Raw genomic sequence first — 55,911 nt, 5'->3', positions numbered from 1 at the left:
CGCCGAGCGCTCGGGGTTTGTGCAGTACCGCAAGCTATTCTAAGCACTGACCTCGTGGTCAGAAATTCTGCCATGCGCTCTTGCCGCAGGCAGATTACGGCGCTATCTTTTGCGCCACGCCCGGCCACCTGCGCCGGCCGCGCACCTGGATCAGCAGACAGGGTAAACACTGAGCTGGCTAACCTGAACCCCACTTCAGAGGAGCCAACTCAATGGCTGCTACACGTATCTGGATCAAAAACCCCCTCGCCATCTTCACTGCCAACAACCTCGACGCTGCCGGCGGCTTGGTGATTGAAGACGGTGTGATCAGCGAACTGCTCAACGTCGGCCAGCAGCCGAGCCAACCCTGCACTCGCACCTTCGATGCCCGCGAGCATGTGGTGCTGCCGGGCCTGATCAACACCCACCACCACTTCTATCAAACCCTCACCCGCGCCTGGGGTCCGGTGGTCAACCAGCCATTGTTTCCCTGGCTGAAAACCCTGTACCCGGTATGGGCCCGCCTGACGCCCGAGAAGCTCGCCCTGGCCAGTAAAGTAGCCCTGGCCGAACTGCTGCTGTCCGGTTGCAGCACCGCGGCGGATCACCATTACCTGTTCCCCGGCGGCCTGGAAAACGCCATCGATGTACAGGTCGAAGCCGTGCGCGAACTGGGCATGCGCGCCATGCTCACCCGTGGTTCGATGAGCCTGGGCGAGGCCGATGGCGGCCTGCCGCCGCAGCAGACCGTGCAACAGGGCGAAGTGATCCTGGCCGACAGCCAGCGCTTGATCCAGGACTACCACCAGCGCGGCGACGGCGCGCAGATCCAGATCGCCCTGGCACCCTGCTCACCGTTCTCGGTAACCCAGGAAATCATGCGCCAGAGCGCCGAACTGGCCGAGGAGCTGGACGTACGCCTGCACACCCACCTGGCGGAAACCCTCGATGAAGAGGACTTCTGCCTGCAGCGCTTCGGCTTGCGCACCGTGGACTATCTGGACAGCGTCGGCTGGCTCAGCTCACGCACCTGGCTGGCGCATGGCATCCACTTCAACCCGGACGAAATTGCGCGCCTGGGCCAGGCCGGCACCGGTATCTGCCACTGCCCAAGCTCGAACATGCGCCTGGCCTCGGGCATCTGCCCGACCCTTGAACTGGAAGCGGCCGGCGCACCGATCGGCCTCGGCGTGGATGGTTCGGCGTCCAACGATGCCTCGAACATGATCCTCGAAGCGCGTCAGGCTTTGTATATCCAGCGCCTGCGCTACGGCGCCGAAAAAATCACCCCGGAATTGGTACTGGGCTGGGCCAGCAAGGGTTCGGCCAAGCTGCTGGGTCGCAGCGATATTGGCGAGCTGGCCGTGGGCAAGCAGGCCGACCTGGCCTTCTTCAAACTGGATGAGCTGCGCTTCTCCGGCAGCCACGACCCGATTTCCGCGCTGCTGCTGTGCGGCGCCGACAAGGCCGACCGGATGATGATCGGCGGCCAGTGGCGGGTGATTGACGGCCAGATCGAAGGCCTGGATGTGGCCAAGCTGATCGCCGATCACCGCCAGGCGGCGAAGGAGCTGATTGCCGGGTAAAACGCGTAGTCGGCTAATCCACGACACCCAGGGCGGGTTTACGATCTCGCGAGCTAGAGTGAGACAAGGCGCTACGTAGTAACAGCCTCCGGCTGGTCAAAGCAGCCGAGGAAGCGGACTGGGCTCGCACGCGAGTTTACGACTGTAAATGAGCATGACTCGCTTCACTCGCCCTTCGGGTCGTGCTGAAGCGCGTTAGCCGCAAGCGGCTTCCGAGGCTGTTTTTAACGCAGTATCACCGACGCGCAACAGATCGTGACGCGCTAGAACACCGACCAGCCGATCCGCTCACTCAGCAGCTCCAGGGCCTTGATCCCGGCCAGGGAGTTGCCGGCGGCGTTCAGCTCCGGTGACCACACGCACACGCTGAAACGCCCCGGCACCACGGCGACAATACCGCCGCCAACACCACTCTTGCCCGGCAGGCCGACGCGGTAGGCGAAGTTGCCTGCCTCGTCATACAGGCCGCTGGTGGCCATGATTGCGTTGACCTGCTTGCTCTGCCGCGCACTGAGGATCTGTTGACCGCTGTGCTTGCAGAAGCCATCGTTGGCCAGAAAACAGAAGGCCCGCGCCAGGTCGACGCAGCTCATGCGCAGCGCGCAGTAGCTGAAATAGCTGCGCAGCACCGCTTCCACATCATTGTGAAAATTGCCGAAGGACTGCATCAGGTAGGCGGCCGCCGCGTTGCGCGCACGGTACTGGTATTCCGACTCAGCCACGTGCCGGTCCACCACCACCTCGGGATTGCCGGCCAAACGGCGCACGAAGTCGCGCATCGACAGCACCGGCGCGGCAAAGCGCGACTGATTGATGTCGCAGATCACCAGGGCGCCGGCATTGATAAATGGATTGCGCGGCTTGCCACGCTCGAACTCCAGCTGCACCAGCGAGTTGAAGGGTTGGCCGGACGGCTCATGGCCCAGACGCTGCCAGATGGACTCGCCGGAATGCTGAATCGCCTGCACCAGGCTGAACACCTTGGAAATGCTCTGCACCGAGAACGGCGTATGCGCATCACCGGCGCAGTAAAGCTCGCCGTCGTTGCTGTACACCGCGATGCCCAGCTGGTTGGCCGGCACATCGGCCAGCGCCGGGATGTAATCGGCCACTTTCCCTTGCCCGATCAGCGGGCGGACTTGATCAATAATTTCATTCAACAGCGCTTGCATGCTCAGGCCCTTAGCGGCGCCCAGACGCCCGGGCTCTGTGGCTAGACGCTGGCGGCAAGACGCTGATCACAGCCGGGGCCGGAATACTTTTCAGGAACACCCCCGGCACAGGCAAACCCGATCAAAACTGGGTATATTGCGCGCCCGCGCAGCTGGCCAATGGCCAGATTGACGCCTGCTCGTGAATGTTCACGGATGACCATAAGGATCGACACGCATGTCCGCACTCCGCTTCAGCACCCTGTTACTTATCGCCCTAGCCTGTGCAGGCTGCTCCACCGGCGCCTGGTTCAAACTGCCGGAAAACAGCACCCTGGTGATCAACGAACGACCGGCGAAGAACAACCAGGGGCTTGTCCGCAGCCGTCCCTTCTCCTGGGGCGCTAGCGCAGGTATTCCCTACCGTATCGAAGACAATCAGGCCAATACCATTCGCTCTGGCAAATTGAAGAGCCGTTTCCGAGTGGCCTCGATCTTTTGGCCACCAGTCGGCATCGCTTACTGGCCAATGGGTTTCGGCCAACGCTGCTTTGATCTGACCGGCGAAGCACCGCAGACCTGCACCTATCAAGACCTGCTGGAACTGCGCACCGCCCATCGCCTGCGCCGCTAAAACTTTTCCGGGCGCAGCACTTCCACTTGGGCCAGGTAGCAGACCATGGCGTAGTTGGCGTAGTAGCGCGCCTGCAGATGGCCGGCGATACGCCCGGCGACATCGCGGGTGCAGATGATTTCCACGCGGATATTGCCTTCGGTGTCCCAGCCGGCGCTGCGCACGCCTCGGCCACCCCGGCCACGGGCATCGGAGATGGTCCAACCCGGCGCGCCGAGCTGTTCCAGGTCAGCCACCAGCTTTTTCTCCAGCGCGGCTTCGCAGATCACGGTAAGCAGGGTGCGGATATGCGCGTCCATTTCAGAGCCCCCAGGCCATCAGCTGTTCGGCCAGCATCAGGTACAACGGGATGCCGACGATGATATTGAAGGGAAAGGTGATGCCCAGCGACGCCGTCAGCGACAGCGACGGGTTGGCTTCGGGCAAGGCCAGACGCAAGGCCGCCGGTACGGCGATATAAGACGCCGACGCCGCCAGCGTAGCCAGCACCGCCGTACCGCCGAGGCTGAGGCCCATAAAGCGGCCGAGCAATGCGCCGATCAGCGCCCCCAGCAGTGGCATCAGCAGGGCAAAGCCAAGCAGGCGCAGGCCAAACTGCCTGAGCGAGCCGAGTTGACCGGAGGCAATCAGCCCCATCTCCAGCAGAAACAGCGCCAGCACCGGCTTGAACATGCTGGTGTAGAACGGCTCCAGCGGCTTGATCGCCTCCTTGCCGGCAATCGCACCGATGATCAGGCCACCGAGCAGCAGCATGATGCTTTTGCCGAGAAAGATCTCCCGACCCAACTCGCCCCAGTCGGTGTCACGGGCAATGCCCTTGGCCAGCAGGATGCCGACCAGAATCGCCGGGATTTCCAGAATGGCGACAAACAGTGGCATGTAGCTTTCGAATTCGATGCCCTTGGCCAGCATATACGCCACTACCACGGCGAACGTACCGGCGCTGACCGAACCATAGTGCGCCGCCACTGCCGCGGCGTTGACCCGGTCGAAGCCCAGGCCACGCAGCACAGCAAAGGCCAGCAGCGGCAGCGCCACACCCAGGCCTAGCACCCAGGCCGCCTGCCCGAGCAACTGCCAACTGGCCTGCTCGGCCAACTCCACACCACCGTGCAGACCAATGGCCAGCAGCAGAATGATCGAGAGGGTTTCATACAACGCTGGCGGCAGTTTCAACTCACTTCTCAGCAGACCCGCCAACAGGCCGAAAACAAAGAACAGCACCACCGGATCCAGACTCACCGCGCATTGCTCCTGTATTGAACTGCCATTAAGACGCTTGCCGCGTCACATCTGCTCGAATAAAAGGTCATGCCCCCACCACGCGTTGTGCTGATACCCGCAGTTTTGCACAGTTTCCTGCCGAGAACAGCAGAACCCTGCACAGCGGGGCATAACCGAAAAAAGGAGCCGTACGGCTCTTAGGGGACTCAGGCACTAAGCACCCAGGCAACGTCTGCTGCGCGTCGGCCCTGCTGCGTTGAAAGCAGGCTCGGATGCTCATGTACAACTCGTACACGCCGCGTCCTCGCCTGCTTTCGCCTTGCATGACTCTAGCTCGCGAGACTTGCCCATGCACTTGGCCTAAAAACCCATGCCGGCGCCGCTAAACGCAGCGTCGGTGGTGTAAAAAGAAGCCCCAAAAAAACCATTCAAATGCCTGTTCAAACAGCCGGGGCTTCCGAGGTTAACCTTCGATCTCCACCAGTACGTCTCCCGGGTTGACCCGGTCGCCCTTGGTCACATGTACCGCCGTCACGGTGCCGGCAATTGGCGCCTGCACTTCGGTTTCCATCTTCATGGCTTCGCTGATCAGCACCGCCTGACCTGCCTTGACCGTGTCACCGACCTTGACCAGCACATCGACGATATTACCCGGCATGCTGGTGCTGACATCGCCCGGCGCACTGGCCTGTTTGCGTTTGCCACCGCTGCCCGCAACGAAGTCATTGAGCGGCTCGAACACCACTTCTTCCGGCATGCCGTCAATCGACAGGTAGAAGTGGCGCTTGCCGTCACTCTTCACGCCGACACCGGTGATGTCGACGCGGTAGCTTTCGCCGTGTACATCCACCACGAATTCGGTCGGTACACCTTCACCACCGGCTGGGGCCACACCGCCGGCTTCCGGAATCGGCAGCAGCACTTCCGGCGTCAGGGTGCCGGCAGCGCGTTCCTCGAGGAACTTGCGCCCGATATCCGGGAACATGGCGTAGGTCAGCACATCTTCTTCGGACTTGGCCAGGCTGCCGATTTCCTCGCGCAGTTTGGCCATCTCCGGCTTGATCAGGTCGGCCGGGCGTACTTCGATGACTTCTTCGCTGCCAATCGCCTGCTTGCGCAGTTGCTCATTGACCTTGCCCGGCGCCAGGCCGTAGCGGCCCTGCAGGTAGAGTTTCACCTCGTTGGTGATGGTCTTGTAACGCTCGCCGGCGAGGACGTTGAACACCGCCTGGGTGCCGACAATCTGCGAAGTCGGCGTGACCAGCGGCGGGAAGCCGAGGTCTTCACGCACCCGCGGAATCTCCGCAAACACTTCGTTGATGCGATTCAGCGCGCCCTGCTCTTTGAGCTGGTTGGCCAGGTTGGACATCATCCCGCCCGGCACCTGGTTGACCTGCACGCGGGTGTCCACGGCGGTGAACTCGCTTTCGAACTGGTGGTACTTCTTGCGCACCGCATGGAAGTACAGGCCGATCTCCTGAATCAACGCCAGATCCAGCCCGGTGTCGTAGGGGCTGCCCTTGAGTGCGGCGACCATCGACTCGGTGCCCGGATGGCTGGTGCCCCAGGCAAAGCTGGAGATGGCGGTGTCGATATGGTCAGCACCGGCTTCAATCGCCTTGAGCTGGCACATCGAGCCCATGCCGGCGGTGTCATGGCTGTGGATAAACACCGGCAGGTCGACTTCCGCTTTCAATGCCCGCACTAAATCAGCGGTGGCATATGGCGTCAGCAGGCCAGCCATGTCCTTGATCGCGATGGAGTCGATGCCCATGGCCTGCATGGCCTTGGCCTGCTTCACGAACGCCTCGACGGTGTGCACCGGGCTGGTGGTGTAGGCAATGGTGCCCTGGGCATGTTTGCCGGCAGCCTTCACCGCTTCGATGGACACACGCAGGTTACGCACGTCGTTCATCGCATCAAAGATGCGGAACACGTCGATGCCATTGACGGCGGCTTTGGCCACAAAGGCGCGCACCACGTCATCGCTGTAATGGCGATAACCAAGCAGGTTCTGCCCGCGCAACAGCATCTGCAGGCGGGTGTTGGGCAGGCCGGCTTTGAGCTTGCGCAGACGCTCCCAGGGGTCTTCCTTGAGGAAGCGCACACAGGCATCGAAGGTCGCGCCGCCCCAGACTTCCAGCGACCAGTAACCAACCTGGTCAAGCTTGGCGCAGATCGGCAGCATGTCATCCAGGCGCATGCGCGTGGCGATGATCGACTGGTGGGCATCGCGCAGGATGGTATCGGTGATGGTGATCTTCTTGTTCATGGTCTGATTCCTTCCCCTACAGGCCGGCGTGGGCAGCAATGGCGGTGGCGATGGCGATGGCCAGGTGCGACGGGTTGCGCTTGATCGAGTATTCGGTCAACTCCGGGTGAGACTCGACGAAACTGGTGTTGAACTGGCCGCTGCGAAATTCCGGGTTACGCAGGATTTCCTGGTAATAGGCGGCGGTGGTTTTCACCCCCTGCACACGCATGTCATCCAGGGCGCGCAGGCCGCGCGCCAGCGCCTCTTCCCAGGTCAGCGCCCAGACCACCAGCTTCAGGCACATGGAGTCGTAGTAAGGCGGAATGGTGTAGCCGGTGTAGATCGCCGTGTCGGTGCGCACGCCGGGGCCACCGGGGGCGTAGTAGCGGGTGATCTTGCCGAACGAGGGCAGGAAGTTGTTCTTCGGGTCCTCGGCATTGATGCGGAACTGCAGGGCATAACCACGGTGGATGATGTCTTCCTGCTTGACCGACAGCTCCAGGCCGGCGGCGATGCGAATCTGCTCGCGGACGATATCGATGCCGGTGATTTCCTCGGTGATGGTGTGTTCCACCTGCACCCGGGTGTTCATCTCCATAAAGTACAGCTCGCCATCCTCGGCCAGCAGAAACTCCACGGTACCGGCGTTCTCATAACCGACGGCCTTGGCCGCGCGCACCGACAGGTCGCCGATGTAGGCACGCTGCTCAGGCGTCAGCTGCGGGCTGGGGGCGATTTCGATCAGTTTCTGGTTACGCCGCTGGATCGAGCAGTCGCGCTCGAACAGGTGCACGGTGTTGCCGAAGCTGTCGGCGAGAACCTGCGCCTCAATGTGCTTGGGATTGACGATGCATTTTTCCAGAAACACTTCGGCGCGACCGAAGGCCTTGGTCGCCTCGGAGATCACCCGGGGGTAGGCCTGCTCCAGTTCATCGCGGCTGTTGCAGCGGCGGATACCGCGACCGCCACCGCCGTTGGTGGCCTTGAGCATCACCGGGTAGCCGATGCGGTCACCTTCGCGCAGTGCCTCGGCGATATCCGCCACGTTGCCTTCGGTGCCGGGAGTGCAGGGCACACCGGCGGCGATCATGCTGCGCCGCGCTTCGGTCTTATCGCCCATGCGCCGGATCACTTCCGCCGAAGGGCCGATGAACTTGATCCCGCGCTCGGCGCAGATTTCCGCCAGTTCGGCGTTCTCGGAGAGGAAGCCATAACCGGGGTGCAACGCATCACAACCGGTTTCCACCGCCAGATTGACCAGCTTGCGCGGGTTCAGATAACCGGCCAACGGCTCTTCACCGATGCTGTGGGCTTCGTCAGCGCGTTTGACGTGCAACGCATGGCGATCGGCATCGGAATATACCGCCACCGAGCGAATGCCCATTTCGGCACAGGCCCGCACGATGCGCACGGCAATCTCACCGCGGTTGGCTATCAGGATTTTCTTGATCACGAGCCAGCATCCTCGATCACGTGAGCAGGCAACCGACAAAACCGGTCGACGTGTGACCACAGCTGTAGAAGCGGTCAGGCGCTCACGCTACGCCGGCTTGGTGATTAACCAAAATCAATAATTATTGGGCTAGGCATTAGCTAAAGCTTATAGTTGGAACTGCCCGACTCCGAAAAACAGGTAATAAGCGTGCGTAAGTCTCTGTTGCGTATGACATTTCGTCAGATTCAGGTATTCCGCTCGGTGTGCAGCCACCTCTCCTACAGCCGCGCGGCAGAGGAAATGGCCCTGACCCAGCCGGCGGTCAGCCTGCAGATTCGCCAGCTGGAGGAGCTGATCGGCCAGCCGCTGTTCGACTATGTCGGTAAAAAGCTCTACCTGACCGAAGCGGCCGAAGCCCTGCTGCGCGCCAGTGCGGATATATTCGGCCGCTTGGAAAGCCTTGATATGCAGCTCGCTGACCTGCAAGGCTCGCTGCAGGGGCAACTGAGCCTGGCCATCGAATCCAGCGCCAAGTACTTCGCTCCCCACCTGTTCGCCGCTTTTCGTCAGCAATACCCAGAAGTCAACTTACAGCTGGTGGTCACCAATCACAGCCAGGCGCTCAAGCGTCTGAACGCCAACCGCGATGACCTGCTGATCATGTCACGCGTGCCGACGGACATGAATCTGGAGTTTCTGCCCTTCCTGAATAACCCGATCATCGCCGTGGCACCGCCCGATCACCCGCTGTGCACGCAGGGTCCGCTGAGCCTGCAGGACCTCACCGCATTTCCGCTGCTGATCCGCGAAGCCGGCTCTGGCACACGCCAGGCCTGTGAGGAGTATTGCCACCAGAAGCGCGCGCACTTTGCGCAAACCCTGGAAGTCGGCTCCATGGAAAGCCAGTGCGAAGGTGTCATCGCCGGCCTCGGCCTGGCTTTGCTGCCACGCCACGCCGTGCGCCGCGAGCTGGAATGCGGCGCCTTGCGCGAACTGCCGGTGGCCGAGCTGCCGCTGCTGCGCAGCTGGTGCCTGGTACACCCGCGCAGCAAATACCTGTCACCGGTGGCCCAGGCGTTTTTCGCCTTTGTGCGCGATCAACGCAGCCTGATCAACGCCCTGGCTGAACGCTTTGCCGCGCCAATGCCTGCTTGCCCGCCAGGTAGTTGACCGCAATCAGCTCCGGATAATCCGCCAGCTGCTGTTGCAACTGGCGCTGCTCGGCATAGCTCTCAATGGCGCGGCGGTACTCCATACGGCGCTGATCCAACAGCTTGCGCCGGGCTTTGGCGTCGCTGCTTTCACGAGATTGCGGTTGATCCAGATAGCCAGACATAGGGGCAACTCCCAAGCTGAATAAGGGAGTACCAGCATCGGCTGCCTAGATGACGCTTTGATGGCCAAGCGATAACGCGATGATGAAATCAGTCGTCGCTGTTCTTGTGCGCCTTGGGCGACAAGCGCAGGCTGCGCAAACTGCGCTTGACGCTCTTCAGGTGGTTGACCAGGCCTGGCCCGCGGGCCATGGCCACGCCCATGGCCAGCACGTCGATCACCACCAGATGCGCAATGCGCGAAGTCAACGGGGTGTAGATTTCGGTGTCTTCCTGCACATCGATGGCCAGGTTGACGGTGGCCAGGTCGGCCAGCGGGGTCTGGCTCGGACACAGGGTGATCAGCGTCGCGCCCGCCTCGCGGACCAGATTGGCAGTGATCAGCAGGTCCTTGGAGCGTCCGGACTGGGAAATGCAGATGGCCACGTCAGTGGGCTTCAAGGTCACTGCACTCATCGCCTGCATGTGCGGGTCGGAATAGGCCGCTGCAGTCAGCAGCAGGCGGAAAAACTTGTGCTGAGCATCAGCTGCCACCGCGCCGGACGCACCGAAGCCATAGAATTCCACCCGTTGCGCATTGGCGATCGCCGCAATGGCCTGCTGCAGGGCCTGGGTGTCGAGCTTCTCGCGCACCTCGATCAGGGTGTGCAGGGTGGTGTCGAAGATCTTCAGGCTGAAGTCCGCCACCGAATCGTCTTCATGAATCGCGAACTGGCCAAAACTGGCGCCGGCAGCCAGGCTCTGTGCCAGTTTGAGCTTAAGGTCCTGAAAGCCGGTGCAGCCAATCGCCCGGCAGAAGCGCACGATGGTCGGCTCACTGATGCCGACACTGTGGGCCAGCTCGGCCATGGAACTGTGCATGACCGAGGCCGGGTCGAGCAGAACATGATCCGCCACCTTCAGCTCGGACTTGCGTAACAGGGGGCGCGACTGGGCAATGTGCTGCAACAGGTTCACAGGTTTAGGCTCGACATTTGGCTAACGAATCCATCAAGCACGCCGCATTCACTGGCATGACTCGGTTATGATCGGCGCACGATGGGTTGTAGTGACCTTGTAGTTATACTACATGGCCGCCGCCCCCGCACGGCTAAACCGAGTCGGAGTTCCCACCTTGAGCATTCCCTGCGACATGCTGGTGTTTGGCGGCACCGGCGACCTGGCCCTGCATAAACTGCTGCCAGCGCTCTACCACCTGCATCGCGCCGGTCGTCTGCATGACGATACGCGCATCCTCGGCCTGGCCCGCAGCAGCCTGGCGCGTAGCGCCTTCCAAGCCCTGGCCGAACGCCATTGCCGCGCTCAAGTAGCGCGCAACGACTTCGACAACGACACCTGGGCCCGCTTTGCCGCACGCCTTGACTACTTCGCCATGGATGCCAGCCAAAGCGCTGACTTTGGCCGCCTGAGCAAGCGCCTGGGCGAAGACCACGAGCGCGTGCGCATCTATTACCTGGCCACCGCGCCGGATCTGTTCGAAGACATCGCCTCGCACCTGAAGATCGCCCGTCTGGCCGGGCCCAAAACGCGCATCGTGCTGGAAAAACCCATCGGCCACTCGCTAGAGTCAGCGCAAGCGATCAACGCCGCCATCGGCGCGGTGTTCGACGAGTCGCGGGTGTTTCGCATCGACCATTACCTGGGCAAAGAGACGGTGCAGAACCTCATGGCGCTGCGCTTTGCCAACGCCCTGTTCGAGCCCGTATGGCGTGCCGGACACATCGACCACGTGCAAATCAGCGTGTGCGAAACCCTCGGTGTGGAAAATCGCGGCGCCTACTACGAAAAAGCCGGGGCCATGCGCGACATGATCCAGAACCACCTGTTGCAGTTGCTCTGCCTGGTGGCCATGGAAGCGCCGGTACGCTTCGATGCCGAAGCGGTGCGCAACGAGAAAGTGAAGATTCTCGAAGCCCTGAAACCCATCAGCGGCCTCGATGTGCAGGACAAGACCGTGCGCGGCCAGTACGCTGCGGGCAAGATCGGCGGTCAGGAAGTGCCGGCCTACTACTTCGAAAAGAACGTGGACAACGACAGCGATACGGAAACCTTTGTCGCCGTGCAGGCCGAGATCGACAACTGGCGCTGGGCGGGCGTGCCGTTCTACCTGCGCACCGGCAAACGCCTGGCACGCAAGACCTCGGAAATCCTTATCCAGTTCAAGCCGGTGCCACACCAGCTGTTCGGCGGTGGCGAAGCCAACCGCCTGCTCATCCGTCTGCAACCGGAAGAGCGCATCAGCCTGCAACTGATGGGCAAGAGCCCCGGCAAGGGTATGCACCTGCAACCGGTGGAACTCGACCTCAACCTGGCCGACGCCTTCCACAAACAGCGCCGCTGGGATGCCTACGAACGCCTGTTGTTGGATGTGATTGAGGGCGATTCGACGCTGTTTATGCGCCGCGATGAGGTGGAAGCCGCCTGGAACTGGGTCGACCCGATCATCAAGGGCTGGCACCAGCACTACCAGAGCCCACGCCCCTACCCGGCCGGCAGCGATGGCCCGGAGCAGGCCGGTAACCTGCTGGAGCGCCACGAACGGCAGTGGATGGAGTAGCCCAGCGGCTAGGCCAGTTGCTGCTCAAAAAGCTCCAGCACAGCCTCCGGTAACTGTTTACGCAGCCCTTCACCGCTGATCAACAGCAGCAGCGGCAGCAGTTGCCGCAACGTGCTCGGCTGCAAGCCAGCACAGACGTCCGCCTGCCGCGCCAATGATAGGCCACCGAGTACCTGCGCGGCCACCGGCAGGTTGCGGTCGGCCACTGCCGCTTCGGTGAGCTTGCACAGATAACCGGTGGAGAAACTGCGCAGGCTCTCGCTGATCAGCGGCATGTCGACGATATGCCGAGCAATTTGCAGCACATGGTCAACGTCGTTGATGCCGTAGATCAGCACCTTGATCTGCTTGGCCGACAGGCACTCGGCATAGCGCGCCGCCGTGGCAAAGGCACCGTCGGCGCAGAGCTGGCGCGCCACCTCCAGGTGCAGGCTATCCGGCAGGCTCAGGTAGGTGTCGAGAATCAACCGTGGATCGAGGTGCACCGTCACCGCTGCGGCAAACTCGATGGGCATGGCCATGATCAGCTCGCGCAACTGCCCGGGCGGCATGTGCGGCGCCAACAATGCCGCCTTCTCTGCCCCCAGCTGCTGCACCAGGCCCAGCTTGACACTCAACGGGGCCATGGCCTGGGACGCCAACAACAGGCGCAGGCCGACACTCAGGCTCGCGGGTTTGGGCATACGCAACCTCCACTCAATCCGTCCAGGCTGTCAGGATTGCGCGCCATCAGGACAAAGGCAGCCATCTTTGATTGGGTTAGTCGCCCCTGCCGACCCGCCCCACCACATCACAGCGTCAGCCTAGCCAAGGGATTGGGAATGGAAGAAACGCCACCCGCGCAGTGCCACCCCTCGCGCGTTGCGCCCCTATCAAAAGTCAGTTGCTGTACTGATAAATAATCGAATCAAACGCTCCCGAGCGGTATCCGCGCTCCAGGCATTGATTGAATTTCTGCAGAAACCAGCCCATTTTCAGGCCAGCGGAGATGCCTAGGTACTTGCTGTCCGTCTTGAACGGCTCCGGCAAGGTAACGAACATCGCGCCTTGCAGATCCGGGTTGTTTCGCACCAGGCGTTTGAGGTCAATGCTGGAGCCCAGCAAAATCGCATCAATGCGCTCGCGCATCAACATGGCCAGACCATTGCGCGTTTCATTGAACCCGATAATGGTCAACGTGCCATCCGCCACCGCCGCATCAAAGACATTGCCATAACTGGCGCCGATGCTCGCACCAATCAGCTTGCCACGCAGATCGCCCACCTGCTGAAAGGGAAACTCACGGCCCTGCTTCACCACCAAGACAATGCGCTCGGTAAAGATCGGCTCGGAAAAATCGAACAGGGCCAGGCGCTCGTCATTCATCGACAGGCCAATCACCCCACCCTCACCACGCTGGGCCATGGTGTAGGCGCGCATCCAGGGCATCAGGCGGATGCGGTAAGGCACCTGTATTTCATCCAGACACTGGCGGCTGATATCCACCACGATGCCTTTGGCCTCACCGTTTTCCTCGTAATACTTGGGAAACCCGTCATGTGCACCAAAAACCATAAAGGCCTCGGAAGCCGTCACATGAGCCGACACAAGCATCATCAACAGCAGGCATAGCAGCCGTGAAGCGGTCATGGCAGACACCTCAAACGAGGCCAAAAGGTGCGCATCACTCTAGGTCGTAGCAGCACCGAGGACCACCCGCACCGCCCAGTGGTGAAAGCGCTAGCGCTCATGGCGATACGCGCGGAAGTACAGCAGCACCACTGCCAACGCCAGCACACCCAAAGTACCGGCACCGACAAACAGCACCTGATACCCCAGCCACGTGGCCAACAGCCCGCTGGTCGCGCCGACCACACCGGCCAGCAGCAGCTGCACGCTGGCCTGCAGGGTAAAGTCGGCGCCTTCATGCTCGGGGCGACACTGGCGCATCATCACGGCAAACAGCGCCACCGTGGACATGCCATCGGCAGTCTGTTCGAACAACGCCAGCAGATAGACCAGGCCGACATTGCCGGCAGCGCTCACCAGCAACGCCATTGCAGCGATACCGAGCGCCTGCAACAAGCCGAACAGCAGCAACGCCCTCAGCGCGCCAATGCGGGCATACAGCAAACCGCCGAGAAATGCTCCCGCGATACCGGCCAGGCTGCTGATCAACGTCAGCTGGCCCAGCTCGGCGTTGCTCCAGCCCTGATCCACCAACATCGGCTTGATCATCGGCGAACCCAGCGCATCACCCAGCTTGAAACTCAGCAGCACCGCCAGCCAGAACAACATGCCAGGCTGCTGCAGCAAACCACGGTAATGCCGCAGTAACAGGCCCGGCCCGGCCGGTTCCGCCTGTGCCGGTTGAAACGGCAACTCGCGCTTTTCGTTAAACCGCCAGATCGGCAGCGTCATCAGCATCAGCAGGCCTGCCACCAGCGCCAGACTCAGGTGCCAGCCCAGGACATCCATAGCCAGCAGCAGACCACTGCCGCTGACCAACATGCCGACCTTGTAGCCACCCACCTGCAAACTGTTACCCAGGCCGCGCCAACGCTCCGGCAACAGGCGCACGGCCAGGCCATCGGTGGCAACATCCTGGGTCGCGGCCGCCAGGTTGACCAGCAGCAACAGGCTGATCAGCACAAGGAAATAGCTGTCGAATAACCGCGCAGGATTGATCAGCGCCAGGCTCGCAATCAACGCAATAACACCCAGCTGCAAGGGCAAAATCCAGCCACGATGATGCCCCAGCCGCGACGAAGCCAGCCGATCGACCCAGGGCGCCCAAAGCACCTTGAGCAGCCAAGGCAAGGCCAATAACTTGAGCAGACCAATCAACGCCAGATCAACGCCGTGTTGGCGCAGCAACACCGGCAACGAATGGGCCACCAATCCCGAAGGCAACCCCTGCGCGCAATACAGCGAAGCCAGCAGAATCAGGGTGGCATTGGCCGGACGCGCGGCGGGAACGCAAGAAGTGGGCGGCATGGAGCATCCTGCAAATCAGCAAAAGCGCGACAGTAGCGGCCAAGCCGGCGGCAGACAAGCCGCCGGCTTGGCAGTCAGAACTTGCTGGCCTGCTCGCGCAACAGCTGGGCGAATTGCTCGGCCGGCACCGGTCTACTGATCAGGTAACCCTGGATCTCGTCGCAGCGCTGGCTCTTGAGGAAATCCATCTGCGCCTGAGTCTCCACGCCCTCGGCGACGACCTTGAGCTCCAGGCTGTGAGCCATGGCAATAATGGCTCGAGTGATCGCGGCATCTTCACTGCCTGCGGTGAGGTCGCGAATAAAGGTCTGGTCGATCTTCACGTAATCCACCGGGAAGCGCTTGAGGTAGCTGAGCGAGGAATAACCGGTCCCGAAGTCATCGATCGCCAGCTTGACCCCCAGCTCACGCAGCTGCCGGAAAGTGCTGATGACGCTCTCAACATTGTCCAGCAACTGGCTCTCGGTCAGCTCCAGCTCCAAATAGTGTGGCGCCAGGCCGGTCTCCTCAAGCACCTGACGGACCAGACTGAGCAGGTTGCCCTGACGTAACTGATGCACCGAGAGATTCACCGACACGCGAATCCGCGCCAACCCCTGTAACTGCCAGGCACTCACCTGTTGGCAAGCCTGGCGCAGCACGAATTCACCGATAGCACCGATCAGCCCGGTTTCTTCGGCCAGGCCAATAAAGTCGCTCGGTGGCACCAACCCCAGTTCCGGGTGACGCCAGCGCACCAGCGCCTCGGCCGCATTGAGGCTGTCGGAGGCCAGGCACAGCTTGGGTTGATAGAACACCTCCAGCTGGCCTTCGTGGATACCTTTACGTAGCTGGTTTTCCAGTTGCAGGCGCTCCAGGGTGCAGGCCTGCAGGTTATCAGTGAAGAACTGGAAGGTATTGCCGCCCAAGTGCTTGGCATGTTGCATGGCCATATTGGCCTGACTGACCAGGGCGGAAATCTCCCGCGCATTATCCGGCAGCAGGCTGATGCCCAAAGACGCGCTGACCACCAGTTCGTGCCCACCAACGGTCATCGGCACGCGCAGCTTGCTCAACAGGCGGCTGGCCAACCGGGCCAGGCTGGAGAGGCTGCCGTAGGAGTCGATGAGGATGGCAAATTCATCGCCGGACAAGCGCGCCAGGGTATCGGCTTCAGGTATCGCCTGAGTCAGACGACGACTGACCTGACGCAGCAGCTGGTCGGCGACCTCATGGCCAAGGCTGTCATTGAGCAGCTTGAAACGGTCCAAATCGACGTGCAACAGAGCAATGCTGCGACCACTTTGACGCGAGCGCTGGCTGGCTTCGTGCAGACGTTCTTTGAATAGACTGCGGTTGGCCAGCCCCGTCAGTTCGTCGTAGTGCGAGAGGTAACGCAGGCGTTCCTCGGCTTCCCGGCGCGACGACAAATCGGCGAAGAAGCCCACGATATGACTGACATTACCCCGCGAATCGCGCACCACATTCAGCTGTAGCCACTGCGGATAGAGCTCGCCGTTCTTGCGCGTTTCGATCAGCTCGCCGCGCCAGGTGCCACTGTTTTCCAGCTCCAGACGAATCATCTGATACTGCCGGCGGCTGTCGCCGCTGCTGATCAGGCTGATCACGCTTTTGCCGACCACTTCGTCCTGGCGATAGCCGGTGACATCACTGAAGGCCTGATTGACCGACAGCAGACGGTAATCCGGATCGAGAATCACGATACCTTCGCTGGCTGCTTCGAACACGGTCGCCGCCAGTTGCTGCTGTTGTTCCTGCACCTTGCGCGCACTGATGTCGCGGCGCGTACCGAGCATCCGCAGCACGCGGCCCTCGGCATCACGCTCGACCGCCCGGCCGCGATCCTCGATCCACACCCAATGGCCTTGGGCATGTTGAATGCGGTATTCGACCTGGTAATCCTCTGTGCGGCCTTTCATGTGCTCAACCAACGCCCGTCGCAACACCCCGATATCATCCGGGTGCAGACGTGGCTTGAGGTCACGCAGCATCACCTGCACCTCATGCGGCTCCAGGCCGAAAATTTCCTTGAGCCGCGAGTGATGCACCTCGTCACTCTGCAGGTCCCAGTCCCACAGTCCCAGCTCACTGGCATCAATGGCCAGGGTCAGGCGCGCACGGCTCTTGCTCAGCGCATAGGTGGTTTCATCCAGTTCCAGGGTGCGCTCGGCGACGCGCATTTCCAGCTCGCCATGGGCCTGGCGCAATTCGCGCTCAGCCCGCCGGCGCTGCTCCACTTCGTGGGCCAGTTCGCTGTTAAGTCCTTCAGCCTGATGCTTGGCCTGCTCTAGGTTGCTGATCAGCGCTTGATTCTGAAAGCGCTGCAGCAGGCTGCGCTGCACCAGGCGATTAACCTGCCAACCCACTACCAGCAAGGCCAACAGCAGAATACTGCCAAGCAACCCCCAGCCTTGCTGCAACGCATTGTCACTGAGCAACAGGTAGCCCACCGACGGCAACAGGCAGGGTAAGGCAAACGACAGAAATGCCGTGAAACTGATGGCATAGGCCACACTGGCCGAGAGAATGGCAGCACCGATCAGGCCGTAAACCAGCGCTTGCAGATAAAACACATTCGCCGGCACCAGGGCGATGGCGGCGAACGCCAGGGTCAGTCCGGAAACACCGGCACCTAGCAAGAACAGCCGCTGCCAATGCACTTCTGCCTGACGGCTGGGCCGCGCCTGCTCAAAGGCGCGCACCTGCACCAGGCGCAGCACGGCGAGGATCACCAGCCAGATGACCCAACTGACCAGTAACACTGCTGGCAACGCGCCCCACAACAGGTACGCACAGACCACGCCACTGAGCAGCATGAACAGGGTCGGCACCCGCGACCCCTGATACAGCATACGGGTGCGCTCGGCGGCAATATCGGTGGCAAACAGCTGAGCCACTTCCCGCCCGGAAGTCGGCTTGAGGCCATTTGCCTGGGCAAATGAGGTCGATGCGGTCATAGGCGATTTTCTTATAGTGGTTGCCTGGACGTCGGCGCAGCATACGCGAGCTAGACGCTTCGCCCAAGCCGGATGTGCAGCAATTCACACATCAATTACCAAACTTTCGGTCAGTCAGCGGCGCGGCCATCTGGTTGACTTGGATGACCGACCAGTCGTCCGGTCAAGTGCGGGCACGACGCGGTTTGCCCTGCCTGGCGCAGCCCCCTAGAATGCCGCGATGCACAATGACCCCGAACTTCTGATTGCTTCTCTGAACGATGCCCAACGCCAGGCCGTGGCCGCGCGCGTGGGCCGCCAACTGGTGCTGGCCGGTGCCGGCTCCGGTAAAACCCGCGTGCTGGTGCACCGCATCGCCTGGTTGATCCAGATCGAGCAGGCCTCGCCGCACAGCATCCTGTCGGTGACCTTCACCAACAAAGCCGCCGCCGAAATGCGCCACCGCATTGAGCAGATGCTTGGGCAGAACCCGGCCGGCATGTGGGTGGGCACCTTCCACGGCCTGGCCCATCGCCTGCTGCGCGCGCACTGGCAGGAAGCCGGCCTGGCCGAGAACTTCCAGATCCTCGATTCCGACGACCAGCAGCGCATCGTCAAGCGGGTGATCCGCGACCTCGGCTTGGACGAACAACGCTGGCCGCCGAAACAGGCACAGTGGTTTATCAACGGGCAGAAAGACGAAGGCTTGCGGCCAAAAAACATTCAGCCCGGCGGCGACCTGTTCCTCGCCACCATGTTGAAAATCTACGAAGCCTACGAGGCCGCCTGCGCCCGCGCCGGGGTCATCGACTTTTCCGAACTGCTGCTGCGCGCGCTCGACTTGTGGCGTGATAAACCGGGCCTGCTGGAGCATTACCAGCGGCGCTTCCGGCACATCCTGGTCGACGAGTTCCAGGACACCAACGCCGTGCAGTACGCCTGGTTGCGCCTGCTCGCCAAGGGCGGCGACAGCCTGATGGTGGTGGGTGATGACGACCAGTCGATCTACGGCTGGCGCGGGGCGAAGATCGAGAATATCCAGCAGTTCTCCGATGACTTCCGCGACGCCGAAGTGATCCGCCTGGAGCAGAACTACCGCTCCACCGCCGGCATCCTCAAGGCCGCCAACGCGCTGATTGCCAACAACCAGGGCCGCCTGGGCAAGGAACTGTGGACCGAAGACGGCGATGGCGAGCCGCTCAACCTGTATTCGGCGTTCAACGAGCACGACGAAGCGCGTTACGTGGTCGAGTCCATCGAAGACGCCCTGCGCAAGGACGGCCTCAAGCGCAGCGAAATCGCCATTCTCTATCGCTCCAACGCCCAGTCGCGGGTGCTCGAAGAAGCCCTGCTGCGCGAGAAAATTCCGTATCGCATTTACGGCGGCCAGCGTTTCTTCGAACGTGCCGAAATCAAAAACGCCATGGCCTACCTGCGCCTGCTCGACGGGCGTGGCAACGACGCGGCGCTGGAGCGCATCATCAACGTGCCGGCACGCGGCATCGGTGAGAAAAGCATCGAGGCCATCCGCGAGTACGCCCGCGCCCATGAGGTGTCGATGTGGGGCGCGCTGCACCTGATGGTGAGCAGCAAAGCGCTGCCCGCACGCGCCTCGGGCGCGTTGGCCGGTTTTATAGAACTGATCAATAACCTCTCGGCCAAGGTGCAGGACATGCCCCTGCACCTGATGACGCAGACGGTCATCGAGCAAAGCGGTCTGATTGCCTATCACCAGGCGGAAAAAGGCGAAAAGGGTCAGGCACGGGTGGAAAACCTGGAAGAACTGGTCAGCGCCGCGCGCACCTTCGACAACGACGAAGGCGACGACATGACTCCACTGCAAGCTTTCCTCACCCACGCCTCCTTGGAGGCCGGTGACACCCAAGCTGCCGAGAACGAAGACAGCGTGCAGCTGATGACCCTGCACAGCGCCAAAGGCCTGGAATTCCCCCTGGTGTTTCTGGTGGGCATGGAAGAAGGCCTGTTCCCGCACAAGATGAGCCTGGAAGAGCCCGGTCGTCTGGAAGAAGAACGCCGTCTGGCCTATGTCGGCATCACCCGCGCCATGCGCAAGCTGGTGATCACCTACGCCGAAACCCGTCGCCTGTACGGCAGCGAGACCTACAACAAGGTGTCGCGCTTCGTCCGCGAGATCCCGCCGCAGCTGATTCAGGAAGTGCGCCTGAGCAACAGCGTCAGCCGCCCCTTTGGCGCAGTAAGCCGCAACATGGGCGGCAACAGCATGAGTGGCGACAGCCTGTTTGCCGGCAGCGCGGTGCCGGACACCGGTTTCAGCCTGGGTCAGCGCGTGCAGCATTCGCGGTTCGGCGAGGGCACCATCCTCAACTTCGAAGGCTCCGGTGCACAGGCGCGGGTGCAGGTGAATTTCGAGAGCGAAGGCAGTAAATGGCTGATGCTCAGTTACGCCAAGCTGCAAGCGCTGTAAAAACCGGCCGTGGTGCTTATCGCGGGTTGCATGGCCTGCAACCTTGTAGGGTGAATGATGCTTTTTCATCCACCCTCGCAACTGGTGGATGGGTGAAGCGTCACCCACCCTAGGCCTAGCCCTTTATCGTTTAAGACCGGTGGCCCGGCTGCAATCCGAGAGCGATGCAAGCCATGGACTCACCCCGGATTGCATCCGGGCTACGTGCTCAGCCTTTAAACCATAAGGGGCTCACATGATTCGCCGTCCTCTGCTGCTCGTCAGCGCCCTGCTCGCCGCCTTCGGGCTGGCTGGCTGCAAGGAAGAACCTGCCACCCCGCAGACCCGCGCCGAGCCGGTACAGACCTACCATTGGAAGATGGTCACCGCCTGGCCAAAGAACTTCCCCGGTTTGGGCACCGCCGCCGAGCGCTTGTCCGAGCGGGTGGCGACCATGAGCAATGGCCGCCTGACGATTAAGGTGTATGCCGGCGGCGAGTTGGTAGCACCGCTTGAGGTGTTCGATGCCGTGTCACGCGGCACCGCCGAGCTGGGTCATGGCGCAGCGTATTACTGGAAGGATAAGGTGCCGGCGGCGCAGTTCTTCAGCGCCGTACCGTTTGGCCTGTCCACCAGCGAAATGAATGCCTGGCTGAGCAAAGGCGGCGGGCAGGCCTTATGGGATGAAGCCTATGCACCCTTCGGCGTGAAGCCGCTGGCGGTGGGCAATACCGGCATGCAGATGGGCGGCTGGTACAACACCGAAATCAACAGCCTCGACGACCTCAAGGGCCTGAAAATCCGCATGCCGGGCCTGGGCGGCGAAGTGCTCAGCCGACTCGGTGCCACCCCCGTCAACCTGCCCGGCGAGGAGATCTTCACGGCCCTGCAAACCCGCGCCATCGATGCCACGGATTGGGTCAGCCCGTTCAACGATCAGGCTTTCGGCTTGCACAAGGCGGCCACGTATTACTACTTCCCCGGCTGGCAGGAGCCACAGGCCGTGCTGGAACTGCTGATCAACCAAAAGGCGCTGGACAGCCTGCCGGCCGATTTGCAGGCGATCCTCACCGAAGCGGCCCGCGCCGCCAACCAGGACATGCTCGACGATTACGTCTACCACAACGCCCTCGCGCTGGATCAGTTGAAGCAATCGGGCACCTTGCTCAAGCGCTTCCCGGATGAGGTGCTCGACGCCCTGCAGCGCGAATCCGAGGTCGTGCTGGGCGAACTGGCCGCGCAGAGTGAACTCAACGGCCGCATCTGGGCCTCGATGCTAGCCTTCCAGGCGCAGGTCAGCCAGATGCACCTGCTCTCGGAAAAAGAGCTGTACGACTGGCGTTAATCGCGCGTCTTGCACCCTCTCGCATCGCGGGAGCCTGAGCCACTCAGCGGCGCGCTGCCGGTTCATCACTTGCGCGTCACGCCCCAGCATCACTGCGCAACCGCACGGTGGGCAAAAGTCGGAAACACTCTATGCCTAGCCAGCCGCGCGTGCGCCGGGCAAGATGCCGCGCGTAGATCCATCAACCAAGAGACAGCCCATCATGCAGCGTTTTCTAAGCATCGCCCTGGCCATGTGCCTTAGCCTGGGGCTTACCATGAGTTTCGACGCCGAAGCCAAGCGCATGGGCGGCGGCAAATCCTTGGGCTCTGCGCCCAGCCATCAGGCGCGCCAGGCCCCTGCTCAGCAAACCGCCGCACCGGCTGCGGCTGGTCGTCAGCCGGCAGCAGCCAGCGGCGCATCGAAATGGTTAGGCCCATTGGCTGGCCTGGCCGCTGGTGGTTTACTGGCCGCCATGTTCATGGGTGACGGCTTTGAAGGCCTGCAGATCATGGACATGCTGATCTTCGGCCTGATCGCCTTCCTGCTGTTCCGTTTCCTCGCTGCCCGTCGTCGCCAGGCCCAGCCAGCGGCCGCCGGTGGCGTGCCGTATCAGCGCGAAATGCCGACCCAGACGGCCCCTAGCTCGATCTTCGGCGGCAACGCTGCCGGTGCTGCAATCAAGCCCGTGATCAATGCTCCGGCCTGGTTCAACGAACAGAGCTTTGTGAGTGCAGGCCGTGAGCACTTCCTCAGCCTGCAGCAGCACTGGGATGCCAACGAGATGGACAAGATCGCCGAGTTCGTCACCCCGCAACTGCTGGAGTTCCTGCGCCGCGAGCGCGCCGACCTGGGCGACGGTTTCCAGTCCACCTACGTCGACAACCTCGACGTACAACTGGATGGCGTCGATGACCTCAGCGACAAGACTGTCGCCACCCTGACCTTCACCGGTGTGGCCAAGACCTCGCGCTTCGACCAAGGCGAAGTGTTCAGCGAAAGCTGGCGTCTGGAGCGTCAAGTCGGTGAGAACCAGCCATGGTTGGTGGCCGGTATTCGCCAGAACGGCTGATCCACAGGCTTCACCACAAAACCCGGGCTTGCCCGGGTTTTGTGTTTTTAAGCGCACTCAAGGCGACCGAAATAGCCGCCAAACGGGCCAGACAGGACGAAAGACCTGCATACCCTTTACCCACCTGATGACGCACACTGCACCCTTCGCACAACCACTCTGATGAGGACGGCAGCATGATCGGATACAGCATGATCGGTACCAATGACCTGGAAAAAGCCAAGGCTTTCTACACCGCATTACTGGCTGAACTGGGTGCAAAAATCGTGATGGACGTCGGCCGTGCGGCCTTCTACGGTACCGGCAAAGGTCAGCCCATGCTGGGTGTGTGCCTGCCGTTCGACAAACAAGCAGCCACCCCCGGCAATGGCAACATGATCGCCCTGCCAGGCGGCTCGCGTGAGGGTGTCGATAGACTCTACGCCAAAGCCCTCGAACTGGGCGCGACCTGCGACGGTCAGCCGGGCGAACGCATGCCCGGCTTTTACGGGGCTTACTTCCGCGACCTGGACGGCAACAAGCTGGCGTTCTTCCACATGGGCTAAAAGCCCACCCCGCCTCACCCCCGATTGACACTGCCCGGCGGCTTGGCTGCCGGCGCAGCTTGCTGGGCCTTGTCGCTCCAGGCCTCAACTTCCTCACTGCGCTTGCGGCTGTTCAGCAGGGCGCGGTCGATCATTTCGTTGTAATCGGCCAGCCAACTGCGCGAACCCGGCAGCATATTGGCCAAATCACGCATCCCCGCCTTCAACCCATTCATCACCTGCTGGTAATCACGCTCCTGCGCGCGCAGCACCTGGCTGACTTGGGCGATGCTGTTGGGGTTTTCCGCCCGCTCAAACAGCCCGGTGAGCTGTGACGCTTGCTGGCTGGCCAGCAACTCCTCCTGGTTATTCAGCGCGCTCTGCTGCACCTTAAGCTGCTCTTCCAGCCGTTTAACCTGCTTCTCCAGTGCCTGAATACGCGGTTCATCGCCTGCACTGAACAGGTTGTGGATGTTCAGGCCAACCGACACCAACATCAACGTGCCCAACACCCCAGCCAAGGCCAGGATAAACAAGCGATTGCGCTGACCGGCCTTGGTCAGCAGTTGTAACCGCTCCTCTTCGCTGAGCACACCGTCATCTGACTCTTGCGCTTGGCTTTTCATAGGAAGACCGTTTTATGACGTTCAAAAATTGACACATCATGTACAACGATAGCACTTTGCCAGCCTCCTGCTTGGCGTCAGGCAACACCTGCACAACGGCTCAATCCGCAGGCCTTAAGCGCGCATCCACGATGCCCCAGAACCCGTTCTACGGTATAAAACGCTCCCGTATTACCCGTCATACATGAGGCCTACACCGTGGAAGAAGTCATCGAACAGTTGCGCGAACTCAACGAGCCGGTGCCCGTCCCGCTGGAACTCCCCGATGAAGAAACCTTAGTGGAGATTCAGGAGCAAATCCTGATCCACCTGCCCTTTGGCCTGCGTGAATACCTGCTGCAGGTCAGCGATGTGGTCTACGGCCGCCTGGAGCCCGTCACCGCCAGCGATCCGCAATCGCACACCTACCTGCCGGAAGTCGCCGCCACCGCCTGGTCACTCGGCGTGCCACGCGAGTACGTGCCGCTGTGCGAAGACCATGGCAATTACTACGTGGTCGAAGAAGACGGCACCGTGCTGCTGTGGGAAGCCGAAACCGAGGAAATCAACGAAGACGAAACCTGGGAATCGGTCTGGCACTGGGTACGCGATGTGTGGCTGGAGAGCTGAATAATGGGCCAGGGATGGCACACGCCCCAGCAACTCAACACATGAACAGGCGGCAACAGCCTCACACCGCGTATTACCAGCTACTGGGATTGCTGCCTTTCGCCCTGTTTGCCAGCCTATTCGCAGCCTGCACCATCATGCTGATGCTCATCGGTGCGAGCTGGCGCGCCATCGAGTGGTGGCGCGAGGAGCCATCGGCATACCACGCCATGGACAACCGGACTTACACCCGTTGTTTGCGCCGTGTCGATGACTTGTACCAGGCTGCCCGCGAGTCGGTAAGGCTGGAAAATGCTTCCAGCATGGCCAGTGAAAACGCTTATCGCGGCTGGCTGCGACAAGCCCGAGACTTTAAGAAACACTGTGGACCGGAAAACTGGCCGAATCAGGCGGTACCACAGCATCCCGCGGACTGGCTGCCGCATCTGGGCAAACCTAAAGCTGACTGGCCAGCGCAGGTGCCAGACAGCGAATAAACACAACGGCAGGCCACAACCTGCTTCAGGGCAGATAGATCCGGAATACTCCGCCGCCCAGCGGCGCGCCGTTGGCCAGTTCGATATGCCCGCGTAGGCCATTGCGCTCGTGCAGTTCGGCAATCCGACCTGCGAAATAGAGGCCCAGGCCGGTGCTGCCAGTACTGTGCCTGAGACCAAGGACGTAGTTGGACTGCTGGACGAGCATTTCCTCGGGGTAGCCCTGGCCATCGTCGCAGATCGCCAGTACCAGCTGCCCGTTCTCCTCCCAGGCACTGATCAACAGGGCACTGTGGGCGTAGCGGATGGAGTTGGTGATGATGTTGGCGACCACTGAGCCAAGCAGTTCCTGATCAAAGAAACCCATCAAGTCGAAGCTCTCGACCTCGCAACGTGCGCTGATCTGCCGGCTTTGCAGCACCTCGAAATGCCGTGCCAACTGGGCCTGAAGAAAATCGTCGACTTCGTGATAACCGGGGCGCATCGGCAGCTGGTTGACGCCGAGCTTATACAGGCCGAGCAACTGCACCAGCATGCCGTTGAGACGGGCAAACTCGTAATCGATCACCCCTTGCTCGGCAACGGTCTGCTGTTCGGCAGGCAACTGCGCCTGCCACTGCGCGTGGGCACGGGTCAGCATGGCCAGGGAGTTCTTCATGTCATGCACGGTTGAGGCAATCACCAAGGAAAAATCCAGCGCCCCAGGCTCATCACTCATCAGCCGGCTACCCGCTGTTGCAGTTGCAGATAACGGGCATGGCGAGGATCCGTGGTGGGCATTTGGCTGGCTATTGCCAGGCAGTGCCGACATTCGGCCAGCAACTCGACCGACAGGTTCTGCGCGCCTAACTGCAACAATGACTGCGCAGTGTTGAGGGCAATACTGAGATTTTTGGGCTGCAGGGCAAACGCCTGGCGGAACAGTCGCAGCGCTTCGTCATACTGCTTCTGCTGGTAGCAACGCACACCTTGCCGGTTAAGTTCGACCGCCTCCTTACCACCCGAAAGAATGTCGCTGTTATCGGTTTGCCTCGCCACCCCCTGCATCACCTGCGGGTCGTCGCCGTAGGCTTCAACACAGGTTTTCAGCAGCGTGTCACTCGCCTCGCCCTGACCCAGGGCGCGCAACTGACTGGCAACACTGAGGGCGGCATCGGCGGCAAACAATTGCGGCAAACGGGCCAGTGCAGCAGCAGCCTCGGCAGCCAGTTGCGCGGCCTTCTTGGGCTCACCGGATTTCATCAGGCTACTGGCCATGGCCAGGCGCGAGCGCAGCTGCACATTGGGGTCGCCAGCATAATTTCTGTCCAGCTCGCCGAGGGCTTGGTTGACCTCAATCTGCAGGCGTTTGTCGAGTGTGCCATCGCCAGCCTGTGCAGTGATCGCCTGGGCCAGCCCCAGGTAGTTTTCCGGGCTTTTGAACTTGGAGGTGCGGCCCTGCTCCATGGCCTGGCGATAGGCCTTGCCGGCGCTACCAAAGTCCTGGTTATCAAGGGCCAGCTTGCCCAGTTGCATCTGCCGTCGAATCGCCAGCGGCGCCAGCTTGACCGCATCCTCCAGGACTTGCTGGGCACGCAGACTGTCACCCTGAGCCTGCAGAACAGCGGCCAGGCCGTCATACAGCGATGGCATCATCGGAAACAGTTTGAGCCCCTGTTCGTAGAGACTCTGTGCGCGCGCCAAATCGCCGCGCTTGTGCGCCAGACTGGCCATTGCCACCTGCGCCCAAGGCAAAGGCCGCTCGGCCAAGACGCCATTGAGCAGCTGCTCCAGTTCGTCCAACCGGCCCAATTCACGCAGAGCGGTGGCGTGGTAGCGCTGGCATAGTGGCAGGTAACGCTTGTCCTGTTGACTGAGGACCTTGCAGGCCTCCAGAACAGCGGAGGGGTCCTGCTTATCGAGCCCCTGGAGAATGCCTTTGAGTGCTGTCTTACGCTCAGCCAGCTTATCCAGCCGCTGATCGAGGCTGGCACGGTTGAATGGCTTGGTCAGGTAAGCATCCGGTTCGTGCTCAAGGGCACTGAGCACCATAGCTTGACTGCTTTCGGCAGTGACCATGACAAAGATGCACTGATGGCTGATCAGCCTGCCCGCGATCAACTCCTCCAGCACCTGTTGGCCATTCTTGCCGCCGCCCAGGTTGTAGTCGTGCAGGATGATGTCGTAGCGCTTGTTACGGCACATGCTCAGGGCTTCTTCGCCACGGTCGGCGGTGTCCACATCACGCGCGCCCATGTCACGCAGCATGGATTTCAGCGAGCTGCGGAAGTCGGAAAAATCATCGACGATCAGAATGCGTTTACTGCCGTAATCCAGCATTGCAGAGCCCTTTTACTGACGCCTCAGAATCGCTTCAGTGTATATGGGTGCAGGCGATCCCGCCCATGCTGTCCATGCGCAGAGAACTGAATTGTGCTGAGCTGGGGCGTGTGGCCCTGCTGAAAGCGCTGTCGACGCGGCCTGGTGGGGCCAGTCAACTGCCGAGCATCAACTCCAGTCATCTACCTCTACAGCCAGCGTTTCTGGCTGCTCGAGAAGCACCTGAGGCTCTGGCAGTAATAGAGGCTGCGCCGATTCAAGGGTTGGCGACGGCCACTCTGCCTCCGGCACCACCTGCGGCTGCTCCGGCGGGGCAATGACCTGCCCGGCAATTTCATTGTAATCCGGCACAACTATGGCTCCTGGCAGCGTGACTACACGCCCGGCAATTTCGTTGTAATCCGGCACAACTATGGCTCCTGGCGGCGTGACTACACGCCCGGCAATTTCGTTGTAATCCGGCACAACTATGGCTCCTGGCGGCGTGACTACACGCCCGGCAATTTCGTTGTAATCCGGCACAACTATGGCTCCTGGCGGCGTGACTTGTGGTCGCAGCACTTGCGGTGGCTGCACCTGTGGCCGTGGCGGCGGAGCAGGTTTACGCCCGGCCAGTCCCGCTTGGTAGCCTTGCAGATAGCTCTGCACGGCGACAGTGCGCTGCTGAACAGGGCAGAAGGCGTTGAACCAGTTGCTGTCCTGCGCTGTGCCCATGGCACTATCACGCAGGCCGCGCTGGTGGGCAAAGCCTGCTTGGCAATCGCGCGCCACTTGCTCGTTGTGTATTTGCTGCAACTCTGCGCAGCCACTGAGTAAGCCCAGCGTGCAGCCAAGCAAAATAGCTCTGTTCATTGTCTGTACTCATCACGCTATGGTGGCGTGGCTATCGGAATGGACGAACAGCCTAAACCGGTATTACTGAACCAACGCTGAACAGCCAAACCAAAACATCAGCCCTGTACGTGCAGCAGACAGCCCAAAAATTACTTGCAGGCAGCGCAGTACCCCACCTCAAGCACAGTACCGGTAACACCGGTATGAGCCTGTGCTGTGCCGGGCGCATCGCCAAACGGCATCAACGCAATGCTGTGCATGGCCATCTCGAACCGGCGCATGGTGCTCTGCTGGGGGGAGGAGTGTTTCGGATTGGCTATGCCCCAGCTACCCGCTGCAGAAACCTTTTATAGGGTGGTTAGCGGCGCTGAGGGTGATTCTGGCGGGGAATCACGTATTTCGAGCATCGCGTAATCCACCCGTTACCGCTCTTTAATGCCCCTTAAAAAGCTGTTTGGGACGACAAGTACATCGCCTTCGGATTTATCTGCCTTGAAGCGACTGCGGCCCTGCGTCGTGTTAACGCCGCAGGGCCGTATTGTCGATCGTGAAAAATTCGTGGCTTTCCAGCCAGCCGGCGCGCACCCAGTGCCAGACCGACTCCTGGGTTTCGTCTTCGTTGCTTTCAGTTGTCGGCTACCGTATTGCCCGCGCTTCAGCATCCAGTCAACGCTGACCCTGCTCAAGATCGAGCAAATTGAGGAGAAAACGCGCGAAATATAGGAGATCCTGCTCCATCGCCTGACGTGCGGCCTTGGCATCGCCGGCTTCGATAGCGGTAAAGGCATCTTCGTGAAAATCGTTCAAGCGCAGCGATAAATCTGCACCGGTAAACAGACGGTTGAAGAAGGGGCCGACCTGCAGCCACAGCGATTCAATGCTGCGCAGGAGCACCGGGTTACCGCAGGCGCTGTAGAGGCGCAGATGAAACTGGCTGTTGGCATCCAGATAGGCATGGATATGGCGCTGCTCGATAGCCTGGTCCATACGCGCCACGCAACCACGCAGTTCGGCCAAATCGGCAGGCGTCAGACGCGGAGTGGCCAACTCCACGGCCAAACCTTCAAGGCCCAGGCGAACCTGAAAGATATGCTCATAGCGTTCGCGAGTCATCGGCGGCACGCGCACCGAGCGCTGTGGCTCGCCCTCCAGCGCGCCCTCGGCAACCAACCGCTGCAGCGCGGCCCGCACCGGCATCGGGCTGGTGCCCCACTCGGCGGCCAGGTCACGGATTTTCAAACGCTCGCCGGGCTGGAAACGCCCCGCCAGCAAGCCTTCCCGAATACGTTGGTAAAGGTGTTCCTGCAGATTATCGGCCATGGTTCAGCGGCGTCCTTGTACCGGCGGCGCGGGGAGTTGGGCGAGGGTCAACGAGCAGTTGCGCATGAAGTTCTCCGATGTTTAGAAAATGATCTGAGGGCTCTGCTAGAGGCTGGCTAGGCGCAGGGGTGTTTGAAAAGCGGAGTTGACTGCAGTCAATGAGCATTTTCAAGTATCCCTGCAACAACGCCTGACCGACGCAGAGACGCTCAGGGGGCCTTGTTCTCAATCAGGCAGTTACCGCCATCCACAACCAGCACTTCGCCGGTGATATAGCTGGCCTCCGGTGACGCGAGAAAAGCGACGGCGGCAGCGACTTCTTCCGGTCGCCCGGCGCGACGCATCGGCGTGTAAGCAGCCGCGTGGCGTTCTTCTTCAGTGGTGGAGCCCGTGGCGATCCACCCCGGTGCCACGCTGTTAACCGTAATGCCCTGTTTGGCCACTTCCAGCGCCAAGCCCATAGACAGGCCAAGCATACCGGCCTTGGCCGCGCTGTAGGCGGATTCGCCGGGGTTGCTGCCACGGGTGCCGGTGGTCGAGCTGATATTCACGATGCGCCCATAGCCGCGTGCACGCATACCCGGCAGCACCGCGCGCGTGAGCAAGAATGCCGTGCCGAGGTTACGCGCGATGGACAGATTCCAGGTCGCCAGGTCCATGTCCGCCAGCTCGGCAAACGGCTCGGGGCTGCCTTGCATGGCCATGCCGGCGTTGTTCACCAGAATGTCGATCTGGCCCCACTGCGCCTGCGCCCAGGCGAGTAATTCACCGACCTGCTGCTCATCGGTGAGGTCAGCGGCGCGGCCGCGTGCTTGAATACCTTCGGCACACAGCTCAGCGGCACGCTGTTCAACGCGGGCGCTGCTGGCGGTGAGCAGCACGCGCGCCCCTTGCTGACCCAAGCGGCGGGCGATGGCCAGACCGATACCCGACTCACTGCCTGCACCACTGATTAAGGCAACGTGCTGTTGGAAGAGCATTTCACAACATCCTGTGATCACAAATATGGCGTTAATCTAGCAATAAAGCCGAATCAAACCAACGCTTGAGTTTTCTGTGATCACAAAATAGCATGTGCAGATATTCGAACGAGGTGTTCAACATGACTGCCAGTGGTATCCACCCATCCGCCGTAGAAACCTTCGCCCAGCGTGAGCGTGAGCGCTTTATCGCGCGCAATCCAAAATCCGTGGCCCTGGCCGAGCGGGCGCGTCACTCGCTGTACGGCGGCGTGCCAATGCACTGGATGGCCGACTGGTCGACCCCGGTGCCACTGTTTGTCGAGCGGGCCAAGGGCGCGCGCTTCTATGACGTGGACGGTCATGAGTACATCGATTTCTGTCTGGGCGACACCGGCACCATGTTCGGCCACTCGCCAGACCCGATCGCCAAGGCCATTGCCGAACAGGGCAACAACGGCCTGACCACCATGCTGCCGGGCGAAGACGCCGTGGTCTGCGGCGAGTTGCTGGCCGCACGTTTCGGCCTGCCGTTCTGGCAGGTCACCGCCACCGCCACCGATTCGAACCGCTATGTGCTGCGCTGGGCCCGCGCGATCACCCAACGCAAAACCCTGCTGGTGTTCGATGGCTGCTACCACGGCACGGTGGACGATGTGATGGTGCGCTGCATCGACGGCGAAACCGTGCCGCGCTCCGGCCTGGTCGGCCAGGCCTACGACCTGACTGAGTACAGCCGCTCGATCCCGTTCAACGACGTGGCGGCGCTGGAAGCGGCGCTGGCGAAAGGCGACGTCTGCGCCCTGCTCTGCGAGCCGGCGATGACCAACATCGGCATGGTCCTGCCCGAGCCGGGCTTTATGCAGACGTGCCGCGAGCTGACCCGCAAATACGGCGCGCTGCTGATCATCGACGAGACCCACACCATCTCCACCGATATGGGGGGGTGCACCCAACTGTGGAACCTCGACCCGGACTTCTTCGTGGTCGGCAAGCCGATTGCCGGCGGCGTGCCGTGCGGCATCTTCGGCTGCAGCGCGGCGATGGCCGAGGCCATGACCGCTGCGCGCAAACGTGCCAGCGAAGGCAGCCATGGCCACGGTCACAGCGGCATGGGCACCACGCTGTCGGCCAACGCCCTGGCCATGCATTGCATGCGCGCCAACCTGGAACAGGTGATGACGCAAGCCGCCTATGACCACATGCTGCCGCTGGCCAAGCGCCTGGCCGATGGCTTCCGCACGCTGATCGGCAAGCACGACCTCAAGTGGTCGGTGACCGAACTGGGCGCGCGCAGTGAGTTTCAGTTCTGCCCGGTGTCACCGAAGACCGGCGCCGAGGCCGAAGCAGCGTTCCACGACGAACTGCAGATGGCCCTGCACCTGTACCTGATCAACCGCGGCATCCTGATCACCCCTTTCCACAACATGACCCTGTGTTGCCCGAGCACATCGGCTGATGATGTGGACACACTGATCGCCATGCTCGACCAGGCCCTGACCGAGCTGCTGGCCATCCCCGGTGCACGCGAGTAAGACCGCCTACTTCGTAGGGTGGATGACGCTCTTTTCATCCACCGGCAGGCCGTACCGATAACCGATCCCCACGGTGGATGGATAAAGCGTCATCCACCCTACAGAGACCGCCGCCATGCAATTCGCCAACCCCCAGGAAGCCCGTGACTTCCTCGCCAATCACCCCGAAGTGCGCAGCATCGAGCTGATGCTGATCGACGCCAACGGCATCCCACGCGGCAAACTGCTGCACCGCGACGAGCTGCTGGCCATCTACGAGAACGGCCGGCCGCTGCCCAGCTCGATCCTGGCGCTGACCATTCAGGGCGAGGACGTGGAAGAAAGCGGCCTGGTCTGGGAAGTCGCCGATGCCGACTGCTGGACCTACCCGCTGCCCGGCAGCCTGACCCTGCAACCCTGGCGCGCCACGCCCACCGGGCAACTGCAGGTGAGCATGCACCCGACTCAGGGCATGCCCGCCGCCCCGGCCGACCCACGCCATGTACTGGTACGCGCCATCGACCGGCTCAAGGCCGACGGTTACCACCCGGTAATGGCCGTGGAGCTGGAGTTCTACCTGCTGGATAAACAGCGCGACGCCAACGGCCGTCCGCAACCGGCACTGCAAACCAATGGCGTGCGCCCGCAAGCGCCGCAGGTGTACGGCGTCTATGAATTGGAGCAGTTGCAGCCGTTCCTCGATGACCTCTACGCCGCCTGTGAAGTACAGGGCTTGCCTGTGCGCACGGCGATTTCGGAGTACGCACCCGGCCAGGTCGAACTGACCCTGGAGCACCGCTTCGACGCGCTGCAGGCTATCGATGAAGGCGTGCGTTACAAACGCCTGGTCAAGGGCGTGGCCAACAAACACGGGCTGCAGGCCTGCTTTATGGCCAAGCCGTTTGGCGACTTGGCCGGCAGCGGCATGCACATGCATGTCAGCCTGGCAGATGAAAACGGCAACAACCTGATGGCATCCGAAGACCCACATGGCACACCGCTGCTCAAGCACGCCATCGGCGGCATGATGGCCACGCTGAATGATGCACTGGCGATCTTCTGCCCCAACGCCAACTCGTTCCGCCGCTTCCAGGCCAACAGCTACGCGCCGCTGGCCAAGAGCTGGGGCGTGAACAACCGCACCGTGTCGTTCCGCGTACCGGGCGGCCCGGCCAAGAGCCGGCATGTCGAGCACCGCATCTGCGGCGCCGATGCCAACCCCTATCTCGCGGCGGCGGCGATCCTGGCCGGCATCCATCACGGCATCAACAACCAGATCGATCCGGGCGAAGAAATCATCGGCAACGGCTACGAGCAGGCCCGCGAAACCCTGCCGACCGACTGGCTGACCGCCCTTCGCGCGCTGGAGAACTCCGCCTGGGCCAAGGAAGCCTTGGGCGAGGACTTCCTCACGGTGTTCCTGGCGATCAAGTGGGCCGAATTCCGCCAGTTTATGGGCGAAGTCGGTGAGCAGGACTGGCGCTGGTACCTGACCCACGCCTGACGGTTGAAGCAGCACCAGCTACGCTGTACAGACCCTGAGCACCCTGGAGTGGCTCATGCGCCTCTGCATTATCCTGGCCTGCTGGCTGTACAGCGCGCTCATTACCGCCGCCCCCCTGCGCGTGGGGCTGGAAAAACACGACTACTACCCCTACTTCAAAGCCGTAGAGGGCCAGGCATTCGAAGGCTACTGCATCGCATTGCTGCAGGCCTTTGCCAAGCATCAGGGGCTGCAACTGGAGCTGCGCCCGCAACCGGTCAATCGCCTATACCGCAACATGCTGGGCGAACATAGCCTTGATCTGCTGTTTCCCGATAACCCTGCCTGGTCACGCCAGGCCCGCGATGGACAACCGCTGTACTACAGCCAGGCGGTCGTCGAGATCGTTGATGCCACCCTGGTACGCCGCGAGCACCTGGGTCAGGGGCTGCAGGCGATCAAACGGATTGGCATTGTGCGCGGCTTCACTGCCGAAGCCTGGCAGACGCAACTGCCCAAGTACGCCATCGAACTGATCGAGGTGCAGGACATTCAGAGCATGATCCGCATGCTTGAGCGGGGCCGGCTGGATGCCCTGTATGCCAACCCGAAGGTGGTCGAGCACCACATGCAGCTGCTCGACATTCCACCGGCGTCGATCCAGCAAGACCCGCAGCTGCCCCAGATCACCACACACTTTCATCTGAGCAGTTACCAACACCCGGAGCTGATCAAGGACTTTGATCGCTTCCTGACAGAGCAAGCCCCCCAGCTGAAACAACTGCAACAACGGTTCAATCTGCCCTGATCCTCAGGCTAGAGCACTCAGCACCTGATAGGGTTGCACCATTACTTCGCACAGAGCCGCTTCATGGAACCTGGAACCGCACAACTGACGATGACTGTTCTGATGACTCCGGACATGGCCAACTTCTCCGGCAACGTGCATGGCGGCCCCCTGCTCAAATACCTTGATGAAGTCGCCTATGCCTGTGCCAGCCGTTTTGCCGGACGCTATGTGGTCACGTTGTCGGTGGATCAGGTGATCTTTCGCGAGCCCATTCATGTCGGTGAGCTGGTGACCTTTCTGGCTTCGGTCAATTACGCCGGGCGCACGTCAATGGAGGTCGGCATCAAAGTGATCACGGAAAATATTCGCGAACGTTCGGTGCGCCATACCAACAGCTGCTTTTTCACCATGGTGGCCGTCGATGAACAGGGCAAACCGGCCGTCGTACCCGCGCTCGAACCGACCACCAGCGACGCCCAACGCCGCCAGCGCCAGGCTCTGCAACGCCGGCAGATCCGCCAAGAACTGCAGCAGCGCTACCAGGCGCTGAACGAAGAAAAAAACTGAGCGAGCAAACATCCACCCACGCCCCGGCACAATCGCGCCCAGCGCATAACACCGAGTAAGGCCATGGAAAGCCTGTATTTTTCCCCCATGCTGCTGGGCCTGAACCTGATGCTGGCGAGCGCCATTGCCTGCAGCGGGCTCTGGTATTTCTCCCGACCCTACCGTGGTCCCGGTTTGTGGATGCTGGGCAGCTGGACCCTGATCATCGGCATCCTGCTGTTCATGGGTTTTATGGCCAGTGGCAGCAAACTGCTGAATATTCTCGGCAACGCCCTGCAACTGGCCGGCGAGGCGATCATCCTGCTCGGCGTGTTTCGCTTTCTCGGCCTGCCGCTGCCTTGGTGGACCGTCCCGGCCAGCGCCGGGTTGATGAGCCTGGTCCTGAGCTGGCACTGGTGGCGCAGCCCCATCAACTCGGAATACCTCATCGCGCTGTACGCCGCCATTGGCGGCCTGCTGCCCCTGCAAGCCTGCTGGGCGCTGTGGCGTGCGCCCAGCGAGGTGGAACTGCGCGGCGTCTGCCGGTTTGTCGCCATCGCCTTGCTGGGTTATGCCCTGGTCACCTTGGTGCGCGGCGTGATTGGCCTGCACGATGGCCTGCAAGGCATCGCCCACGACGATGTCACACGCTCGGTGAGCTACCTGCTGCCCTACAACTTCGGCATTCCCCTGTGGCTTGTGGCCCTGGTCGGCCTGGTGCTGCTGACCATGCGCCGCATCCTCGCCGACAGCCAGCACAACGCCCAGCAGGCGGCTGCCAACGTCGAGCGCTTCGAACGCCTGATGAGCGTGAGCAACGCCGGGGTGATGGTGCTCGACGGCGGACGCATCATCGACAGCAACCCCCAAGCTGGAACAGCTGTTTGCGCAAACCCGCGAACAGCTGCTCGGCCAACCGCTGTCCCGACTCTTCGACAGCAGCAGCCAACAGACGCTTAGCGAACTGCTGCAACAGGCCGATGGCCGCTCCCATGACCTGCTCGCACAACGCGCTGACGGCCAGCCATTCGCCGCCGAGCTGAGCATCGCGCGCCTGGCCGAAGCGCAGCAGCAGGTCGCCGAGATCCGCGATGTCAGTCAGCGCAAGGCCTTGGAAGAACAGCTGCGCCAACTCGCCACCACCGACCCGCTGACCAGCGCCCTGAACCGCCGCGCCTTCCAGCAACGTGCCGAACACGAGCTGAGCCGTAATCAACGCCAAGGCACCCCGCTGTGCTTGGCGATGCTCGACCTCGATCACTTCAAACGGGTCAACGACCAGTACGGCCATGCCGTCGGCGATCAGGTGCTGATGGCGTTCAGCGAACTGTGCCGGCAGCAGGCGCGCAGCACCGACCTGTTCGCCCGCTTCGGCGGTGAAGAATTCGTTATTCTCCTGCCCGACAGCGACCTCAACGCTGCGCAACAGCGCCTGGAACGGCTACGCAATGCCCTGCACACGCAGCCCCTCGCCACTGTCCAGGGCCCGCTGCACATCACCGTCAGCATCGGCCTGACCTGCGCCCGTCCCGGCGACAGCCTGCAACAGCTGCTGCAACGCGCGGACACCCAGCTGTACAACGCCAAAGCGCAGGGGCGAAACCGTATCTGCTTGGATGCGTAAGCGAACGGCAGGCTCTGTTAAGCTCAGCCTCCTGCCGCCGGAGCCGCCATGATCGACCTCTTCGATGTATTTCTGCTGATGCTGTTCGCCACCGCGTGCGCCTGGCTGTGGCATGCCCATGGTCTGCGTGAGCACGCACTGGGGTTGGTGAAACAACATTGCGCCAAATCCGACATCGAATTGCTGGATGAGAATGTCGCCCTGCGACGGCTCGCCCTGTTACCCGATGCACGCGGGCGCAAGCGCCTGGCGCGGGTGTATGGCTTCGAATTCACCGTCACCGGCGAGCAGCGGCATGTCGGCAGCATCACCCTGTTTGGCAAACAGCTGGGGCGTATCGAACTGGCGCCGCACCCTTTCCGTGAACCGCCGGCACCCTGCGCTCAGGTGATTGAGATGCAGCAGTGGCGCAGTCAGCGTCAGGATTCGGATAACAGCACGCCGCATTAAGGCCGACTAGTTAAAATCCCGATCAGCCAGAAAGGCCAAGATCTGCTGCCATTCGGCGCGGCAGCCGTGGGTCATCGGCCGGCACAACACGCGGCATTTCAACCGATGCCAACGCCCGCCCAACTGATTGCGCCGGCAACCCGCAAACAGCCATTGCGGCTCGAACCCCTCCCACACCCCGGCGACGGCCCAGTGGTTAAGCCAGACCTGCGGCGCCACCTCATACGCGTAGATCTGCTGCAATTCAGCCAGGCTCAAACCACTGGCGCGCATCCGCGTGGCGATAGATCGGAGCGCGGGCTGGTCCAGTTCAGTGTCCAGCCACAGCTCGGAGAGCGCCAGCCAGAGATCCTCGCGGCTGCTCATCGGGCTTAGTCGCGCTGCAACAGAAAGTGCGCCACCCGTGCGGCGCTGTCGGCCGGATGCGCCTGCATAAAGCAGTGCCCGCCTGGTACCACATGAGCGCTGACCTGGGCATTACTGGCACACCAGCGCGCCACCGACTTGGCGACAAAGGGGTAACTGCGCTGCCCATAAAGTACCTGGGTAGGCGTCGTCACCCTGGCCAGCGACGGCCATAGACGCTTGGGAAAAGAGCTGAAGATGTCTGCTTCGCGGCTCGGCCGGCAGCGCAGTTCGGCGCCCTTGTCGCTGTCTTTCAAGGCATGCTGGATATAGGCGGTAAATGCTTCTTCGCTCCAGCCCCGAAACATCCCATGCCCCTGCAGCGCGGCATGCGCAGCGGCACGGTCCGGCCAACTGCTGCGGCGCTTGAGCGCCTTGCTGGCCAGGGTGCTGCGCCGGCTTAATCCCACCACCTCGGACAACGCCATCACGCCGATCATTGCCGGGCTGAACAACACCGGATCGAGCAAAACCGCACGCTGGAATAACGCCGGATAACGCGCCAGGATCAAGCTCGTCAGTACCCCACCAAAACTGTGACCCAGCGCATAGGCCGGGGCATCGGCAAAGCACCCACGACCGGCGGTAAACGCTTCAACTGCCAACTCGGCGCTGCGGTTCCAGCCGTGGAAGCGCCCACCATGATCACTCTCACCATGTCCCTGCACATCGCACAGCCAGAGGTCAAAATCCTCGGCCAACAGCGCCAGCAGCGGTGTATAAACCCGCCCGCAATAGCCGTTGCCATGCAGAAAATGCAGCACGGGCTTGTCCGAAGGCGGCGTATGCCAGCCGCGCAGGGTAAAATCGGCGCTGCTGTCGTGGAACCAGGGTTGAAGGTGCATGGGCATGCCTTGCATGATCTTGTTGATGGGCGTTATCCGCATCGCCATAGGACTCGTCAGTCCTATCTGACTCCGGCATGCTGGCCGCAGAACTATCAGGGAGGACGTCAGGGTGTTTGTTTTACTGGAATCCAGCCACGCAGGCTTTATCGAGCACCTGCAAGCACAACTCAGCAGCGCCGGCATCGACTGCCATGTACTGGCTATGGGACGCGCCGCTGACAACGAACAGCACTTTGCTATTCGTCTGCCGCTTTACAGTCAGATGAGCAGGGCTCGGCACCTGCTGTACCGCGACAGGCTATTTGCCCTGCGCATCGACCCGGTATTCAAGCCCGAGTGGCAAGCACTGCGCGAAGCCCCCAAACAGCAGGTGCTGCAGTGGCTCACCTCACCCCTGGCTTTGCGTATCAGTGCCCTGGCCGTGCTGATTCTGCTGTTCGGCAGCCTGGCCGAAATGCTCTGGCGCTAATACACAGGCAGCCAGCCCAGCCTGCAAGGCGGGCACGTCCTGCGCGTCGCTGAAGATCAGCTCCAGCCGCGAGTCCTTGCGCCATTCGCTGGGTTGCCACTGCAGTGGCTGGCCGTTGAGGGCATTGGCGGACTGCCAGCCCTCGCGGCCGTGCAGCACCAGCTTGGCGCGCCGCCAGGGCAGGCTGTTCAGCCATTGCTGCACCTGCACCGGCGCAAAGTGCTGGCTGGGGTGCCAGCGCCAGCCAATGCTCCAGCCTTCGGCCTGTTGCTGAACCTGGCAGATTGGCTCACTCACGCTGCGCCACAGATGGGGTAACGGCGCAGCAGCGTTGGGCAGGCTCAGTACACTGTCGCCGTCAGTGGCCTGCGCGGCAAAACCAGGCAACTGTGCCAGCGGCAGCGCGCCCTGTTCTGTCCAATACAGCGGTCTTTCGCCCAGTTGCACCTGAATGCGCGCCTTGGTTGCTTCATCCAGCCCTTCGGCCTTGTTCAGCAGTAACAAACCGGCGCGACCAAGCGTCGCCTGCTGGCTATCGGGCAGCGCTTCACCCGCAGCAAGGGCCTGAGCATCCAGCACCAGTAACGGCTCCTGCACCGCCAACACACCCGCCCAGGGCGCAGCCTGCAGTTGTTGCAGCAATTGCAGCGGATGACCGAGGCCGGACGGTTCGATCAGCAGGCGATGCGGTTTGGCCTGACGCAGCAGGCGACTGAGGCCGACCTGAAACGGCACGCCGTTGACGCAACACAAACAGCCGCCCGCCACTTCACCCAAGGCGATGCCGTCGTCATCGGTGGTTAACAAGGCGGCGTCCAGACCGATCAGGCCAAACTCGTTGATCAGTACGGCCCAGCGTTCATCAGCCGGGCGCTGCGCCAGCAGATGACGGATCAGGCTGGTTTTACCGGCACCGAGCGGCCCGGCAATCACATGGGTGGGGATATTCTTCAGCATGGGCCTATGGTGCGGGTTTGCCTGCCAGGAGAGAACCCCGAGCATGGCGCAGACTGAATAAAAGCTGCGTGCTAGAGTTTGCAGCCCATTTTTGACATGCCATCAACCTGCTCCTGCAAGGTTCGCCTGTTTTTGGTCATTGTCCGTTTATCGAGGCTTTTAACGATGCGTGTCGCTCTACTGCTTGGCTTGTATCTGGTGTCCGGCCTGGCCTGGGGTGAAGCCTGCGTGGTGCACAGTCAGGCCGAGCGTCTGGATGTGAAGGTGTGCCAGCAGAACCGCAGCATCCCGCCCACCCTGTTCCGCACCGGTTTCTGCCAACCGCAGTTGCAGGGGCAGAAGGTCGAGGTGGAGTTTGTCGAGCAATGCCCCACCGGCGCCTTTGGCGTGTGCCGCAACGCCACTGTCGGCGGCACACCGTATAAGCAGGATGTGCACTATTACGGCATTGCCAGCGATACGGCTTACCTCAAGCCGTTCTGCGAGAAGCAGAGCAAAGGCGTGTGGATGGCCTACTAGACGGCTGTCAAACCCCGGTTAAGCCAAACCGTCGCGGCTAAAGCCCCCACGGCAAGCGAGACATGATGCGTGTCTCGACAGCCATGCCTGACAAGCACCGTCATCAAGGCGTAACCCGGCCTGTGTTCTAGTGGCTGTGGGTACCTCACCCCTCCTGCCGAATCACGCGCCGGCAGGTTTTTCTGGTGCTTCGGGCTGCTTTAACCGCAGCCTATTTTTTTGCCGATATTCAGGCCAGCCAATCCAGGGTCAGCAGTAAGCGCCGCTCACCGGCAGGCGGTTGCGGCGAGCGGTGAATCAACCCGCCACCCTCGTTGCCGATCCATTTCTCGCCCTTGGCCAACAGCACATGCCCGGTCTCAGCGCGCTGGATCAGGGCCGGATCGCTGGGCTCAGCGGCGGGTTCGCCCAAGCGGCGGCGCGCCATCACGCCTTCCTCCAGCCACTCGCTGCCGACCCCGGCGTAGCTGGTAATCAGCCGCACCGGCACGTGATCAACGTGAAAACGCGGGCACATGGCCTTGTCGAGAATACGCAGGCGCAGGCCGATGCGTTTGGCGTCGAACAGGCAGGCAAAGGCGCTGACCAGCCAGCTGACGTCCTGCAAAAAGGCCGCCTGCCCCGGCAGATCGCTGTAGGTATCGACCAGGCCGCTCAGGTTGGGCTCGCTCTCCGGGCTGGCCAACTCCAGCACGATGGATTGCCCCAACGGCTCGCCCTGAGCCAACAGGGCGTTGGCGAAATCGCTGATCTGCGCGGGCAACTGACGTTGCCAAAGCGCCAGGTTGATGTGATCACGCAGCACCTCGCCAAACACATCAATCTGCTCGCTGGCGATCTGCTGCACAGGTTGACGCAAAACCGGCGCAAGCATCAGGCGGCCTCCTCGTGCCAAGGGCCGAACGGGTCCGGCAGCGCCGACCAGGCGTCCACGCCCTGGGCCATTTCGGCGTCGCTCAGCAGGCAGGCATCCAGCTCGGCGGTCAGTTGCGCAAAGTTGATGTTCTGGCCGATGAACACCAGTTCCTGACGGCAATCGCCACTCTGCGCCTCCCAGTTTTTCATGATCGCCTGCAGCCCTTCGTCGTCGGTCGGCCACTGCGCCTTGGGCACAAACCGCCACCAGCGCCCGGCAAACCCATGGCGCATCAGACCACCGGCCTGCGACCAGCTGCCGGCTTCCTGGTACTTGCTGGCCAGCCAGAAAAAGCCCTTGCTGCGCAGCAGGCGACCATTGGTCCACTCGCGGTTGATGAAGGTGAAGAAGCGCTCCGGGTGGAACGGCCGCCGCGCGCGGTACGCCGTGGAGGCGATGCCGTATTCCTCGGTTTCCGGTATGTGCTCACCGCGCAGCTCTTTGAGCCAGCCCGGCGCTTGGGCCGCGCGCTCGAAATCAAAACGACCCGTGTTGAGGATTGTGTTAAGCGGCACTGCGCCCATGGCCATGGGGATGATCTCGGCGTGGGTGTTGAGCCCCTTGAGGATGGCCATCAGTTCTTCGCGCTCGTGACTGCTGATCAGGTCGATCTTGCTGATCAGCAGCACATCGGCGAATTCCACCTGCTCGATCAGCAGGTCGGTGATCGAGCGCTCGTCGTCCTCGCCGAGGGTTTCGCCCCGGCTGGCCAGGCTCTCGGCCTCGTGGAAATCGCGCAGGAAATTCACCCCGTCGACCACGGTGACCATGGTGTCCAGGCGGGCCAGATCGGCCAGGCTCTGGCCGTCTTCGCCGCGGAAGGTGAACGTCTCGGCCACCGGCAGCGGCTCGCTGATCCCGGTGGACTCGATCAACAAATAGTCGAAGCGGCCATCACGGGCCAGGCGGCCGACTTCTTCCAGCAGGTCTTCGCGCAGGGTGCAGCAGATGCAGCCGTTGCTCATTTCCACGAGCTTTTCTTCGGCACGGTTCAGGCTGACATCGCGCTGAACTTCGCTGCCATCGATATTGATTTCGCTCATATCGTTGACGATCACCGCCACTTTCAAACCCTGACGGTTTTTCAGGATGGCGTTGAGCAGGGTGCTTTTACCGGCACCAAGAAAGCCGGACAGCACGGTTACAGGTAGGCGTTCTGGGGTCATGGGTGTCGTCCTCATTCAGTCACGGTCACGCTGGTGTTTTTCGCGCTGTTCTTCGCGCTCTTTGGCTTCGATGCACAGGCTGGCGGTGGGGCGCAGCAACAGGCGTTTAAGGCCGATGGGCTCGCCGGTTTCCCGGCACCAGCCGTACTCGCCACGTGCCAGGCGGTCGAGGGCCTCGTCGATTTTGTCGAGCAGCTTTTTTTCGCGCTCCAGCAGGCGCAGTTGCCATTGCCGCTGCTCCTCGGCGCTGCCGATATCGGCCGGATCGCTGCTGGTTTCCCGCTCGCGTAACCCTTCAAATTCGTCGGCAATCCGTGCCTGCAACTCGCTGCGCTGCTGCAACAGCAATGCGCGGAAGAACCGCTGCTGCGCGTCGTTCATGTAGTCATCGGCCGGCTGGGCCAGCAGTTGTTCTTGGCTAATCAGGGTCGTGCTCATGATGCGAATTCACTGGTATGCAGTTTCAATTGTTATAACATAACATTTTCTACCCGCCGCCACCTCGGATTTTCAGATGAATGCACTCACCCTGCCGGACATCGCCAGCCAGGCCAGCCACCATGCACAGCGCCTGGACTGGGTGGGCATGGGCGACATTGCCCTGCCTGTGTTGCTGGCCGACCAGCGCATCAATGCCCGCGCCAACGCTGGCGTCAGCCTGGATGACGCCAGCGCCCGTGGCATTCATATGTCGCGGCTGTACCTGGCGCTGCATGCGTTGGAAGCGCAACCCCTGACCCCGGCCGTGCTGCAACAGTTGCTCAACAATTTTTTGCACAGCCACGAAGGCCTGTCGCAAGAAGCCAGCGTGACCCTCAACGGCGACGCCTTATTGAGTCGTCCGGCGCTGGTCAGCCCATTGTCCGGATGGAAGTCCTACCCCTTCGAAGTGCGTGCACGCCAGGATTCATGGGGGTTTCACGTGGAACTACAGGTGCAGGTGGCCTATTCCTCGACCTGCCCCTGCTCAGCCGCGCTGGCCCGCCAGTTGATTCAGCAGCAGTTCGCTCACGACTTCGCCAACCAGCCGCTCAGCCATGAACAAGTGCTGGCATGGCTCGGTTCGCCTCACGGCATCGTCGCCACGCCACACAGCCAGCGCAGCTACGCCACCTTGCAGGTGCGCTTGCACGCCGACAGTACAGCGTTGCCGCTCGTTGAGCTGATCGACGCCGCCGAACAGGCCCTCGGCACCGCCGTACAGACGGCGGTAAAGCGCGCCGATGAGCAGGCCTTTGCCCTGGCCAACGGACAAAACCTGATGTTCTGCGAAGACGCTGCCCGCCGCCTGCACAGCGCCCTGCGCGAACAACCGGCCTTCAGCGCCTTTCACTTGTGCGTGGTACACGCGGAAAGCCTGCACGCCCACGATGCGGTTGCCGTCTGCAGCTGGAACTGGAGCCCGGCATGATCCACTGCCACAACCTGCAATGGGGCCCTGCCGGCCAGCCGCTGACCCCGCCGCTTAATCTGCACCTGGCCCGTGCCAGCCTGACCGGGGTGATCGGCAGCAATGGCTGTGGCAAAAGCAGCCTGCTCAAGGTCATCGCCGGCATCGTTCAGCCCTTGCGCGGTCAGGTCGAACTGGCCGTGCCGCGCCTGGGTGGCGTGGCCTATCTGATGCAGCAGCAGGCACTAGACCGGCAATTCCCGATCACCCTGCAGGAGCTGGTCAGCGCTGGGTTGTGGCGCAGCCGCCTGAGCCGTCCGCACCGTCAGGCGCGGTTGGAGCAAGCTTTGGCCGACTGGGGCCTGAGCGAGCTGCACCAACACAGCCTGCACGCATTGTCCGGCGGTGAATTGCAGCGCGCCCTGCTCGCCCGCCTGAGCCTGACCGAGGCGCAGGTGCTGTTGCTCGACGAGCCAGAAGCCGCGCTGGATGAACACGGCCTGGCCCTGCTCTGGCAGCACATCGCCCGCTGGCAGGCAGAGGGCCGCACACAAATGGTCGTAAGCCATTCCCTGAGCCATATGAGCCAACACTTGGACAACGCCCTGCTGGTGTCGCGCAGCGGCTGCATCTTCGCGCCGATTCGCGAGCTGATGGGCCAACGCTCGCCACTGGAGCATGTGGCGTGAGTCTGGAACTGCTGTGGACGCCCTTTATCGAATTCGCCTTTATGCGCCGCGCGTTGCTGGGCGGCGTGGCGCTGGCGATCAGTGCCGCGCCACTGGGGGTGTTTCTGGTGTTGCGGCGCTTGAGCCTGATGGGCGATGCGATTGCCCACGGCATCTTGCCCGGCGCGGCGCTGGGCTTCTGGCTGTTCGGCCTGAGCCTGCCGGCCTTGACGCTTGGCGGGCTGGTCGCCGGCCTTGGCATGGCCGGAATCGCCGCTTGGGTGACGCGGCGTACCGGCCTGCGTGAAGACGCCAGCCTGGCCGCCATTTACCCGATTTCGCTGGCCAGCGGCGTGTTGCTGCTGGGCCTGGCCGGGAACAAGCTCGACCTGCTGCACCTGCTGTTCGGCTCGGTGCTGGCCGTGGATCCGCCCACCCTGAACGGCATGCTACTGGTGTCCATCGGCAGCTTGTTGCTGCTCGCCCTGATATACCGTTGGCTGCTGATGGACAGCCTCGACCCGCTGTTTCTCGGCGGCGTCAGCCGCTTCGGGCCGCTGGCTTACGGGCTGTTTCTGGGCTTGGTGGTGCTCAATTTAATGGTCGGTTTTCAGGCCATCGGCGCGCTGATGGTCGTCGGTTTGATGATGTTACCGGCTGCCGCCGCACGTTTCTGGAGCCGCCGCCTGCCGCGCATGTTGCTGCTCGCCGCACTAACCGGCGCAATCTGCGTCTGGCTCGGCCTGCTGCTCTCCTACTACGCCAACCTGCCCAGCGGCCCGTGCATCGTCCTACTCGCCGGGCTGGCTTACATCGGCTCCGTCGTATTTGGCCCGCTAAATGGCCTGCTGCGCCGCCAACCCCGCTTATCGCCCGCTTATTGAGGAATCCCTATGCGCATCCTGATTGCCCTGCTGACCTTAAGTGCTGCCCTGTTCACGCACGCGGAAGAGAAGCTCAAGGTTGTCACCAGCTTCAGCATTTTGGCCGACATTACCCAGCAAATTGCCGGAGATAAGCTCGAAGTTCGCAATCTGGTGGGTGCGGATGCTGACGCGCATGTCTACCAACCCAGCGCTGAGGATGCCAAGGCCGTATTCGCCGCCGACCTGATCATCGCCAACGGCCTGGGCTTTGAACCCTGGCTGGCGCGCTTGATCGACAGCAGCGAAGCACCCGGCACACGCCTAGATGCCAGCAGCGGCGTGCTGCCATTGATGCTTGATGAAGACGGCCAGCAGGTCGCCGATCCGCACGCCTGGCAGAACCTCGCCAATGCCGAAATCTACGTGCAGAACATCGCCAACGCGCTGATCCAGGCCGACCCGGGCAACGCCGCGCATTACAGCGCCGGGCGTGATGCCTACCTGGCACAAATCCGCAGCCTGCTGGCCGAGGCCAAAACCGGCCTGGGCCAACTGCCGCCCGCGCAGCGCACGATCATCACCAGCCATGACGCCTTCGCCTACCTGGGTCAGGCCTACGGCCTGAGATTTGTCGCACCGCAGGGCTTGAGCACGGCTGATGAACCGTCCGCTGCCGACGTGGCTGCGCTGATCCGGCAGATTCGCGCTGACGGGGTAAAAGCCGTGTTTGTCGAAAACATCCGCGACCCGCGCCTGATCGAGCAAATCGCCAGCGAGGCCGGGGCCAAAGTCGGCGGAACGCTGTACTCCGACGCCCTGGCCAGCGAGGGGCCAGCCAGCACCTACCTGGGTATGTTCAAGTACAACCTCGACACCCTGCTGGCCGCGCTCAAGCCATGAGCCTGTGGCTTGAACTGGAACAGGCCGGGCTGGGCGACAACCGCCCGCTGGCCGCCGTGCTGGAGGCCATCCCCTGGAATGCTGACGGACTGATCGCCGCCATCGCCCAGCAACACGACAGCGGCGAGGTGCTGATGCTGGCCTGGATGAACCGCGCCGCGCTGGAAGAAACCCTCGCCAGCGGCCAGGTCTGTTACTGGTCGCGCTCGCGCCAGCAACTGTGGCGCAAGGGCGAGACCAGCGGCCACCGGCAACGGCTGGTCGAGGCGCGGCTGGACTGTGACGGCGACGCCGTGCTGCTGCTCGTTGAGCAACAGGGCCCGGCCTGCCACACCGGCCGACCCAACTGCTTTTACAACGCCATCCGCGACAAACGGGTGAGCGTGATCAGCGTGCCGCAATGAAACGCCTGCTGCTGGGTCTGGTGCGGTTGTATCAATACCTGATCAGCCCGTTGCTCGGGCCGCGCTGTCGCTTCCACCCCAGTTGCTCGCACTACGCCGTCGAAGCGCTGGAACGCCACGGCGCGTTGCGCGGCAGTTGGCTGGCCCTGCGCCGCTTGTTGCGCTGTCACCCCTGGCATCCGGGCGGCTACGACCCGGTGCCGCCCACTCATCCCTGTCACGAGGAGCATCGCCATGAATGACCTGCTGATCCGCAACGCACGCCTGATCAGCGAAGGCCGCGAATACGAGGCCGACCTGCTGGTGCGCCACGGCCGCATCGAAACCATCGCCAGCAGCCTGACCGGCGTGAATGCCAAGGTTGAGATCGACGCCGCCGGGCAATTTCTGCTGCCGGGGATGATCGACGATCAGGTGCACTTTCGTGACCCCGGTGCACCGCACAAGGGCAGCTTCGCCACGGAATCACGGGCGGCGGTGGCCGGCGGCATCACCAGCGTCATGGACATGCCCAACACCAACCCGCCAACCCTTAACCTGGAGGCGTTGGAAGCCAAAGAGCGGCGCGCCGCCAACTGCTCGAAAACCAACTTCGGCTTCCACTTTGGCGTCAGCCACGAGAACCTCGACATCGTCGCCGCGCTCGACCCCAATCGCGTGGCAGCGGTGAAGGTCTTTATGGGGGCCAGCACCGGCAACATGCTGGTGGATGACCTGCACTCGCTGGAACGGCTGTTCCGCGATTGCCCGACCATCATCCTCACCCACTGCGAACACACGCCGCGCATCCGCGAACGCGAACAGCAGTGGCAGGCGCAGTACGGCGAGCAGATTCCCGCCGAGCAGCATCCGCTGATCCGCGATGCCGAGGCCTGCTACCAATCCTCCAGCCTCGCCGTCAGCCTGGCGCAGCGCTTTGATACCCAGTTGCACGTGCTGCACATCACCACGGCCCGCGAACTGAGCCTGTTCCAACCCGGCCCGCTGGCCGGCAAGCAGATCACCGCCGAGGTCTGCGCGCACCACCTGTACTTCGATGACCGCGACTACGCGGCGCTCGGCCACCTGATCAAATGCAACCCGGCGATCAAAACCCAAGCCGACCGCGATGCCCTGCGTCAGGCCCTGCTGTGCGGCCGGTTGGACATCATCGGCACCGACCACGCCCCGCACACCCTGGAAGAAAAGCAGCGGCCCTACCTGCAAGCCCCGTCCGGCCTGCCACTGGTGCAACACGCCCTGCCCTCGCTGCTGGAACTGGTGGCCGACGGCCTGCTGCCCCTGACCACCTTGGTCGAGAAAACCAGCCATGCCGTGGCGCAGCGTTTTGCCATCGAGCAGCGCGGCTACCTGCGCGAAGGCTACTGGGCCGACCTAACGCTAATCGAATGCCTGCGCGAACCGCGTCCGGTCGAAGCCGACCCGGTGCTCGCCCACTGCGGCTGGACACCCTTCCAGGGCCGCGCCTTCCGCCATGCCGTGCGCACCACCATCGTTTCCGGACAACTGGCCTGGCACAACGGTCAGGTGCAGGACGACTGCGAGGGCTTGCCGCTGCGCTACCAGCGCGGCTGATAAACGACCGAATAAGACCGCTTTGTAGGGTGGGTCGGGCCGCGCAGGTTAGCGGCGCCAAGCTACAAACGATCAGACACCGCCATCGTGGCGCGCCGCGTAACCCACCAAGCGATCTCCCTGCGTTGCACCAATGGTGGGTTACGCGGCGCACGGACTACGTGGTGGCCTCCATGGCTGCGCCTTTGCGCCGCTAACCCACCCTACAGATTTCACCTTTAACCAAACCTGATTAGAGAACCGATATGCCCAGCATCACCCTGCCCGATGGCAGCCAGCGTCACTATGCCCACCCCCTGAGCGTGGCCGACGTCGCCGCCGACATCGGCCCCGGTCTGGCCAAGGCCGCCCTGGCTGGCCGCCTCGATGGCCAACTGGTGGACACCAGCGCGCTGATCGACCACGACGCCCAGCTCAGCCTGATCACCGCTCGCGACAGCGAAGGTCTGGAGCTGCTGCGCCACTCCTGCGCGCACCTGCTGGCCATGGCAGTGAAGCAGCTGTACCCCAGCGCTCAGGTGACCATCGGCCCGGTGATCGAAGACGGCTTTTTCTACGACTTTGCCTTCGAGCGGCCCTTTACCCCGGACGATCTCGAGCGCATCGAAGCGCGCATGACCGAGCTGGCCGCCGCCGATCTACCGGTCAGCCGCCGTGAGCTGCCGCGTGATGACGCCATCGCCCATTTCGAGGCGCAGGGCGAGCACTACAAGGCCGAGCTGATCCGCGACATTCCCGCAGGCGAGGTGCTGTCGCTCTACCGCCAGGGCGACTTCGAGGACCTTTGCCGTGGCCCGCACATCCCGCGCACCGGGCTGCTGCACGCCTTCAAACTGACCAAAGTGGCCGGCGCTTACTGGCGCGGCGATGCGAAGAACGCCGCGTTGCAACGCATCTACGGCACCTGCTGGGCCACGCCGAAAGAACTCAAGGCCTACCTCACCCGTCTGGAGGAAGCCGGCAAGCGCGACCACCGCAAGCTCGGCGCCCAGCTCGACCTGTTCCACTTCGACGACTGCGCCCCCGGCTCGGTGTTCTGGCACCCTAAGGGCTGGACGCTGTTCCAGCAGCTGATCGGCTACATGCGCCAGCAGCAGGACGCCGCCGGCTATGTCGAGGTCAACACCCCCGACGTGATGGACCGCAGCCTGTGGGAAACCTCCGGGCACTGGTTCAACTACCGCGAGGCCATGTTCACCACCAGCACCGAAGACGAGCGCGTGTTCGCCCTCAAGCCGATGAACTGCCCCGGCGCCGTGGCGCTCTACGCCCGCGGCCTGAAGAGCTACCGCGACCTGCCGCTGCGCATGGCCGAGTTCGGCAAGGTGCACCGCTACGAGCCCTCCGGCGCGCTGCACGGCCTGCTGCGCGTGCGCCACTTCACCCAGGACGACGCGCACATCTTCTGCGCCGCCGCGCAGATGGAACAGGAATGCGCCGACACCATCGCCCTGGTGTTCGCCATCTACCGTGACTTCGGTTTCAACGAAGTGGCGGTGAAACTCTCCACCCGCCCGGCCAACCGCATCGGCAGCGACCAAACCTGGGATCAACTGGAAGGCGCACTGTCCGGCGCGCTGCAACGGATGAATATCGACTACCAGCTCAACCCCGGCGAAGGCGCGTTCTACGGGCCGAAACTGGAGTTTGTGCTGCGCGATGCGATCGGCCGCGACTGGCAGTGCGGCACCCTGCAGGTGGACCTCAACCTGCCGGAGCGCTTCGACATCAGCTACGTCAACGAACAGGGCGAACGCGAACGCCCGGTGATGCTGCACCGCGCCCTGTTCGGCTCGCTGGAACGCTTCACCGGCATTCTCATCGAGCACTACAGCGGCCTGTTCCCGCTGTGGCTGGCGCCGCAGCAGGCGGCCGTGCTGACCATTTCCGAAGGGCAGAACGACTACGCCCGCCAGGTACTCGCTGCCCTCAAGCGCGCCGGGCTGCGCGCCAGCGTGGATCTGCGTAACGAGAAAATCGGCTACAAAATCCGCGAAGCCACCCTGCAGAAAGTGCCCTACCTACTGGTCATCGGCGAACAGGAAAAAGCCGAAGGCCGCGTCACCCTGCGCAGCCGCGCCGGCGGTAACCTTGGCAGTCTGCCGTTGGCTGAGCTGGTCGAGCGCTTGCGCACCGAGGCGCGCATGCCCGCTCAGCACGCTGACTGATTCACCCAACGGAAAGGGCCCGGACGATGCATCGAGCCCTTGAGCCGCATGCCGCTGCGACGGACAATCGCTGCACATCCTCCGCACGACACTCCCCATGCAACCGTCCCTGCGCCTGCGCACCTATCACGCCGATGACCTGACAGCATTGGTCGCGTTGTTTCAGGCATCGGTCAACCAGTTGACCACCCAGCACTACAACGCCGCGCAGCGTCAGGCCTGGGCGCCCGAGGTTGCGGACCTGTCGGCCTGGCAAACACGTTTCGCTTCACTTGAGCTGCTGATTGCCGACGATGGCCAGGCAATCGCTGGTTTTATCGGCTTTAGCCTGGATGGGCATATCGACCTGCTGTACTGCGCGCCCAGTCATGCCCGTCAGGGTGTTGCCAGCGCCCTGTATGCCACTGCCGAGCAACGCTTGCGCGCGGCGGGTGTGCAAGAGCTGTTTACCGAGGCCAGCCTGGTGGCCCAAGCGTTTTTTGCCCGCCAGGGCTTTTCTGTGCAGCAGGCACAGACGGTGGCGCGCGGCACTGTTATGTTGCCGCGATGGCTGATGGGCAAAACGCTGGAGCAGCGATGAACACCCTGACGATTATCGTGCTGACCGCCGTTGTGCTAACGGCCTGCGCCTTCGCAGTGTGGCGCTGACACACCCAGCGCAAAACTGGGAAAACCGATGCCGACTATATCGCCAGCTGCCAGCGCTTTTCCGAACACTGGATCAGCCTGCCGGTGGTGGTCTTCTCTGAGCGCATCCAGCAGGAGTGGCATAACCTAGAACTGTTTAAGCAGCTGCTGCGCGGCCTGCCGGCACGCAATCCTGACCTATGCTAAGTCGGACGGCAGCCCGCTGCGGCGATGTGTCACCCAAGGCGGCCGGTAAAACAACTAGAATGCTCCCCGCCCACCTACAGGTAATCCATTGATGCGGCTTACGCGCTCCACAACAGACTGGTTGCTGGCCATTGCCCTCGCGGGCATGTTGCTGCGCGCCACGCTGTTGGTATGGAGCGCACCGCTGATCATGACCACTGACTTCATGCTGCTGTGCACCTCGCAGGGTACTCAGTTGGTTGCCATTGACGATCAAGAACCGCCTGCACACAGCCCTTGCGCGCAGTGCTCAACCCAGGCCAGCAGCCTGCCGGTGCTGGTCTACCTGCCGCCTGCACCTGCGCGTATGGCAACGCCCGTGTTGCTCGAAGCACAAGTGCTGCGCTGGTATCCGCCCTTCCTGCTGGCCCCCCCCAACCGCGCCCCTCCGCTCTACGCCTGATACCCATGCTCATCACCCGGCACTCGTTTGCCGGGTACTTTCATGCATTCAGGATTATCTCTATGTACCGTATTTCGACCCTGGCGTTGGCGGTAGTCGCTTGCGCCGGTGCATCCGCACTTCACGCACAATCGCTGCAACTGCAAGACATGGTGGTCACCGCCACCGGCACTCCGCAACCGATCAAAGATGTACAGGCCTCTGTGCAGGTGATTGATCGCCATGAACTCAACCAGCACTCCGCACACAGCGTGACCGAAGTGCTGAAGTCGGCGACCGGTGTGCAAGCCAACAACGCCGGCGCCACAGGTGCGCTGTCCATCCGCGGCTTCAACAGCAACCAAAGCCTGATCCTGATCAACGGGCAGCGCCGCACCAACAACTACAGCAGCAACAACCCCAACCAGATCAGCACCTTTGATATCGAGCGCATCGAGATCGTGCGCGGCCCGATGTCGTCCCTCTATGGCTCGGATGCCTTGGGCGGGGTGATCAATATCATCACCCGGCAACCGGGCGAAGACCCTGGCGTCAGCGCCCAAGTGACCACTGGTGCGGCACGCGAAGGCCGCGAAACCCTGCAAAGCGGCATCAATGCCCGATTCGGCGATGGCACCTTAGGGCACTCGCTGACCCTTGAGCAGGAACACCGCAACGCCCTGCGTCACGAAGACTCCACCGAGGATGACAGCGGCCGATTGATCAACCTGTCCGCGGCCTACCGCGGTCGCTGGACACCCGATGACGTGCAGTCGCTGGGCTGGGCGGTGGAGATTTTTGATCGCGACAATGACCGCGCCGCCCAAGCCTTGATTCGTCGCCCCGGTGGTGGCCCGCCGGTGTTCGATACGCTGGACTACAGCAACTTCGAAGACGAACGCCGAACGTTTTACGGCCTGGACTACCAACGCCTGATCGGCCCCGGCGAACTAAAACTGCGCAGCAGTGCCGGGCGCAGCAGCGGTGCTACCAACCGCAGCTTCCCGGAAACCCTGCGTGAAACCACGCGGTACAAGCAGTACCAAAGCGATGCGCTGTACAGCCTGCCGGTACTGGACACGCACAAGGTGACCCTGGGTGGCGGCTACAACCGTGATGAACTGGATGTGACCATCAACGCCCAGAGCGCCGCTCGCGATAACGCGTTTGCCCTGTTACAGGATGAGTGGCAGATCAACGATCAGTGGACATTGGTCGCCGGGGCGCGTTACGACCACTTTGACGATTTCGACAGCGCCCTGACACCCAAGGTCAGCCTGGGCTGGCGTGACGGCGACTGGCGGGCCCGCCTGGGCTATGGCGAGGGCTTTCGCGCGCCCAGCCTGCTGGAGCAATACGCCAGCTTTACCCGAGGCGGCGGCACCAGTGTGATCAACGGCAACCCCAACCTGCAACCTGAGCAATCGCAGTCCTGGGAACTGGCCGTGGGTCGCACACTCGGCGCGCTGGATCTGGAGGCAGTACTCCATCAGAGCGATATCGATGATTTGATCATGTCGCGCGTGATGCGCAGTCAGCCCATTGGCGGCGGTCGTTTCCGCAACTTCTCCGAGTATATGAACGTCGACAAGGCGCGTATCCGAGGCCTGGAGCTCAATGCCGACTGGCAGGCCAGCGAAAACCTGCGCCTGCGCGCCGGCTACGAATGGCTGGATGCCATGGATGCCAACACCGACCAGCGCCTGGAAGGTCGCGCACGCCGCACCTATCGGTTGGAAAGCACCTACACACTGGACGACTGGAGCCTCACCGCACGGGCACGGCATGTCGGCGACTACCTGTCACGCGAGAGCGGCTGCCGGGTGAGCTGCGAAGCCTACGACACCCGCCAGACGCTGGTGGACCTGAATATCAGCCATGCGCTGACCGAACAGTTGGAACTGTTTGCCGGTGTCGACAACCTGTTCGACCAACGTGACCCGGATAACTACGTCAATAACAACGCCGGAACCGGCGGTGGTCGTAATGACCCCGACACACGCTATTTCTATGTCGGCAGCCGTATCGACTTCTAAGCCAGCAACACCTGCCGGTCAGCCGTGGCCGGCAGGTGAGGAGCCTGATGATGAACGAACAAATCATTGCCCGTTCCGGCCAGCCCAACGCGCGCCGTAACAGCCTTAACCTCACGCAATTACCCCTTATCGGGCGCATGCTCCGGCACCCCTGGTTGATGGGCAGCCTGCAGGTTGTCAGTGTCAGCATTCTGGTGCTGGCCATCGGCCTGGGCATTTTCAGTGAAGACCGCAAAGACGGCCTGACGGTCCTGCTGTTCTGGGGGATCTTCTGGCCCCTGCTGACCTGTGTACTCACCCCGACAGTGGGGCCCGCGTTTTGTGCAATTTGTCCGCACGGCGCAATGGGCAAGTGGCTGCAGCGTTTTGGCTTGAAGAAGCGCTTCCCCAAGGCCCTGCGCGGCGCCTGGATCAGCTTCAGCCTGATCTTTTTCGGCTACTGGGTTATTGCCTTTGCCGCACCTGGCTTACTCAGCGCCTCGACGCAAGCCACGGCCTGGTACTTCCTGCTGTTTACCCTGTTTGCCGCCGGCTGTTTTTTCTTTTTTGCCGATATGGCGTACTGCAAGCACATCTGCCCGCTGGGCCGGGTGCTGGCCAGTCACGGCAAGGCCGGGGGGCTGAGCATCCGCACTGAACAGAGCGACTGCAGCCGTTGCACCACCTTCGAATGCGCCACGGCCTGCCACTACCACCTCTCGCCGTTCCGCTTCGAGGAACGCAACAACATGGACAACTGCACCCTGTGCCTCGATTGCGTGCAGGCCTGTGACAGCGCCGAACTGCACTGGATGCGGCCCGGCAAAAGTCTGGGCCAGCCGATCAAACGGGCTGATCCGCATGACTACTGGGTGATCATCCTGATTCTGGCGATAGCCGGTGTCGGCATCCAGTTTCTGCATGGCCTGCAACACACCGGCTTGCGCGACAGCCTGCCCTGGAATATCGCGGGTGCCTGGCTGCACCAGACCTTGCAGATCAGCACCGAAACCTGGCGGCTGTCCGGCTTGCTGGCCCTGCTGCTGGCAATAGCCATTACCGTACCGCTGGCCGCACTGGGCTACCGCAGTGCCGCCAAACGGGTGCAGCAATCGCCACGCGCCTTGGCGCTGGACCTGGCCTATGCGCTAGCGCCTATGGCCATACTCGGGCTGATCCCCCATGCGGTCACCATGTTTGCCAGCAAATACGGCCCAGGTCTGGTCAATGAAAGTGCGGCACTGCTGGGGCTGGCCTGGCACGTTGGGCCGTTTGCCGAACGCGGTGATACTTGGCTTAAGGTTGTCGGTTTACTGCCTTGGCTGGGCATTCTCTGGAGCCTGCAACTGAGCTGGCAACGGACGGCGTTTTGGACCACAGGCAGCAGCGGCACCCAACGCTTGGCGGTCTGGGCCCTGGCCTGCATGCCCATCTGGCTCTACAGCAGTGTCATGCTGGGCAAAATTGCGGCCTTCATTCTGCTGCCCATGCCACATATGCATCACTAAACCGATACACCCTCAGTGCGATGACGCACGCTCTGGCCTGCGACATGGCTTCACGCCACGGCCAGAGCGTCTTTAATCGCTCAGCAACAGCCACTCGCACCTGCTAAGTTACCCACGCACCTTTGGGGCAACTGTTCGACGCGCGTTAGCCGCAGAGGGCACGCGCTGCTGACAGGCCACCCGGACGGCAACACCCGCCTCTGGCCAATCTACGATGGCCAGTGGTGGCGCCAGAGCTTCTGCGGCAACTGGGGCACGGCCTTGATGGCCGTCGCCTTCGCCCAAGCACCTGGGCGCTACTGCAGCGTGCTGCCCGATGGCCGCCTGTTGCAGCGGCAACGCCGCACACAGCCCTAACCAGCTCTTGAACACAAAAGGACCCAAGCCTCTTAGTTGACCGAAGCTTTTCTGTGCAACAGGCACAGACGCTGACGCGCGGCGCTGTTATGTTGCCGCGCATGCTGATGGGCAAAATTCTGGAGCCGCGATGAACACCCTGACGATTATCGTGCTGACCGCCGTGGTGCTGGCCGCCTGCGCCCTCGCAGTGTGGAGCTGGCACAACCAGCGCAAACTGGAAAAGATCGATGCCCGCATCAGCCGGCAGAGCGAACTGATTGATCAACTCGACAGCCTGCTGGATAACCCGCCCCTCAGCGAAGCCGAGCAAAAAGCCAAAGGCGAAGCCTTATTGGCCAAGTTGCAGGAAACCCGCAAGCCTTAGCCTTGCTGGGATCATGATGTGTGGGAGGGGCTTTAGCCGCGACTTCTGTTAAGCGCGGCTACGACTGCATGGATGCAGGAGGTAGCGCCGCGCCGGCTCCCAGCCGGCTTGCGGCATTCACCACCCCCCTGTGGGATGCCCGAGCCAAAAGCCCCTCCTACACAAGCGCTTTACCAACCACCGCCGCCTCCACC

57 protein-coding genes and 1 pseudogene (1 of these 58 only partly in view) are annotated in these 55,911 nt (G+C 62.2%); 34 read left to right on the top strand and 24 right to left on the bottom strand.

The features are described from left to right. Both DBR00_RS03145 and DBR00_RS03140 read left to right on the top strand, forming a co-directional pair. Nucleotides 1-43, top strand: the end of a protein-coding gene (locus tag DBR00_RS03145) for a GNAT family N-acetyltransferase (protein ID WP_177479887.1). It extends 413 nt beyond the left edge of the window; 43 of the gene's 456 nt are visible here — the last part of the coding sequence; its start codon lies off the left edge, out of view; the stop codon is at nt 41-43. 169 nt (nt 44-212) lie between these two features. Continuing rightward, nucleotides 213-1,568, top strand: a complete 1,356-nt coding sequence (locus tag DBR00_RS03140) for an 8-oxoguanine deaminase (protein WP_108487178.1) — start codon at nt 213-215, stop codon at nt 1,566-1,568. A gap of 263 nt (nt 1,569-1,831) precedes the next feature. Here DBR00_RS03140 and glsB read toward each other — a convergent pair whose 3' ends face one another. Further along, nucleotides 1,832-2,740: a glutaminase B gene (gene glsB / locus DBR00_RS03135; RefSeq protein ID WP_108487179.1), complete on the bottom strand. Its 909-nt coding sequence runs from the start codon at nt 2,738-2,740 to the stop codon at nt 1,832-1,834. Nucleotides 2,741-2,957: 217 nt separating this feature from the next. Here glsB and DBR00_RS03130 point away from each other — a divergent pair, with 217 nt between their 5' ends. Then, nucleotides 2,958-3,353 (top strand): hypothetical protein, encoded by a 396-nt coding sequence (locus DBR00_RS03130; protein ID WP_108487180.1) that lies wholly within the window; start codon nt 2,958-2,960, stop codon nt 3,351-3,353. Here the strand turns inward: DBR00_RS03130 and DBR00_RS03125 are convergent. The 4 genes from DBR00_RS03125 to DBR00_RS03110 all read right to left on the bottom strand — a co-directional run bounded on the left by DBR00_RS03125 (nt 3,350) and on the right by DBR00_RS03110 (nt 8,284). Further along, nucleotides 3,350-3,652 (bottom strand): P-II family nitrogen regulator, encoded by a 303-nt coding sequence (locus DBR00_RS03125; protein WP_108487181.1) that lies wholly within the window; start codon nt 3,650-3,652, stop codon nt 3,350-3,352. The two genes, DBR00_RS03130 and DBR00_RS03125, sit on opposite strands and share 4 nt — an antisense overlap. Nucleotide 3,653: 1 nt before the next feature. After that, entirely contained in the window at nt 3,654-4,595 is a 942-nt protein-coding gene (locus DBR00_RS03120) for a sodium-dependent bicarbonate transport family permease (RefSeq protein WP_108538013.1), read from the bottom strand. Between the two features lie 445 nt (nt 4,596-5,040). Then, the gene (oadA, locus tag DBR00_RS03115; RefSeq protein WP_108486752.1) at nt 5,041-6,849 is read right to left on the bottom strand and encodes a sodium-extruding oxaloacetate decarboxylase subunit alpha; all 1,809 of its coding nucleotides are present in this window, start codon (nt 6,847-6,849) and stop codon (nt 5,041-5,043) included. A gap of 16 nt (nt 6,850-6,865) precedes the next feature. After that, the gene (locus tag DBR00_RS03110) at nt 6,866-8,284 is read right to left on the bottom strand and encodes an acetyl-CoA carboxylase biotin carboxylase subunit (protein WP_108486751.1); all 1,419 of its coding nucleotides are present in this window, start codon (nt 8,282-8,284) and stop codon (nt 6,866-6,868) included. 189 nt (nt 8,285-8,473) lie between these two features. On the opposite strand from DBR00_RS03110, the gene DBR00_RS03105 reads away from it, so the two are divergent. Then, complete coding sequence (locus DBR00_RS03105) at nt 8,474-9,436, top strand: LysR family transcriptional regulator (protein WP_108486754.1); 963 nt, start codon at nt 8,474-8,476, stop codon at nt 9,434-9,436. Here the strand turns inward: DBR00_RS03105 and DBR00_RS03100 are convergent. Then, on the bottom strand, nt 9,378-9,602 hold the full coding sequence (locus DBR00_RS03100; RefSeq protein WP_108486750.1) for a PA3496 family putative envelope integrity protein: 225 nt from the start codon (nt 9,600-9,602) through the stop codon (nt 9,378-9,380). The genes DBR00_RS03105 and DBR00_RS03100 overlap by 59 nt on opposite strands. A gap of 88 nt (nt 9,603-9,690) precedes the next feature. Continuing rightward, nucleotides 9,691-10,557, bottom strand: a complete 867-nt coding sequence (hexR, locus tag DBR00_RS03095) for a transcriptional regulator HexR (RefSeq protein WP_108486749.1) — start codon at nt 10,555-10,557, stop codon at nt 9,691-9,693. Between the two features lie 112 nt (nt 10,558-10,669). Here hexR and zwf point away from each other — a divergent pair, with 112 nt between their 5' ends. Then, the gene (zwf, locus tag DBR00_RS03090) at nt 10,670-12,157 is read left to right on the top strand and encodes a glucose-6-phosphate dehydrogenase (RefSeq protein ID WP_177479885.1); all 1,488 of its coding nucleotides are present in this window, start codon (nt 10,670-10,672) and stop codon (nt 12,155-12,157) included. A gap of 8 nt (nt 12,158-12,165) precedes the next feature. Here zwf and DBR00_RS03085 read toward each other — a convergent pair whose 3' ends face one another. From DBR00_RS03085 to DBR00_RS03070, 4 genes are all read right to left on the bottom strand, one after another. After that, entirely contained in the window at nt 12,166-12,840 is a 675-nt protein-coding gene (locus DBR00_RS03085) for a hypothetical protein (RefSeq protein WP_108486747.1), read from the bottom strand. 196 nt (nt 12,841-13,036) lie between these two features. Beyond that, nucleotides 13,037-13,786 (bottom strand): ABC transporter substrate-binding protein, encoded by a 750-nt coding sequence (locus DBR00_RS03080; protein ID WP_108486746.1) that lies wholly within the window; start codon nt 13,784-13,786, stop codon nt 13,037-13,039. A 90-nt stretch (nt 13,787-13,876) separates the two neighbouring features. Beyond that, entirely contained in the window at nt 13,877-15,133 is a 1,257-nt protein-coding gene (locus DBR00_RS03075; protein ID WP_108486745.1) for an MFS transporter, read from the bottom strand. Nucleotides 15,134-15,207: 74 nt separating this feature from the next. Beyond that, nucleotides 15,208-18,090: an EAL domain-containing protein gene (locus tag DBR00_RS03070; RefSeq protein WP_108486744.1), complete on the bottom strand. Its 2,883-nt coding sequence runs from the start codon at nt 18,088-18,090 to the stop codon at nt 15,208-15,210. Nucleotides 18,091-18,310: 220 nt separating this feature from the next. On the opposite strand from DBR00_RS03070, the gene uvrD reads away from it, so the two are divergent. The 4 genes from uvrD to DBR00_RS03050 all read left to right on the top strand — a co-directional run bounded on the left by uvrD (nt 18,311) and on the right by DBR00_RS03050 (nt 23,435). Then, the gene (gene uvrD, locus DBR00_RS03065; protein WP_108486743.1) at nt 18,311-20,515 is read left to right on the top strand and encodes a DNA helicase II; all 2,205 of its coding nucleotides are present in this window, start codon (nt 18,311-18,313) and stop codon (nt 20,513-20,515) included. A gap of 235 nt (nt 20,516-20,750) precedes the next feature. Then, on the top strand, nt 20,751-21,839 hold the full coding sequence (locus tag DBR00_RS03060; protein WP_108486742.1) for a TRAP transporter substrate-binding protein: 1,089 nt from the start codon (nt 20,751-20,753) through the stop codon (nt 21,837-21,839). A 202-nt stretch (nt 21,840-22,041) separates the two neighbouring features. Continuing rightward, entirely contained in the window at nt 22,042-22,890 is an 849-nt protein-coding gene (locus DBR00_RS03055; protein ID WP_108486741.1) for a Tim44 domain-containing protein, read from the top strand. Between the two features lie 176 nt (nt 22,891-23,066). Further along, on the top strand, nt 23,067-23,435 hold the full coding sequence (locus DBR00_RS03050; protein WP_108486740.1) for a VOC family protein: 369 nt from the start codon (nt 23,067-23,069) through the stop codon (nt 23,433-23,435). Between the two features lie 14 nt (nt 23,436-23,449). On the opposite strand, the gene DBR00_RS03045 is transcribed toward DBR00_RS03050, so the two are convergent. Further along, nucleotides 23,450-24,040, bottom strand: a complete 591-nt coding sequence (locus DBR00_RS03045; RefSeq protein ID WP_108486739.1) for a hypothetical protein — start codon at nt 24,038-24,040, stop codon at nt 23,450-23,452. 198 nt (nt 24,041-24,238) lie between these two features. Here DBR00_RS03045 and DBR00_RS03040 point away from each other — a divergent pair, with 198 nt between their 5' ends. Together DBR00_RS03040 and DBR00_RS03035 are read left to right on the top strand one after the other, a co-directional pair. Further along, the gene (locus DBR00_RS03040) at nt 24,239-24,649 is read left to right on the top strand and encodes an SMI1/KNR4 family protein (RefSeq protein ID WP_108486738.1); all 411 of its coding nucleotides are present in this window, start codon (nt 24,239-24,241) and stop codon (nt 24,647-24,649) included. 41 nt (nt 24,650-24,690) lie between these two features. After that, on the top strand, nt 24,691-25,125 hold the full coding sequence (locus DBR00_RS03035) for a hypothetical protein (protein ID WP_108486737.1): 435 nt from the start codon (nt 24,691-24,693) through the stop codon (nt 25,123-25,125). A 25-nt stretch (nt 25,126-25,150) separates the two neighbouring features. Here the strand turns inward: DBR00_RS03035 and DBR00_RS03030 are convergent, their stop codons facing one another. The 6 genes from DBR00_RS03030 to DBR00_RS03010 all read right to left on the bottom strand — a co-directional run bounded on the left by DBR00_RS03030 (nt 25,151) and on the right by DBR00_RS03010 (nt 30,578). Then, a complete protein-coding gene (locus DBR00_RS03030; protein ID WP_108486736.1) occupies nt 25,151-25,843 on the bottom strand; it encodes a sensor histidine kinase KdpD in 693 nt (230 codons plus the stop codon). Next, complete coding sequence (locus tag DBR00_RS03025) at nt 25,843-27,444, bottom strand: tetratricopeptide repeat-containing response regulator (protein WP_108486735.1); 1,602 nt, start codon at nt 27,442-27,444, stop codon at nt 25,843-25,845. Before DBR00_RS03025 ends, DBR00_RS03030 begins: the two co-directional genes overlap by 1 nt. A 168-nt stretch (nt 27,445-27,612) precedes the next feature. Next, nucleotides 27,613-28,296: a hypothetical protein gene (locus tag DBR00_RS03020; RefSeq protein WP_108538012.1), complete on the bottom strand. Its 684-nt coding sequence runs from the start codon at nt 28,294-28,296 to the stop codon at nt 27,613-27,615. A 131-nt stretch (nt 28,297-28,427) separates the two neighbouring features. Beyond that, nucleotides 28,428-28,559 carry a hypothetical protein gene (locus DBR00_RS20865; protein ID WP_256582912.1) on the bottom strand — a complete coding sequence of 44 codons (132 nt, stop codon included), beginning with the start codon at nt 28,557-28,559 and terminating at the stop codon, nt 28,428-28,430. 385 nt (nt 28,560-28,944) lie between these two features. Continuing rightward, entirely contained in the window at nt 28,945-29,598 is a 654-nt protein-coding gene (locus DBR00_RS03015) for a GntR family transcriptional regulator (protein WP_108489182.1), read from the bottom strand. A 209-nt stretch (nt 29,599-29,807) separates the two neighbouring features. Beyond that, on the bottom strand, nt 29,808-30,578 hold the full coding sequence (locus DBR00_RS03010) for an SDR family NAD(P)-dependent oxidoreductase (protein ID WP_108489183.1): 771 nt from the start codon (nt 30,576-30,578) through the stop codon (nt 29,808-29,810). Nucleotides 30,579-30,700: 122 nt separating this feature from the next. Between DBR00_RS03010 and DBR00_RS03005 the strand changes: the two genes are divergently transcribed. The 8 genes and pseudogenes from DBR00_RS03005 to DBR00_RS02975 all read left to right on the top strand — a co-directional run bounded on the left by DBR00_RS03005 (nt 30,701) and on the right by DBR00_RS02975 (nt 36,964). Beyond that, a complete protein-coding gene (locus DBR00_RS03005) occupies nt 30,701-32,092 on the top strand; it encodes an aspartate aminotransferase family protein (RefSeq protein ID WP_108489184.1) in 1,392 nt (463 codons plus the stop codon). A gap of 115 nt (nt 32,093-32,207) precedes the next feature. Further along, nucleotides 32,208-33,575: a glutamine synthetase family protein gene (locus DBR00_RS03000; protein ID WP_108489185.1), complete on the top strand. Its 1,368-nt coding sequence runs from the start codon at nt 32,208-32,210 to the stop codon at nt 33,573-33,575. Between the two features lie 55 nt (nt 33,576-33,630). After that, a complete protein-coding gene (locus tag DBR00_RS02995) occupies nt 33,631-34,362 on the top strand; it encodes an ABC transporter substrate-binding protein (protein ID WP_108489186.1) in 732 nt (243 codons plus the stop codon). 63 nt (nt 34,363-34,425) lie between these two features. After that, nucleotides 34,426-34,911 (top strand): acyl-CoA thioesterase, encoded by a 486-nt coding sequence (locus DBR00_RS02990; RefSeq protein ID WP_108489187.1) that lies wholly within the window; start codon nt 34,426-34,428, stop codon nt 34,909-34,911. A gap of 63 nt (nt 34,912-34,974) precedes the next feature. Further along, on the top strand, nt 34,975-35,850 hold the full coding sequence (locus DBR00_RS02985) for a hypothetical protein (protein ID WP_108489188.1): 876 nt from the start codon (nt 34,975-34,977) through the stop codon (nt 35,848-35,850). Then, nucleotides 35,762-35,956, top strand: a pseudogene (locus DBR00_RS21375) (PAS domain-containing protein); the annotation flags it as partial. The gene DBR00_RS02985 and the pseudogene DBR00_RS21375, both read left to right, overlap by 89 nt. Nucleotides 35,957-36,001: 45 nt before the next feature. Next, nucleotides 36,002-36,514 (top strand): GGDEF domain-containing protein, encoded by a 513-nt coding sequence (locus DBR00_RS02980; protein ID WP_108489189.1) that lies wholly within the window; start codon nt 36,002-36,004, stop codon nt 36,512-36,514. Nucleotides 36,515-36,562: 48 nt separating this feature from the next. Further along, entirely contained in the window at nt 36,563-36,964 is a 402-nt protein-coding gene (locus DBR00_RS02975) for a DUF3301 domain-containing protein (RefSeq protein WP_108489190.1), read from the top strand. 6 nt (nt 36,965-36,970) lie between these two features. Here DBR00_RS02975 and DBR00_RS02970 read toward each other — a convergent pair whose 3' ends face one another. Together DBR00_RS02970 and DBR00_RS02965 are read right to left on the bottom strand one after the other, a co-directional pair. Continuing rightward, entirely contained in the window at nt 36,971-37,330 is a 360-nt protein-coding gene (locus DBR00_RS02970) for a hypothetical protein (protein WP_108489191.1), read from the bottom strand. Between the two features lie 5 nt (nt 37,331-37,335). Next, entirely contained in the window at nt 37,336-38,214 is an 879-nt protein-coding gene (locus DBR00_RS02965) for an alpha/beta fold hydrolase (protein WP_108489209.1), read from the bottom strand. Between the two features lie 112 nt (nt 38,215-38,326). Between DBR00_RS02965 and DBR00_RS02960 the strand changes: the two genes are divergently transcribed. Continuing rightward, on the top strand, nt 38,327-38,686 hold the full coding sequence (locus tag DBR00_RS02960; RefSeq protein WP_108489192.1) for a hypothetical protein: 360 nt from the start codon (nt 38,327-38,329) through the stop codon (nt 38,684-38,686). On the opposite strand, the gene DBR00_RS02955 is transcribed toward DBR00_RS02960, so the two are convergent. Next, nucleotides 38,606-39,643 carry a GTP-binding protein gene (locus tag DBR00_RS02955; RefSeq protein ID WP_108489193.1) on the bottom strand — a complete coding sequence of 346 codons (1,038 nt, stop codon included), beginning with the start codon at nt 39,641-39,643 and terminating at the stop codon, nt 38,606-38,608. The genes DBR00_RS02960 and DBR00_RS02955 overlap by 81 nt on opposite strands. 165 nt (nt 39,644-39,808) lie before the next feature. Between DBR00_RS02955 and DBR00_RS02950 the strand changes: the two genes are divergently transcribed. Then, nucleotides 39,809-40,162 carry an NADH:ubiquinone oxidoreductase gene (locus DBR00_RS02950; RefSeq protein WP_108489194.1) on the top strand — a complete coding sequence of 118 codons (354 nt, stop codon included), beginning with the start codon at nt 39,809-39,811 and terminating at the stop codon, nt 40,160-40,162. 229 nt (nt 40,163-40,391) lie between these two features. On the opposite strand, the gene DBR00_RS02945 is transcribed toward DBR00_RS02950, so the two are convergent. The 3 genes from DBR00_RS02945 to dksA are packed head-to-tail and all read right to left on the bottom strand — an operon-like array spanning nt 40,392 to nt 42,682. Continuing rightward, a complete protein-coding gene (locus tag DBR00_RS02945) occupies nt 40,392-41,036 on the bottom strand; it encodes a DUF1826 domain-containing protein (protein ID WP_108489195.1) in 645 nt (214 codons plus the stop codon). Further along, a complete protein-coding gene (gene zigA / locus DBR00_RS02940; protein ID WP_108489196.1) occupies nt 41,036-42,244 on the bottom strand; it encodes a zinc metallochaperone GTPase ZigA in 1,209 nt (402 codons plus the stop codon). The genes DBR00_RS02945 and zigA overlap by 1 nt, the downstream gene beginning before the upstream one ends. A 15-nt stretch (nt 42,245-42,259) precedes the next feature. Beyond that, on the bottom strand, nt 42,260-42,682 hold the full coding sequence (dksA, locus tag DBR00_RS02935) for an RNA polymerase-binding protein DksA (protein WP_371920613.1): 423 nt from the start codon (nt 42,680-42,682) through the stop codon (nt 42,260-42,262). Between the two features lie 76 nt (nt 42,683-42,758). On the opposite strand from dksA, the gene folE2 reads away from it, so the two are divergent. From folE2 to DBR00_RS02870, 13 genes are all read left to right on the top strand, one after another. Then, nucleotides 42,759-43,655, top strand: a complete 897-nt coding sequence (gene folE2, locus DBR00_RS02930; protein ID WP_108489197.1) for a GTP cyclohydrolase FolE2 — start codon at nt 42,759-42,761, stop codon at nt 43,653-43,655. Further along, a complete protein-coding gene (locus tag DBR00_RS02925) occupies nt 43,652-44,323 on the top strand; it encodes a metal ABC transporter ATP-binding protein (protein WP_108489198.1) in 672 nt (223 codons plus the stop codon). The genes folE2 and DBR00_RS02925 overlap by 4 nt, the downstream gene beginning before the upstream one ends. 41 nt (nt 44,324-44,364) lie before the next feature. Then, complete coding sequence (locus DBR00_RS02920) at nt 44,365-45,186, top strand: metal ABC transporter permease (protein ID WP_108489211.1); 822 nt, start codon at nt 44,365-44,367, stop codon at nt 45,184-45,186. 9 nt (nt 45,187-45,195) lie between these two features. After that, nucleotides 45,196-46,068 carry a metal ABC transporter substrate-binding protein gene (locus tag DBR00_RS02915; protein WP_108489199.1) on the top strand — a complete coding sequence of 291 codons (873 nt, stop codon included), beginning with the start codon at nt 45,196-45,198 and terminating at the stop codon, nt 46,066-46,068. Then, nucleotides 46,065-46,472 carry a phosphoribosyl-AMP cyclohydrolase gene (hisI, locus tag DBR00_RS02910; RefSeq protein ID WP_108489200.1) on the top strand — a complete coding sequence of 136 codons (408 nt, stop codon included), beginning with the start codon at nt 46,065-46,067 and terminating at the stop codon, nt 46,470-46,472. The genes DBR00_RS02915 and hisI overlap by 4 nt, the downstream gene beginning before the upstream one ends. Continuing rightward, on the top strand, nt 46,469-46,714 hold the full coding sequence (yidD, locus tag DBR00_RS02905) for a membrane protein insertion efficiency factor YidD (protein ID WP_108489201.1): 246 nt from the start codon (nt 46,469-46,471) through the stop codon (nt 46,712-46,714). Before hisI ends, yidD begins: the two co-directional genes overlap by 4 nt. Beyond that, nucleotides 46,707-48,047 (top strand): dihydroorotase, encoded by a 1,341-nt coding sequence (locus DBR00_RS02900; protein WP_108489202.1) that lies wholly within the window; start codon nt 46,707-46,709, stop codon nt 48,045-48,047. Before yidD ends, DBR00_RS02900 begins: the two co-directional genes overlap by 8 nt. Before the next feature lie 245 nt (nt 48,048-48,292). Continuing rightward, nucleotides 48,293-50,215: a threonine--tRNA ligase gene (thrS, locus tag DBR00_RS02895; protein ID WP_108489203.1), complete on the top strand. Its 1,923-nt coding sequence runs from the start codon at nt 48,293-48,295 to the stop codon at nt 50,213-50,215. Between the two features lie 97 nt (nt 50,216-50,312). After that, nucleotides 50,313-50,795, top strand: coding sequence for a GNAT family N-acetyltransferase (locus tag DBR00_RS02890; protein WP_108489204.1), 483 nt, complete (start codon nt 50,313-50,315; stop codon nt 50,793-50,795). 345 nt (nt 50,796-51,140) lie between these two features. After that, on the top strand, nt 51,141-51,491 hold the full coding sequence (locus DBR00_RS02885) for a hypothetical protein (RefSeq protein WP_146180665.1): 351 nt from the start codon (nt 51,141-51,143) through the stop codon (nt 51,489-51,491). A gap of 62 nt (nt 51,492-51,553) precedes the next feature. Beyond that, entirely contained in the window at nt 51,554-53,506 is a 1,953-nt protein-coding gene (locus DBR00_RS02880) for a TonB-dependent siderophore receptor (RefSeq protein WP_158271542.1), read from the top strand. A 50-nt stretch (nt 53,507-53,556) separates the two neighbouring features. After that, on the top strand, nt 53,557-54,993 hold the full coding sequence (locus DBR00_RS02875) for a 4Fe-4S binding protein (protein WP_158271541.1): 1,437 nt from the start codon (nt 53,557-53,559) through the stop codon (nt 54,991-54,993). Between the two features lie 487 nt (nt 54,994-55,480). Beyond that, nucleotides 55,481-55,717, top strand: a complete 237-nt coding sequence (locus DBR00_RS02870; protein WP_108489208.1) for a hypothetical protein — start codon at nt 55,481-55,483, stop codon at nt 55,715-55,717. The last annotated feature ends 194 nt before the right edge of the window (nt 55,718-55,911 follow it).

The sequence above is a fragment of the Pseudomonas sp. HMWF032 genome (genome assembly GCF_003060885.1).
GTDB lineage: Bacteria > Pseudomonadota > Gammaproteobacteria > Pseudomonadales > Pseudomonadaceae > Aquipseudomonas.
The sequence above is the reverse complement of the archived record's forward strand: the minus strand, read 5'-3'. Positions and strand labels throughout refer to the sequence as shown.

Excerpts from the sequence above, each read along its gene's own strand:
- DBR00_RS03140 (WP_108487178.1), top strand. The coding sequence starts at position 213 with ATGGCTGCTACACGTATCTGGATCAAAAACCCCCTCGCCATCTTCACT.
- glsB (WP_108487179.1), bottom strand. The coding sequence starts at position 2,740 with ATGCAAGCGCTGTTGAATGAAATTATTGATCAAGTCCGCCCGCTGATC.
- DBR00_RS03130 (WP_108487180.1), top strand. The coding sequence starts at position 2,958 with ATGTCCGCACTCCGCTTCAGCACCCTGTTACTTATCGCCCTAGCCTGT.
- DBR00_RS03125 (WP_108487181.1), bottom strand. The coding sequence starts at position 3,652 with ATGGACGCGCATATCCGCACCCTGCTTACCGTGATCTGCGAAGCCGCG.
- oadA (WP_108486752.1), bottom strand. The coding sequence starts at position 6,849 with ATGAACAAGAAGATCACCATCACCGATACCATCCTGCGCGATGCCCAC.
- DBR00_RS03100 (WP_108486750.1), bottom strand. The coding sequence starts at position 9,602 with ATGTCTGGCTATCTGGATCAACCGCAATCTCGTGAAAGCAGCGACGCC.
- zwf (WP_177479885.1), top strand. The coding sequence starts at position 10,670 with ATGGCCGCCGCCCCCGCACGGCTAAACCGAGTCGGAGTTCCCACCTTG.
- DBR00_RS03085 (WP_108486747.1), bottom strand. The coding sequence starts at position 12,840 with ATGCCCAAACCCGCGAGCCTGAGTGTCGGCCTGCGCCTGTTGTTGGCG.
- DBR00_RS03080 (WP_108486746.1), bottom strand. The coding sequence starts at position 13,786 with ATGACCGCTTCACGGCTGCTATGCCTGCTGTTGATGATGCTTGTGTCG.
- DBR00_RS03075 (WP_108486745.1), bottom strand. The coding sequence starts at position 15,133 with ATGCCGCCCACTTCTTGCGTTCCCGCCGCGCGTCCGGCCAATGCCACC.
- DBR00_RS03070 (WP_108486744.1), bottom strand. The coding sequence starts at position 18,090 with ATGACCGCATCGACCTCATTTGCCCAGGCAAATGGCCTCAAGCCGACT.
- uvrD (WP_108486743.1), top strand. The coding sequence starts at position 18,311 with ATGCACAATGACCCCGAACTTCTGATTGCTTCTCTGAACGATGCCCAA.
- DBR00_RS03060 (WP_108486742.1), top strand. The coding sequence starts at position 20,751 with ATGATTCGCCGTCCTCTGCTGCTCGTCAGCGCCCTGCTCGCCGCCTTC.
- DBR00_RS03055 (WP_108486741.1), top strand. The coding sequence starts at position 22,042 with ATGCAGCGTTTTCTAAGCATCGCCCTGGCCATGTGCCTTAGCCTGGGG.
- DBR00_RS03050 (WP_108486740.1), top strand. The coding sequence starts at position 23,067 with ATGATCGGATACAGCATGATCGGTACCAATGACCTGGAAAAAGCCAAG.
- DBR00_RS03045 (WP_108486739.1), bottom strand. The coding sequence starts at position 24,040 with ATGAAAAGCCAAGCGCAAGAGTCAGATGACGGTGTGCTCAGCGAAGAG.
- DBR00_RS03035 (WP_108486737.1), top strand. The coding sequence starts at position 24,691 with ATGAACAGGCGGCAACAGCCTCACACCGCGTATTACCAGCTACTGGGA.
- DBR00_RS03030 (WP_108486736.1), bottom strand. The coding sequence starts at position 25,843 with ATGAGTGATGAGCCTGGGGCGCTGGATTTTTCCTTGGTGATTGCCTCA.
- DBR00_RS03025 (WP_108486735.1), bottom strand. The coding sequence starts at position 27,444 with ATGCTGGATTACGGCAGTAAACGCATTCTGATCGTCGATGATTTTTCC.
- DBR00_RS03020 (WP_108538012.1), bottom strand. The coding sequence starts at position 28,296 with ATGAACAGAGCTATTTTGCTTGGCTGCACGCTGGGCTTACTCAGTGGC.
- DBR00_RS20865 (WP_256582912.1), bottom strand. The coding sequence starts at position 28,559 with ATGCGCCGGTTCGAGATGGCCATGCACAGCATTGCGTTGATGCCGTTT.
- DBR00_RS03015 (WP_108489182.1), bottom strand. The coding sequence starts at position 29,598 with ATGGCCGATAATCTGCAGGAACACCTTTACCAACGTATTCGGGAAGGC.
- DBR00_RS03010 (WP_108489183.1), bottom strand. The coding sequence starts at position 30,578 with ATGCTCTTCCAACAGCACGTTGCCTTAATCAGTGGTGCAGGCAGTGAG.
- DBR00_RS03005 (WP_108489184.1), top strand. The coding sequence starts at position 30,701 with ATGACTGCCAGTGGTATCCACCCATCCGCCGTAGAAACCTTCGCCCAG.
- DBR00_RS03000 (WP_108489185.1), top strand. The coding sequence starts at position 32,208 with ATGCAATTCGCCAACCCCCAGGAAGCCCGTGACTTCCTCGCCAATCAC.
- DBR00_RS02995 (WP_108489186.1), top strand. The coding sequence starts at position 33,631 with ATGCGCCTCTGCATTATCCTGGCCTGCTGGCTGTACAGCGCGCTCATT.
- DBR00_RS02990 (WP_108489187.1), top strand. The coding sequence starts at position 34,426 with ATGGAACCTGGAACCGCACAACTGACGATGACTGTTCTGATGACTCCG.
- DBR00_RS02985 (WP_108489188.1), top strand. The coding sequence starts at position 34,975 with ATGGAAAGCCTGTATTTTTCCCCCATGCTGCTGGGCCTGAACCTGATG.
- DBR00_RS02975 (WP_108489190.1), top strand. The coding sequence starts at position 36,563 with ATGATCGACCTCTTCGATGTATTTCTGCTGATGCTGTTCGCCACCGCG.
- DBR00_RS02970 (WP_108489191.1), bottom strand. The coding sequence starts at position 37,330 with ATGAGCAGCCGCGAGGATCTCTGGCTGGCGCTCTCCGAGCTGTGGCTG.
- DBR00_RS02965 (WP_108489209.1), bottom strand. The coding sequence starts at position 38,214 with ATGCACCTTCAACCCTGGTTCCACGACAGCAGCGCCGATTTTACCCTG.
- DBR00_RS02955 (WP_108489193.1), bottom strand. The coding sequence starts at position 39,643 with ATGCTGAAGAATATCCCCACCCATGTGATTGCCGGGCCGCTCGGTGCC.
- DBR00_RS02950 (WP_108489194.1), top strand. The coding sequence starts at position 39,809 with ATGCGTGTCGCTCTACTGCTTGGCTTGTATCTGGTGTCCGGCCTGGCC.
- DBR00_RS02945 (WP_108489195.1), bottom strand. The coding sequence starts at position 41,036 with ATGCTTGCGCCGGTTTTGCGTCAACCTGTGCAGCAGATCGCCAGCGAG.
- zigA (WP_108489196.1), bottom strand. The coding sequence starts at position 42,244 with ATGACCCCAGAACGCCTACCTGTAACCGTGCTGTCCGGCTTTCTTGGT.
- dksA (WP_371920613.1), bottom strand. The coding sequence starts at position 42,682 with ATGAGCACGACCCTGATTAGCCAAGAACAACTGCTGGCCCAGCCGGCC.
- folE2 (WP_108489197.1), top strand. The coding sequence starts at position 42,759 with ATGAATGCACTCACCCTGCCGGACATCGCCAGCCAGGCCAGCCACCAT.
- DBR00_RS02925 (WP_108489198.1), top strand. The coding sequence starts at position 43,652 with ATGATCCACTGCCACAACCTGCAATGGGGCCCTGCCGGCCAGCCGCTG.
- DBR00_RS02920 (WP_108489211.1), top strand. The coding sequence starts at position 44,365 with ATGCGCCGCGCGTTGCTGGGCGGCGTGGCGCTGGCGATCAGTGCCGCG.
- DBR00_RS02915 (WP_108489199.1), top strand. The coding sequence starts at position 45,196 with ATGCGCATCCTGATTGCCCTGCTGACCTTAAGTGCTGCCCTGTTCACG.
- hisI (WP_108489200.1), top strand. The coding sequence starts at position 46,065 with ATGAGCCTGTGGCTTGAACTGGAACAGGCCGGGCTGGGCGACAACCGC.
- yidD (WP_108489201.1), top strand. The coding sequence starts at position 46,469 with ATGAAACGCCTGCTGCTGGGTCTGGTGCGGTTGTATCAATACCTGATC.
- DBR00_RS02900 (WP_108489202.1), top strand. The coding sequence starts at position 46,707 with ATGAATGACCTGCTGATCCGCAACGCACGCCTGATCAGCGAAGGCCGC.
- thrS (WP_108489203.1), top strand. The coding sequence starts at position 48,293 with ATGCCCAGCATCACCCTGCCCGATGGCAGCCAGCGTCACTATGCCCAC.
- DBR00_RS02890 (WP_108489204.1), top strand. The coding sequence starts at position 50,313 with ATGCAACCGTCCCTGCGCCTGCGCACCTATCACGCCGATGACCTGACA.
- DBR00_RS02885 (WP_146180665.1), top strand. The coding sequence starts at position 51,141 with ATGCGGCTTACGCGCTCCACAACAGACTGGTTGCTGGCCATTGCCCTC.
- DBR00_RS02880 (WP_158271542.1), top strand. The coding sequence starts at position 51,554 with ATGTACCGTATTTCGACCCTGGCGTTGGCGGTAGTCGCTTGCGCCGGT.
- DBR00_RS02875 (WP_158271541.1), top strand. The coding sequence starts at position 53,557 with ATGAACGAACAAATCATTGCCCGTTCCGGCCAGCCCAACGCGCGCCGT.
- DBR00_RS02870 (WP_108489208.1), top strand. The coding sequence starts at position 55,481 with ATGAACACCCTGACGATTATCGTGCTGACCGCCGTGGTGCTGGCCGCC.